This is a genomic window from Actinoplanes sp. DH11, assembly GCF_020873875.1.
In the GTDB taxonomy this organism is placed as follows: domain Bacteria; phylum Actinomycetota; class Actinomycetes; order Mycobacteriales; family Micromonosporaceae; genus Actinoplanes.
Window position 1 is genome coordinate 1 of the sequence record NZ_JAHWGU010000019.1, and the last position, 56,018, is coordinate 56,018.

A 56,018-nucleotide genomic window follows, 5' to 3' on the forward strand; every position below is an offset into this window, starting at 1 on the left:
GCAGCAACGTCGCGCGTTCCTCGTCTGACAGCGTCAACGGTGCGACAGGGCGCCCAGTCCTTGGCATCTCACCACGCTACACCACTTATCAGGCGAATTTGTGGCGCAGGACACTAGCAGATCAACAACGCCACCCGGACCAACGCCACCCGGGCCGGGCCAACGCCACCCGGGCCGACAATGCCAGGCGGGCCGACGACGCCACGCGGGCCAACGCAGCGTGACGCGGTCACCGCCGATCACACCCTGTCGCCGGGGATGGACCGGTACGCCGTGCTCAGCGTCTCCAGCATCGGATGGTCCGGCGTGAACGTCATCCCGTCGATCGAGCGCACGGCCCGGACACCGGCGACCGCGTTAGTCGTGAACGCGAACACCTGGTCGCCGAGCGAGTCCCGGTCCAGCGTGAGCGGGGCGGTGTCGCAGGCGATGCCGGCGTCCGTCAGGGCGTCGGTCAGCAGCCGCATCGTCACCCCGGGCAGGCAGGAGCCGGCCGGCCACCGGACCCGCCGGCCGTCGGAGAAGCCGATGTTCCAGGTGGCACCCTCGGAGATCCGGCCCTGCGCATCGACGAACACCACGTCGTCGGCTCCGGCGAGTTGCACGGCGCGCCGGTGCCAGACGGCGCCGAACAGGCCGGTGTGCTTGACTTCCGCGAGTTCGCGCTGGTAGCGCACGGACGCGAGGCGCAGGGCGGGCAGCGCGTGCTCCGGCGCGGCCCGGCTGACCACCAGCATGTGCGGCGTCCCACCCGCTGCCGGGCGGGCCAGGTCCAGGTCGGGGGCGAAGACGGTGACGCGTACGACGCAGACCGCCGCCGCGGCCTCGTCGACGGCGCTCCGGATGGACTGTCGCACCGCGCCGGTGTCCAGGTCGGCGCCGAACAGTGTCCGGCAGTCCGCGACCAGCCGCTCCAGGTGCAGCGGCAGCCCGCGCACCGCGCCCCGCTCCACGGTCATCGACGTGAAGTGCCCGTAGTTGTAGAGGGCCAGCGAAGCCACTTCCTCAGCGGTCGCCGCCCTGCCGTCGATCTGCATCGCGCCCCCTCGGTCACTCTGTCCCGCTCATCATGCCCGGCGGCACCGGCGCATTCCTCGTCCACCGATCTCGATGACCGATACTGGGTGCGTGAACCCGATCAACGAAGACGCTCGTGAACCGCAGGACGGCCGCACCGGGGCCGCGCCGGAACCAGCCCCGCGCAAGCCGCTGAACAGCAGCTGGGGCTTCACCGTGGCCGGTGGGCTGATTGGCGCCTACTTCCTGATCAGTGGTGCGCTGATGGTCCGGGACAAGCACGGCAACGGCGTGTTCGCGCTGCTCATGACGGCGGTCCTGGTCCTCGTGGCGGTGTTCGCGCTGCTGCTGTTCCGGTCGTACCAGAAGGAGAAGGCCGCCCGCGAGTGACATCCGCACCGCGGAACCTCGCCGACGTGCAACCCGGCCGCACCTGATCGGCACCCTGCGGGCAACCGGCGCCGCCTTCACTGGGACGGACACCTATCCCGGGAGGATTGATGGCGCGGCAGTTGCGTGCCCTCCGCACGCCGTGGGCGCTTTACATCCTGGTCGGTACGGCGGCGACCGCGTGCTTCGCCGCCAGCCACCAGTGGTGGGCGACCTGGGGCGCCACGGCGGTGCAGGCGTCGGCCGGGCTGGCCGTCGTCCTCGGGGTCGTCCGCCATCGCCCGGCGCGCCCGCTGTTCTGGTGGCTGCTCGCCGCGGGCCAGCTCATGTACGCGGCAGCGCAGGGCTACTGGCGCATCCGTTTCGACGGCTCGCGCGGGCTGATCCCGTTCGGGGACGTCAACGACCTGCTCTACCTGGCCGCGCTGATCCTGTTCATCGCCGCCCTGGCCGTCGGCCCCCGGCCACGCGCCAGGTCCCGGGCGGGCACGATCGACAGCTTCGCCGTGGTCCTCGGCCTGGCGTTCGGCACCTGGCACCTGATCGCCGCGCCGTACGTGGCGTCCGGCCGGCTGGACTCGTGGGGCATCACGGTCTTCCTGACCTACGAGAGCCTCGAAGTGCTGCGCATGGCCATCCTGGTGCGGATCCTGCTCGGCGGGCGCCTGACCGGCGCCATCGCGCTGATGACGACGGGCATGCTGGTGCAGCTCACGGCGGATCTGGTGTACGGGGTCACGCTGCTCGCCCCGAGCGGACCGGTGGACGCGTGGCAGAACGCCGGGTGGATCATCGGCAGCGTCTTCATCGGCGCGGCCGGGCTCTACCGCGACCGCCGGCCGGAACCCGAGACCGGCACGCAGGAGCCGGACGACACCGCGGCCGTCTCCCGGCTGCGCCTGGGCACCTTCCTCGGGTTGATCCTGGTCTACCCGGCCACGACCGTTCTCGGTGCGGTGCTCAGCGGGGATTACTCGCCGTTGTCGATGACCGGTTCGGTGCTGCCGATGCTGCTGATGGTCGCCGTCGCCGCCCTGCTCATCGTCCGCCTCGGCATGCTGACGAGCGTGGCGCAGCAGCGCACCGCCGAGATGCGCCGGGCCCTGCAGTCCGAGCACGAGCTGCGGGTGAAGCTGGCCCACCAGGCCGGCCACGACCCCCTCACCGGGCTGGCCAACCGCCGTGTGCTGACCGACGCGCTCGCCGACGTCAGCCGCCGCGGCACCGTGTTCCTGATCGACCTCACCGGGTTCAAGGAGATCAACGACCGCCACGGCCACCCGGTCGGCGACGCCGTCCTGATCGGCACCGCCCAGCGGCTGACCGCGACCGCGCCCGACGCGATCGTCGCCCGTCTGGGCGGCGACGAGTTCGCCGTCCTCGACCCGGCCCGGGGTGCCGGCGCCGACGACCTGGCCGCCCGCCTGATCGCCGCCCTCGGCCGGCCGCACCTGATCCACGGCCTGGAGCTGACGTCCGTCGGCCGGCTCGGTCACGCCGCTCTCGACGGTTCCACCCCGGCGGACCTGATGCGCGACGCCGACCTGGCGCTGTACGCGGCGAAGAAGGAGTGCAGCGGCGCCGCGGTCCGGTTCCACCCGGGTCTGCGGGACGGCTGGCTGCGGCGTACCGAGATCAGTCAGGGACTCACCCGCGCGCTGGCCGGCGACGGCCTCGCCCTGCACTATCAGCCGATCGTCGAGCTCGCCACCGGCCGGGTCACCGCCCTGGAGGCGCTGATGCGCTTCACCCCGCCCGGCGGCAGCCCGGTCTCGCCCGTGGAGTTCATCCCGGTCGCCGAGCAGAGCGGCCTCATCATCGAGCTCGGCCGGTTCGCGTTGCGCACCGCCTGCGCCCAGGTCCGCCCCTGGTACCTGCGGCACGGTGTCGGTGTCACGGTGAACGTCTCGGTCCGCCAGCTGACCGAGCCCGGCTTCTCCGACGAGGTGCTCACCGTGCTGCGCGACTGCGCGCTCCCGGGCACCGCCCTGACCCTGGAGATCACCGAGAGCATGCTGATCGACACCAGCGGCGAGATCTCCACGGCGATCGTGGGAGCCCTGCACGAGCTGCGGTCGCACGGCATCCGGATCGCCATCGACGACTTCGGCACCGGTTACTCCTCCCTGGCGTACCTCCAGGAACTCCCGATCGACGTGCTCAAGCTCGACCGCTCGCTCACCCTGTCCGCCGACCCGACGCCGCGGCAGGTGGCGATCACGCGCGCGGCCGTGGACCTGGGCAACGCCCTGCAACTGGGCACCGTGGCCGAGGGCGTCGAGTCCGCCGAGCAGGCCCGGGTGCTGCGCGACCTCGGCTGCCCCAAGGCGCAGGGCTTCCACTTCGCCCGCCCGTTGCCCGCCGAGCAGGTCGACGCCCTGCTCGACAGCACGGCCCGCACCACCGCGGCGGTCCCGGTGTGACCGCCGGGGCCTGCGGTGCCGGCGGTCAGCAGGTGCTCTCGTGGGGGAGTTCGGGGATGTAGCGGTTCCATTCCTCCTCGGTGAGGCCGCGTCCGGTGATCGAGCAGGCATGTCCGTCGGGGTCGGCGAGGAGCTCCGCCGGCACCGAGTAGTCCCACAGCGTCACGGATCGGCTGCCGGCGGCGGCCAGGGTGCGGCCGTCCGGGCTGAACGCCAGGTCGCGGGTGCGGAGCTGGGCGTGCGCCAGCGTGGCCACGCGGACCGGGGTGCTGGGGTCGGTGACCTCCCACAGCCGGGCCTCACTGATCCCGCCGGTCGCCAGGATGCGCCCGTCCGGGCTGAAACCCAGCCAGCTCGACCCGTTGTCGGAGCCTCGCAGCGAGCCGAGCCGGTGCGGCTGCGCCAGGTCGGCGATGTCCCACAGGGTCACCGTGCCGTCGTAACCGGCGCCGACGGCCATGGTGCCGCCGTCCGGGCTGAACGCCATCGTCAACGTGTTGGTGCCCATCGACAGCTCACCGTGACGCACCGGGGCGGACCGGTCGGCCAGGTCCCACAGTGTCACGTTGTAGCCGGACGAGATGCCCATGGTGCGCCCGTCCGAGCTGAACGCGATCGAACTCACGTTGCCGCGCTCGGTGACCTCGGCGACCGGCGTCGGCCGTGTCCGGTCGGCCAGGTCGAACAGGATTGTCGGGCTGCCCACCCGGGCTACCGCCAGGGTCTGCCCGTCGGGACTGAGCTTGAGCGCGTACACGCTCCTCTTCTTGTCGTCCGTCATCGTGGCCAGCAGCCTGGGCTCGGCCGGCGTGGTCATGTCCACCAGCGTCACGAGCCCGTTCAACCCGGCGAGGGCCAGGGTGCGTCCGTCCTCGCTGAGGTCCATCAGCGTGATCCAGTCGGTGTGCAGGGGCCGGGGCGCACCCTGGACGGGACCCGCCGGATCGGCCAGGTCCCAGGTCACCGCCGTGCCCGGCGCGTCGGCGGCCATCACGGTGCGGCCGTCCGGCCCGAACCGGACGCCCACCACGTCGGCCGGGTCGGGGCGGGGGAGCGCGGCCACGACGTCCCGGGCGAACGCACCCCTGGTCTTCCAGAGGGTCGCCGCCTTCCGCTCGCCGGCGGTGAACAGCATCTTCCCGTCGGGGCTGAGCGCCATCGACCGGATGGGGCCGTCGCGGCCGGTCAGGGTGCCGACGCGGCCCAGCAGCGCCGTCTGCCCCGGTATCGCGCCGAGCGTCAGGTTCCGCAGCCGCGTGGTCCCGCTGGAGTCGCTGAGGGCCAGCGTGTTGCCGTCCGAGGTGAACGCCATCCGGGTGAGCGCGGCGTCCCCGGTCGCCGAGTCCAGCGCGGTGCCGCGTTTGGGCTTGGCCGGGACGCGCATGTCGTACGGGGCCATCAGGCGGTCCTTCTCCTCGATCGCCACCACCGGCAGTCTCGGGTTGAACACGACGATCCCGTCGGCCCGGGCGTTGGCGATCGTGGCGAGCTGGACCGGCCGGGTCCGATCGGCCAGGTCCCACACGGCGGCCGTCGCGCCGCCGGTCACCGCGATCTTCCCGTCCGGGCTGAACGTCAGCGAATGTGCCGGCACCGTGGCGAGCGCGGCCGGCGCCTCACCGGGCGGCATATCCCACAGCGTGGTGTTCTTGTCGCGGTTGCTCGTGGCGACGGTGCGCCCGTCCGGGCTGAACGACACCGTGACGATCCCGGCGGCGTCGGGCAGCTCCGTCAGCCGCACCGGGTGCGCCGGGTCGCGCACGTCCCACAGCACCGCCGGCGACTGCCCGTCCGTGACGGCGAGGGTCCGCCCGTCCGGCCCGGTCGTCAGCGTCTTCGCGGTGGACCCGCCGGCCGGCACGCCGGTGAGCCGGACCGGCTGCGCCGGGCGGGAGACGTCCCACAGCGACACCGTGCCGCCGACGTCGGCGGTGGCCAGCACCCCGTTCCCCACGGCGGCGACATGTGTGACGCCGGTGAGGGCGCCGGCGTAGTTCGTCGACATGACGAGATGGCTGAGCTGGTCACGCGTACGCTCGTCGGGGTGCAGCCGTTGCGCTGCCACGCCCAGCATGAGGGCCTTCCGCGGATCGAACTCGATCATGGCGCGGGCGCGGTCCACCAGCCGCTGGTTGATCGCGATCCGCCGCTGCAGGGCCGCCTCCTCGCGCTGCCGGCGGGCCTCCTCGGCCGCCTCCCGGGCCAGCTGTTCCTGCTCCCGGGCGATCCTCTCCTGCCGCCGCCGTTCCTCGGTCGCCTGCTCGGCCAGCTCCTGGTGGTGCTCGGCGAGCTTCTCCTGCTGCCGCGCCCGGTCCTCGGCCTGGTCCGCGACCTCCTGTTGCCGCCGGGCCTCCTGCTCGTACTCCCGGGCCCGCTCCTGCTGTTCCCGCGCGTTCTCCTTCTCGCGCTTCGCGTTCTCGCTCTCCCGGCGCGCGTCCTCCTTCGCCCGCCTGGCGTCCTCGGCGGAACGGCGGGCGTCCTCCTGCTGCCGGCGGGCGTTCTCCTTCTCCCGCCGGGCGTTCTCGGCGGATCGCCGGGCGTCTTCGGCCGAGCGGCGGGCGTCCTCCTTCTCGCGGCGGGCGTCCTCCTGATGGCGCCGGGCGTTCTCCTGCTGCCGGCGGGCCTCCTCGGCGGATCGCCGGGCGTTCCCCTGCTGGTGGCGGGCGTTGTCCTGCTCCCGCCCCGCGTTCGCCTGCTGCAGGGCGGCCTCCGCCGCGGCCTGGTCGGCCAGTTCGCGCTGCTCCCGGGCCAGCCGCTCCTGCCGGCGGGTCTCCGCCGCGGCGGCCCGCGCCCGATCCTCCTGCACCTGGGCGTTGCCCTGCTGCCGGCGCGACTCCTGGGTGGCCCGCTCCGCGCTGCCGCGCTGTTCGGAGGCGATCTGCTGCTGCCGCCGCGCCTCCACCGCCGAGGCGTTGGCCCGCCCGGCGTTGCGCATCGCCAGGACCCCGGTCAGCGAGGCCACCAGCGCCAGCACCACCAGCGTCGCGGTCGCCGCCGACCACAGCCGGCGGGCCCGCCGATGCTGGCGTACGTCCTCGCCCTCCAGCTCGTCCTTGCTGACACCGTGCATCGGCGCTGCCAGCTGCGCGATCGCATCCCGGAAGCGGGCGTGCCGCAGGCTCAGGTGCAGGTCGTCACGGGCCCACCGCAGGTCCAGGTAGAGCGGTTCCTCGACGAAAACCCCGCGCAGGGCGTCCGGCACCGCCGTGGAGTCGGCGGTGAAGTCGCCGGCCGCGGCGTCCCAGCGCCACTCGCCGTCGGTCAGCACCGGCAGGATCTGCTGCGGTGACTTCGTGGCCACCCAGTGCTCGATCTCCTTGTTCACCCACGGCGAGCGTGCCGCCTCCGGCGAGGCGAGGAGCACGAAATGCTGTGAACCGTCCAGCGCGGTCTGGATCGACGACCACAGCCCCGGCGTGACCGCCAGCCCGGTCTGATCCCGGAAGATCCACAACGCGCGGCGCCGGTGCCACGGCCTCGCGAGCCGGTGCAGGCCACGCTGCACGGCAGGCGCGAGGCGCCCGTCAGCGGCGTGGCTGTACGAGATGAACCCATCGAACGGCATGGCCCGGTCCCCGTGGTCGAATTGATCGGCGGCGACCGATTGTCCATGCCGGGGCCGCTCAGGAGAAGAGCGGTGGCCACAGAGATCCCGAGCCGGGCGTCCGGCGGTGTGGTCCGCGCCGCCGCGTGGCGGGGAACAAGCGCGCCGGCGTACGCGCTCGCACTGTTGTGATCAACGCCGAGTTGCGACTCTCGCTGCTGGACCGGTCCCGTATCCGCACCGGCGAGACGGAGGCGGCGGCGCTGCGGGGGACCGTCGAGCGGGCGCAGCACGTCGAACGGCTCGGGTACGACCGGTTCTGGGTCGCCGAGCACCACGGGGTGCCGGGGATCGCGGGCGCCGCCCCGGCCGTGCTGCTGGCCGCCGTCGCCGGTGCGACGACGAGCATCCGGCTGGGTTCGGCCGGCGTGATGCTGCCGCACCACCAGCCGCTGGTCGTCGCCGAGCAGTTCGCCACCCTGTCCGCCTTCGCCCCGGGCCGGGTGGACCTGGGGCTGGGCCGGTCACCCGGCTTCACCGCCCCGGTGCGCCGGGCACTGCGACAGAACGACCCCGGCCCGGCAGCCGGCCGCGAATCAGCCGCCGGCAGCGATTCAGCTGGGGGCCGCGACGAGGCCGCCGACCATGCCGCAGCCGCCGACCGGGCCTTTGCCGCCGACCTCGCCGAGTTGCGCGCGTTCCTCGGCGGCACGGCGGAGGTCACCCTGCATCCGCAGCCCGACGGCCCGGTGCCGCTGTATGTGCTCGCCACCGGCAGCGGACTGCGGATCGCCGCCGAGCTCGGGCTCCCGGTGATCGTCGGCGGGCCCCTGCTGGGGGTGGGCAGCGACCCGGAGCCCGGGCTGGCGGCGCTCGCCGGGTACCGGCGCGGCTTCCGGCCGTCGGCCGAGCAGCCGGAGCCGCGGGTGGCGATCAGCCTCGACGTGCTGATCGCCGACACGGCGGCGGAGGCGGCCGACCTCATCCTGCCGGAGGCGAGGGCGATGGCCCGGAGCCGGACCACCGGGGAGTTCCCGCCCCTGGAACCGGTGGCCGTGGCCCGCGCCGCCGCCCGTACCCCGCGTCAGCAGCAATATCTGGACCGCACCGCCGCCGCCGCGATCACCGGCACGGCGGCGCAGGTGGAACGCCGGCTCGCCGAACTGCTGGACCGCACCGGTGCCGCCGAACTGGTCACCGCCGGCAGCACCTTCGACCGGGCCGCCCTGGCCGCGTCGGACGCGAGCCTGGCCGCCCTGTTCGGCCGTCCCTAGGCCGCCACGCCGAGCACGGCCCCGGCGCCGCCACGCCGAGCACGGCCCCGGCGTCAAAGCCGGGGCCATACCGAGTGCGGCCCCGGCGGTCAGGCCGCCACGCCGAGCACGGCCTCGGCGGTCAGCGCCACCGACTCGAGCCGGTCCGCGATCCGCGTCGCCTGGTGCGCGATGATCAGCTCGTCGGCCTGGGCCTGCGCGGCGAAGTCGGTGAGGTACGCGTTCACCTCGTCCGGGGTGCCCACCGCCGTGTACGTCAGCATCGAGGCGAGCTGACGGCCGTTCGGCGTCGTCAGGAAGGCGTCGATCTCCGCGTCGCTGTAGTCCGGCGCGCCGGGGGAGCGGGTGATCAGGCCGCGTACCAGGGTGCGGCGAGTGGTCTCGAACCGTTCCCGGGCGGCCTCCGGCGATGCGGCGGCCACCACGTTCACGCCCGCGATGACGTACGGCTTCGACAGCTGCGCCGACGGGGTGAACTCCCGGCGGTAGAACGTGACGGCCTCGTGGAGCAGGCCGGGGGAGAAGTGCGAGGCGAACGCGTAGGGCAGGCCGTACGCGGCGGCGAGCCGGGCCCCGAACATCGACGAGCCGAGGATGTACAACGGCACGTTCGTCCCGGCGCCGGGCGTGGCCTGGACGCCCTCGATCCGGGACTCGCCGCTGAGGTAGCCCTGCAGTTCGAGAACGTCCTGCGGGAAGGACTCCGCCGACATCGGGTCCCGGCGCATCGCCCGCATGGTGGCCTGATCACTTCCAGGCGCCCGGCCCAGGCCCAGGTCGATGCGGTCCGGGTAGAGGGAGGCGAGCGTGCCGAACTGCTCGGCGATCACCAGCGGCGAGTGGTTGGGCAGCATGATCCCGCCGGCACCGAGGCGGATCGTCGAGGTGTGCCCGGCGACGTGCCCGATCAGCAGACTTGTCGCACTGGAGGCGATCCGGGCCATGTTGTGATGTTCGGCGTACCAGACCCGCTCGTAGCCGTACCTCTCGGCCGTCTGTGCGAGGGCGACGGAGTTCGCGAAGGCCTGCGCCACGGTCTCGCCGGGAGCGATGGGAGCGAGATCCAGGATCGAGAGCCGCAGGTCGGCCAGAGAAGTACCAGTCATTCCCGGAGCAACACCGGGCCGGGAGTGATCGTTCCCGCCGGTGCGTGAGAACACACCCCGGCGGGAGCTGGCGCACGCGTCAGTCGTAGTCCTCGATGCGCCATTCGTCGTGCCAGTCGATGACCGGCCGGTCGCCGTCGAAGCGGATCGGCAGCCACACGTAGTCGGCGAGCGCGATGTACAGGTCTTTCTTGCCGGGGTGCTGGAAGACCGAGCTGATCTGCGAACGGTACGAGGTGCTGGTGGTCGCCCGGGTGCGCGTCGTCCAGCACCGTCCACGGCCCGTGGTTGTCGTCGGCGCGGGCGAACTCGGAGAAGTTAGGGACGTACCCGGTTGTACCCGCTGGTCGACGGCAGGCAGGCCGCCTGGCTGCGCCGGCACCGGCCGGTGTGACGGTACTGAGTACGCCGGCCGGCACCAGCCTGCGGCTGTGTTGCGGTCCCTGGAGGAGGAGCCGGGGTGGGCTGCGGTGGGTGCGCGTGGCGGTGTTGATCTGCTAGCGATGCGAAATCGCGGTTCTAACCCCTTGATCACAGCGATTTCGTAGCGCCAGCAGATCAACATCTCGACACTGGCGGCGTGTCCGGCGCCACCGGGCCAGGGCCAGGGACGCGGGGTTGACGCGCGGGCGGCATCGGCTGGATGGCGATGGGGTGCGGCGCCCGCGGAGGCTTCGGTGAGCTGGCCCGGCGGCCGGGACCGGTCAGCCTGCTTTGACGGCCCGGCGGCGGACCGACGGGCCGCACTGCACGAAGCTGGCGAGCCGGCCCTCGACCAGCTGACTCAGCACCCGGACGAAGGCGTCCCGGTCGGGTGCCGGCACCGTGGACAGGACCTCCTGCTGGATGCGCTGGACGATCGTGGTGGCCCGCGCGGCGATCTCCTCGCCGGCCGGCGTGACCGCCACGATCCGGGCCCGCCGGTCGGTCCGGGAGAGCCGGCGCTCGGCGAGACCGAGACGCTCCAGCTCGTCGACCGTGACGACCATCGTCGTCTTGTCGATGCCGCACATGTCGCCCAGCTGGCTCTGCGTGAACTCGCCGGTCAGGCCCTTGTAGAGCACGCAGTAGGCGCGGGTGCTGATGCCGAGCCCGGCGAGGCCGGCCGCGGTCTCCAGCGCGAGAGCGTGGTTGACCCAGGAGAGCAGGAACATGACGTCGGGTGTGCCGTCGGGCATCAGGCCGTCACGGGCGGGTGCCGTACTCCGACTGGTCGTCATGGCCGAAGTCTACCAATGATGCGGGACGGGACTTTCTCGTACGCAACTACTTCGCCTCCCTCCAGGATTGGTTAACTTCGGAACGATAATTTTAAGAACGTTCTGATACGGTTCCATCATGGACACCACAACCCGCACCACCAGCACTGTCGTCGGTAACTCGAAAATCCGTACGCGTGTGATCGCCATCGGCATCGCCCTGGTGGCGGCCGCCCTGATCTGGATCGTCGCCACTGCCGCCGGTGCGCCGATGGAGGTCGACCAGGGGCAGGGCGTCATGCCCGTCGGCCTCGTCCCGGTCGTCGTCGCCACGGTGCTGGCCGGGCTCCTCGGCTGGGGGCTGCTGGCCCTGCTGGAGCGCTCCGCCCGTGGCGCGACGATCTGGACGGTCATCGCGGGCGTCGTCACCGCCCTCTCGTTCCTCCCGGTGCTCACCTCCGAGGCGACCACCGGGACGCGCCTCGCGCTGGCCGCGATGCACCTGGCCGTGGCGGTCGCCCTCATCCCGCTGTTCCGGCGCAGCTCCCGCGCCGCATGACGCCGCGTGGCGGGCCGCCCGAACCGATCCGGTGGCCCGCCACGCGCACCGCTCGGTCGTACCGGGCCTGACCTCGGGGCGGCCCCGGTTCATTCCCCGGGGATGAACCGGGGCGGCCGGGCACCGGCGACGCTGGGTTCCCGGCCGATGGAGGAACACCGTGCGGATGCGCCCGACCCGACTTGACGCCGCGATCGCGGGCCTGTTCATCGTGGGCTCGTCGTGCTTCGTGGCCGGGTCGGTGCCGGCCTACGCGGACGCGGTCGGTGTCACCGCGCAGTCGTCGACGTACTTCCTCGGGTCGATCTTCTTCACCGCGGCGTCGTACCTGCAACTCGTGCAGGCGCAGACGCCGCCGGCAACGGAGACGCTCGTGACCTGGCGGCTGCTGCCACGCGACCGGAACTGGCTGGCCGCGATCACCCAGTTCGCCGGCACGATCCTGTTCAACGTCAGCACGCTTGCCGCTCTCGCGCAGAACCTCACGGTCCGGCAGCAGGACGAGCACGTCTGGCGGCCGGACGTGTTCGGCTCGACCCTGTTCATCGCATCAAGCGTGTTCGGTGTCCTCGCCCTCGGCAGCGGTCACCGGCTCCGGCCCCGGTGGATCGCCTGGCTGAACCTGACCGGATGCGTTCTCTTCATGGCCGCGGCCGTCGCCGGCTTCGTCCTGCCGGGCACCGGCGACGTGCTCGACATCCGGGTGGACCTCGCCGGCACGCTGCTGGGCGCCCTGTGCTTCCTGCTCGGAGCCGCTCTGATGCTCCCCGCCCCAACCGGGCGCCGCCGCACGCCGCGTCGCCGCACGTCCGTCCCGAAAGCGCCGAAGGAGTCCACATGACCAGCACCGACGCCGAACTGTTCGGCAACCGGTTCGCCACCCACGAGGTGCCGACCCGTGAGTTCCCGGCGGACGGGATGACCGCCCAGGACGCCTTCCGTCTCGTCTCCGAAGACCTCGCCCTCGAAGGCGACCCGGCCCGCAACCTGGCCACCTTCGTCACGACCTGGATGGAGCCGGAGGCGCAACGCATCATCGCCGGCAACCTGCACCGCAACTTCATCGACCACGCGGAGTACCCGCGCACCGCCGAGATCGAGCAGCGGTGCATCCGCATGCTGGCCGATCTCTTCCATGCGCCGGGCCGGACGACGGGTGCGCGTACCCAAGGCTCGTCCGAAGCCATCATGCTGGGCGGTCTGTCCCTGAAATGGAATTGGCGCAAGCGCCGGGGCGGCTCGCCGGCGGCGACGCCGAACCTCGTGTTCGGCGGTGACGTCCACGTGGTGTGGGAGAAGTTCTGCCGCTACTTCGACGTCGAGCCCCGCATCGTGCCGCTGCGGCCGGGCAAGTACACGATCGGCCCGGAGGACGTCGAACCGCACATCGACGAGAACACCATCGGGGTCGCCGCGGTGCTGGGGACGACGTTCACCGGGCACAAGGACGACATCGCCGGCATCAACGCCTTGCTGCTCCGCATCAAGAGCGAACGCGGCCTGGACGTACCGCTGCACGTGGACGCCGCGAGTGGCGGTTTCGTGTGGCCCTTCCTGTATCCCGACTCCGCGTGGGACTTCCGTCTCGAACAGGTCCGCTCGATAAACGTGTCCGGTCACAAGTTCGGCCTCGTCTACCCCGGCATCGGCTGGCTGATCTTCCGCGAGACGGCCGATCTGGCGGACGAACTCGTCTTCCAGGAGAACTACCTCGGCAAGACGGATTCGACATTCACCCTGAACTTCTCCACCGGTTCCGCCATGGTGCTCGCGCAGTACTACAACCTGGTCCGCTACGGTCGCGCCGGTTACGCGTACATCATGAAGAACATGCAGGCCAACGCCCGCGTCCTGAGCGAGAAACTGGCGGCGATGGGCAGATTCGAACTGATCGGCCCGGACGATGAACAGCTTCCCCTGGTGGCGTTCCGGCTGGCCGCCGACAACGGGTACGACGAATTCGACATCGCCTGGCAACTGTCCGCGGAGCGCGGCTGGATGGTGCCCGCCTACACCCTCCCACCGAACGCCCAGCACGTCACGATCATGCGCGCCCTGGTGAAGGAGACGATGAGCCGCGAACACGTCGACACCCTCGCTCGCGACATCGAGGAGGCCTGCGCCACGCTGGCGAAGAAGGGCGGCGCCCACGAATCCGAACGAACCAGGATGCTCCTCGGTCCCGGTCACTGACGGAGACGACGGGATCACCCACGAGGGCGGCCCTGCCGCCGGATTCGTGACCATCGACGGTGCCGGCCAGCACCGGGAACACGAGCAGATCACCCGTGCCGCGGTGGCCTGCTACGCCGCGCGGACAGCGGACGGTGACTGCTTCGACCCGCGGTCGGTGGACCATCTGGGTCTGCCGGGGCCGAGCCCGGTCCTCGACCTGCGAGGCACCGCAGCGCCGGCCAAGCCGCCCGGCCTGACCACCGGCTGTTTCGTGCTCTCCGACCGGGTGCCCGGGACCGGATCGTGTGAACGCCGTATCACCCACGCGGCGCTGAACAAGGACAACGGGCTCGTCGACCCCCGGAGCGGGGTGGCTACGGGCGCGGCCACACCGCGCGGCCAGGTAGGACGCAACTTCGCGGCGGCCGTGGCGGGTGCGATCGTCGAGACGCGCCATCAATGGCAGGACTTCAGGCGCGCCCTCGCAGACGAGTACGGAGCAGCCGGGGCATCGCTCATGGCGTGCGCTCTCACCCACGACGATCCGCCGGACCAGTGCCGGGCGCCCAGGTCGGCACGTGACGGCTTCCACCGTACGGCTGCGGGTTTGGGCCTCGCGATTGTTCTGCTGGCTCTGTGTGCCGGTGGCCTGGCCGCCGTGGTGCGCCGCAGGCGACGGGGTTGAGAAGTCGGCGACGGGTTGGAGAAGAGGGGCGGCGCCCACGAGTCCGGACGAACCGGGATGCTGCTCGGTCCCGGTCACTGAGTCTCAGCGTCCGTCGTCCGAGCCCCGAAGCGTGGACGCCAGGCGCCGACCAGCTCAGAAGGGCAGGACCGCGACCCTGTCACGGATCAGCTCGAACCGGGCGGGGAGGATCAGCGGACAGTGGACCAGGACCTCGTCGGGCACCAGGAAACCGGCGCGCTGCTCCCTGACGGCCACGATCTGCGCGGCCTGCTCCGGCGTGATCTCGAGGCCCCGCACCAGCCACTCGGCGGGGACGTGGTTCACGTCGACCAGGCCGCCGTCGTCGTACTGCCGGTGCGCAATGTCGGGCCGGCCGACCTTCAGCTCGAGCGCGGCGACCGGATTCTGCAGGACGAGTTCCTGAGCCTCCCGGCGGCGTTGCGCACGCGCGGCCGCCTGAGCCAGCGCCATGGCGTTACCCGGTGCGGCCGAAGGCACCGGCGGCGGCGCGGTCTCGGCGTGCTTTGTCACCTGCCGCTGAAGGATCAGGACATGTCCGATCCCGAGCGCCCAGACCAGCACGTACATTCCGACAACGACGTTGTACGGGCCGCTGTCGATGGCGAACGAGCCGATGCCGCAGATGTAACCGATCGCTGCGAGGAGGTACCCGGCAGCCGCAGCCATGTGCTTCTGCGACCTCAGCCGGTAGCCGCCGTAGAACTGCGCGGAATTCGCTGGCCGGCGGCTCCCCGGTTGCGGTAAGCACGTCGCATGACGACATCGGAGCCGCCGCGGTCGACCGTGGTGCAGCCGGGCGGCGGGCGGGTCGGTGACCTCGGCGACATCGGCGTGCACTTCAAACTGTGGGGTGCGGACACCGGCGGCGCCTTCGCCGTCGTCGAGCATCCGTTCCCGGTCGGTGCCCTGGTGGCGCCGCACCTGCACACCCGGGAGGACGAGTACTCGATCGTCACCGAGGGCGAGATCGGGTTCCGGTCGGGGGACCGAGAGGTGGTGCTCGGTCCGGGCGGCTACATCGCCAAGCCGCGCGGCGAGCTGCACGCGATGTGGAATGCCGGCGCGGTCCCCGCCCGGATGATCGAAATCATCAGTCCGGCGGGATTCGAGCACTTCTTCCGTGAGGTGGCGGAGCTGATCGCGGCCGGACCGGCGGCGATCGGACAGGGCGGCGATCTCGCGGAACGCTACGGCCTGCAGTTCGGCGAGCCGGAGTGGCTGCCGGGAGTCGTCGAACGGTTCGGACTGATTACTTAGGCCGATGGGACTCGGAGGGGGTCGGTGACGGCAGTGGTTCTGCGAGTGAGTGGCCGCAATGCGCGGTTCCAGCAGTGGGGGACGCCTTCGGTGCCTCCGGCGTCATCATCACCGGTCACGCCGCCGATGTGTACGACCCGAAAGCGCTCCGGGCCAGCACCGGCTCGCTGCACGAGGCATGCGACCGGCTCGTCCGCATCCCCATGTCCGGGTCCGCCAGCTCCCTGAACGCGGCAACCGCCGCAGCGGTGGTGCTGTACGAATCGGCACGCCAGCGGGCCGCCGCCCGCCCATAGCGCTGCCGCCCGGTGTTGCTCGGTTCGGACACAATGGAGGGCCAGGCCCTATCGACATGCGGGGGGCACATGTTCGACAACATCCGGTACCACCGCCGCCTGCGATGGATCACCGATCCCTCGTTCTGGGAAGCCGTACGCGACCTCCTGTGGTCCCGTGCGATCCTCGTGCTGGCAGGCAATCTGGGCACCCTGATCATCGCGGTCGTCGCGGTGGTGCACTTCTGGTCGCGTCCGTCCTCGATCGCCGACTACGGCGTCGTGCTGCTGTCCTGCCTGCTCTGTCAGGCGATCGCCTTGATCGCGGTGGTGTGGCCCGGGCCCGGCTCCAGCTACGCGGAGTTCCATCAGGCCATCGCGCTGCCCGTGGTCTGCGGTACGTGGATCATCGGAGTGCCCCCGGCCTTCATGCTGTTCGCCGCCTTCGACGGGAACCCCGACAATCCTCCGTGGGTCGCCGTGTTCTTCTCGGCGGTGGCCCTCACCCTGGCCTGCATGGCGAGCTTGATGGTCTCGGTTCCCTTCGAGGAGAAGGCACGGGCGCAGCGCCGCCGGGTGGCCGGACCGCCGGAGGAGACCGACGGGGCCGAGTTCGCGGACAGCGGTGGCGCTGACTCGGGCGGCTCCGACAGCGACTGACCCGGGTTGCCCCGGTCAGGCGTACTCCGTCGTGTCCGGGACAGCTCACCGGCGGCGGAGGCGGGTACCGATATGAGGGTGACTCCACAACTTCCTCCTCCCTCATCACCGAGTTCCGGGAGCGCCGCGGAGGCTGTCCTCCCGGAGTTCCGGCGCACCTGGTGGGAGACCGGTCTGCGGGCCCGGGCGGATGCCGGTGTGCTGGGGGTCTTCGCCGAACTCCCGGGTTTGATCAGCAAGGCGGTGCGGGTGGCGTGGCGCGCGGACCGGGTGCGCACGCTGCTGGTGGCGGTCGCGACGGTGGGCGCCGGCTCGATGGCGGCCTTCGGTCTGCTGGCGACCCAGCGAATCTTGATCGAGTTGTTCGCTGCCGGGCCGACCCCGGATCGGGTACGGGCCGCGCTGCCCGCCCTGGCATGGCTTGCCGTGGTCACCGCGATCCGAGGCGCTCTCGGCATGGTGGTCGGCTACGCGCTCAACGGGCTGACCCCGCGGGTGTTGCTCGACGTGGAGAAGGAGCTGTTCGCCGACACCACCGCGGTCGAGCTCAGGGCCTTCGACGACGACCAGTTCGCCGAGGGCATGGAGCGCGCCACCCGGGGCACGGAGGCCGCGATCGAGCTGGTGCAGACCGTGATGAACCTGTTCGCGGGGCTGGTCAGCCTACTGGCCGTCGTCGTGGCCGTGGTGACCATTCATCCGTTGCTGCTGGTGGCGTTGCTGGTGGCGACCGTGCCGACCGGGTACGCGGCGCTGCGCGCCGGGCACGTCAAGTTCGGGAGTTAGCTGGCCAGTTCGACCCGGCGGCGCTGGCAGTGGGTGTTGCAGCGGCTGATGGCCGAGCGTGACTCGGCGGCCGAACTGCGCTCCTACGGTCTGCGGCCGTTCCTGCTGGGGCTGTACGACAAGGTGATGGGCGCGCAGATCGCCGAGGAGCTCCGGGTGGCGCGGCGGGTTACCACGACCACGAGCATCGGCGCCGCCGTCGGTGGTATCGCCTTGGCGGGCGTGTACGTGCTGCTCGGTGTGCTGCTGCTCAACGGCAGGATTCCGCTCGCCGCCGCGACGACGTGCATCATCGCGGTGCAGGCCGCCCGCAGCTCCCTGTCCACGGTGACCTTCCAGGTGGATCGCGTCTACACCAGCGGTCAGTTCTTCAACGAGTACGTGCGATTCCGGTCCACCGCGGCCGAGTACCTGCCCACCCCGGCGGCCGGTGACGGCGCTGCGGCCGGCCGGCTCGGTACGCAGGAGCTGGCCGAACTGACCGTGCGAGGCGTGAGCCTGCAGTACCCCGACCGGGACCGGCCGGCAGTGGATCAGGTCACGGTGACGATCCGGCCGGGGGAGACGATCGCCCTGGTCGGGGAGAACGGCTCCGGCAAGTCGACCCTGGCCGCGATGATCGCCGGGCTCCGCGCCCCGACCGGCGGCACCCTGCTTTGGAACGGGCGGCCCTACGCCGACTACGACATCGACGAGCTGCGCCGCCGGATCGCGGTCGCCATGCAGGACCATCATCATTGGCCGTTCAGCGCGTCGACGAACATCGCGATGGGCGACATCGACGCCGAGGCCGATCCGGCCCGGATCGAAGCGGCGGCGCGCCGGGCTGCCGCACACGACATGATCCTGGAGCTGCCGGCCGGCTACGACACGCTGCTCGACAAGACGTTCAAGAACGGCTCGGACCTGTCCGGCGGTCAGTGGCAACGAGTAGCCGCCGCCCGCGCGTTCCTCGCCGACGGTGACCTGCTCATCATGGACGAGCCGTCCTCCGCGCTCGACCCGCGCGCCGAGCACGCCCTGTTCCAGGCCTTGCGGGACCGGCAGGGCAAGAAAACCACGATCCTGATCACCCACCGGCTCGCCAACATCACCCATGCCGACCAGATCCTGGTCCTCGAGCACGGCAGGCTCATCGAGGCCGGCACCCACCAGCACCTGATGAGAGCCGGAGGCGTGTACGAGTCGCTGTTCACCTTGCAGGCCTCCGGATACCAGGCCGCACCGCCCGCCGCTGCCTCGGTGCGTCCGGCGGACGAACAGTGAGGCGCCCGGGCCCGGCGTCGGCGTGGTTGCCCCTTCCGGCATGACCGCCCCTGTCGACGTGCTCCGCGTGGGCGCCTGCCAGACGCCGGAGATTCTTGGTAATCCCGACGCGGCGCTCGACTGCATCCAGCAGTCAGCAGCTCAAGGCGCCGGATACGGTACGAACCTGCTGCTTTTCCCGGAATGCTTCCTTCAGGGCTACCTCACCGACGAAGAGCACATTCACCGGTACGCACTCAGGCTGCGCTCTCCGGAGTTCGCCGCGGTGTTGCGCCGTCTCGCGCCGGTCGAACCGACCCTGGTCTTCGGTGTCATCGAGGCCGACAACGGCCACTACTTCAACACCGCCGTCGTCACCGACCACGGCCGGCTCGTCGGCAGCTACCGCAAGACCCGGCTCATGCCCGGCGAGACGGTCTTCACCCCGGGCGAGGACTACCCGACCTTCGTGCTGCACGGCGTGCGCTACGGCATCAACATCTGCTCGGACACTCAGTTCTCCGAACCGGCGGCTCGGGTCGCGGCGCAGGGAGCGACGCTGCTACTGGTCGCGGCGCAGAACATGATGCGGCGGCCGGTCGCGACCCGGTTCAAGGACCTGCATCACAGCATTCGCGCCGAACGAGCCCGCGAAACCGGCATGTGGCTGGTGTCCTCCGACGTCACCGGAACCCGCAACGACCGGATCGCGTACGGCCCGACCAGCGTCATCTCGCCGCAGGGCGACATCGTGGCCCAAGTGCCGCTGCTGACCACCGGCATGGTGGTCGCCGACATTCCCGCACCGGCACCCCCGCGTTGACGAACGCGTTCGTTGCGACCTGTTTCGGCTGTTGTACGTTCTTGACGAACGCGTTCGTCAAGCAGCCGTCGGCGATCAGCGTCATTTCACGCATGACGAAAGGTGAATCACCATGACAACTGCCATCATCAACGCACGAATCTTCGACGGGGCCGAGGTGCTCGATGCCACGACCGTGCTGCTGGACGGCGACCGGATCACCGCGGTGGGCGGTGAGCTGCCGGGCGACGCGGCGATCGTCGACGCGAAGGGCGCGACGCTGCTACCCGGCCTGATCGACGCGCACGTGCACACCAACCCGGCGAACCTGGCGCTGGCGCTCCAGTTCGGGGTGACGACCGAACTGGAGATGCAGGGCACCAATACCCGGCACAACCGGGCTCACATCACCGAGAACGACATGGTCGCCGACGTGCGCTCCTCCGGGTTCGGGATCACCCCGCCCGGCGGGCACCCCAGCGAACTGTTCCCCAAGGATTTCCGTCCCGGCCCGCCGCCCGGCGCGACCCCGCCGCCGGGAGCGCGCCCGGCCGGCCCGCCGCCGGTGATGCCGTTCGCCACCACCCCGGAACAGGCGGTGGCGTTCATCCCGCAGCTGGTCGGGACCGGCTCGGACTACATCAAGTTCATGGTCGACGACGGCAGCGTCGAGGGGCACCCCGGGCTGCCCATGCTGGACCAGGCGACCCTTGACGCGGGCGTCGCGGCGGCCAGGCGGCACGACATGCTCACCGTCGCTCACGCGCTGACCGTCGACGCCACCCGGATGGCGATCGAGGCCGGCATCGGCGGACTGGCGCACCTGTTCATGGACCGGCCGCCTACTGACGAGATCATCGCCTTGGTCGCCGGCTCGGGCGCGTTCGTCGTACCGTGCGTGGTCCTCAACGCCTCGATGATGGGCATCACCGGCGGCGAGCTCGCCGCCGATCCCCGCGTGGCCTCCCGGCTGCCCGACGACTGGATGTCGACCCTGCGTTCGAGCTTCGGCCATTACCCGCAGGGCAGCCTCACCGACGTGCTCGTCTCCGTGAAGTCCCTGCACGACGCCGGTGTCGACATCCTGGTCGGCACCGACGCATCGGTGGCCCTGCCCTTCCTCGGCGGTGTGGCCCACGGCGCGAGCGTCCACCACGAGATGCAATATCTCGTACGGGCTGGGCTCACCCCCGTCCAGGCCCTGCGCGCGGCCACCAGCACCCCGGCCCGGCGGTTCCGCCTCGACGACCGCGGCCGCGTCGCCGCCGGCCTGCGCGCGGACCTGATGCTCGTCGACGGCGACCCGACCACCACCATCGGCGACACACTCAACATCCGTGCGGTCTGGCGCCGCGGCACCCGCGTCGTCCTGGACGGCATCACCACCGAGCGCTGATCGGGCCCTGCGGACGACCCGCCCATGCTGGTACGGACGAACGTGTTCGGTACGATCGCGTTATGAGTCTTCGTCGTGTCCCGGTAAGCCGTCGTGACCGCCCGGCCAAGCCGCCACTGAGCCGTGCGGGCGCCGTCACCGTGGCATTGCAGATCATGAAGGACGAGGGCTTGGATCGGGTGACGATGCGCCGGCTGGCCACCGAACTCGACACCGGCCCGGCGTCGCTCTACGTCTACGTGCAGAACATGGCCGAGTTGCACGGCGCGATCCTCGACGAACTGCTCGCCGACCTCACCCTGCCCGATCCGGATGCAGCAGGCGTGCGCTGGCGCGAGGAGCTGATCGGGCTGCTCACGGCCTACACGCAGGTGCTCCTCGACCAGCCCGGCCTGGCCCGGTCGATCCTGGCGCTGCGCCCCTCGGGCCCGCGCTACGTGCGGCTGATCGACACGCTGCTCGGCCTGCTGCACGCCGGCGGGGTGCCGGTGGCGCAGGCGGCGTGGGGTGTCGACCTGCTCCTGCAACACGGCACCGCCACCGCCGCGGAGCACGGCGTGCGCCGCGAGGCAACCGAGGCGCAGGCGGAGCAGGACGCGTTCGTCGAAGCCTTGAACGAGGCCGCCGACGGCGACTGCCCCAACATCGCCCGCGCCCGGCACGAGCTGTTCTCCGGCACCGGAGCCCAGCGCCTGTCCTGGATGTTCACCGCGATGATCGCCGGCATCTCCACCGTCGCGGTGCCCGAGCCGGAGCCGTCAGCGGACTGACGGCAAACCCCTCCTGCCGCTTCCGGCAGGAGGACGGACCGCCGCAGCGGATGACCGAAGATCAGCTCGACGCCGTCGCCTTCAAGGCCATCAGAGCGGCGATGCGGTCGTTGCGCCGCGACCGGTTCAGGGCGACGCTGCGCGGTTGCGTGGTCAGCGGAGCCGCGGTCGACACGTGCAGGTCCGCCAGGCGGGTGTTCCCGCCGTAACAGGCCAGGAGTCCGGAATTGGCTGCTTGCCTGGGCGTGGCCCGGTCGTAACGTCGAGGCGTGACCGTGGGATTTATCGGGCTCGGTGTGATGGGCCAGCCGATGGCGCTCAATCTCGCCCGCGCCGGCGCCGGGCTGATCGTCTGGAACCGCACCCCGGAGCGGGCTGAGCCGCTGCGCGCGGCCGGGGCGCTGGTGGCCGCCGACCCCGCCGAGGTCTTCGCCGAAGCCGAGACCGTCATCCTGATGCTGGCCGACGACACCGTCATGGACGGCGTGCTGCAGCGCGGAACGGACGCCTTCGCCCGGCTGGTGGCCGGCCGGACGCTGGTGCACATGGGCACGACCGCGCCGGCGTACTCGGCGGGGCTCGCCGCCGAGGTGACGGCCGCCGGTGGGGCGTACGTCGAAGCTCCGGTCTCCGGGTCGCGCGGCCCGGCGGAGACCGGCGACCTGGTGGTGATGATCGCCAGCGGCGACCCGGGGATCGAGGCGCTGCTGCGGCCGATGTGCAAGGAGATCGTGCGGTGCGGCGCGGTACCGGGGGCGCTGCTGATGAAGCTGGCCGTCAACACGTTCCTGATCAGCATGGTGACCGGGCTGGCCGAGGCGTTCCACTTCGCCGACCGGCACGGCCTCGACCAGGGGACGCTGCTCGCCGCCCTGGAGGCCGGGCCGATGGCCAGCGCCGTGTCCGGGATCAAGGGGCGCAAGTTGCGCGACCGTGATTTCGTGGTGCAGGCGGCGGTCCGGGACGTGTTCTACAACAACCGGCTGATCGTCGAGGCCGCCGAACGGGCCGGTAGCGCATCACCCCTGCTGACGGTCTGCCGGGAGCTCTTCGCGGAGACGGAGCGGGCCGGTCACGGCGGCGAGGACATGGCCGCGGTGGTGCGGGCGCTCGAAGCCCGGGCGGCCGCCGGTCCCGACCGGTGATCGCGTTTCAGGAGGCCATGTGGCCGCACAGGCTCGGGCACTGGATCGCCACCACTCACGGCAACGTCTACTGGGCGTCGACGCGCTCACCGCAGGCAAGATCCCGAACGTTCACCAGCTTCCGGCGGGAGGCGCCTGCTTGAGGGGCGACGCCGCCGGCGATGCGGGCTGAACACAACGCGGCGACGGTACGGGGCGGTCCAGCGCAGGTGCCGCGATCGCAGCGGGGTGGACACAGTGGACATCGACAGGATCCAATGGCTGTGACGCGACGAGGACTACGGGGGAATCGCGATGCCACAACCGCATGACCTCACCGGTGGGCCGGTGCTCGGCGGCCCAGGGAACCTGATCGTGATCGTGATGCGACAGGTCCGACGACTCGTTGCGACCTGACCGGTCGCGGCCGCTTGACGCTGCTGTCGACCCGACGACTCGGTTCTACCGATCGGGGAGGATTCGCATGACAGTCACTACCCGCACCAGGCGCCGATGGCGCCCGTTCGTCGCGCTCACCCTGGGCGCTGCCGTTGTCGCCACCGGCTCAGCGGTCGCCAACGCCGACACCACGCCGCCGCCACCACTCAGTCTGGTCACGACGGCGACCAACATCACCCTCACCAGGTACGTGTACGAATTCGGCTCCTTCTTCCTGGACCCGAGCATCGGCGTGTTCCTCATGGCCGGTAAGGATCCGTTCGAGATCGAGGTGAAGCGCAAGTCGTACGCCGACCCGATCGTCGCCCAGCAGGTGACGACCAAGAACGGCAAGAAGACCAAGGTTCCCCTGCCCGCGGGAATGGTGACCGACTTCGGCGGACTCCAGGACTTCACCGAGCTCACCATGACGGACGCGAACGGCACGGCCGTGGTCTCCGGCAGCCAGGACTTCTGCCCCAACACCTATGAGTCCAGCCGGGCCCGGCCGGACGCGCCGGACACCACTCCGTATCCGACGGACTGCTTCAACAGCAACCCCTTCCAGATCGGCAACGTCTGGGGCATCCAGAGCGGATGGACAGCCGCCATCGCACCGAACGAGCTGGAAGGGCTGCCCGACGGCACCTATCAGGCCAGCGTCGACATCAACCAGAGATACCGCGACTACTTCAAGATCGCAGGCGCCGGGACGAACCTCACGATCACGATCGAGAGCATGTTCGAGGGCGAGCTCTCCGCGGCGGACCGCGTCCGCGCCGAGGCGAAGGTCAAGGCCGCCCAGCCCGCCGCGGCCGCAGGCTTCGGCCACGACCACCACACCGAGGGCGATGCCACCCTGCAGGTTTCGGCCTACTCACCCGATCTGCGGCCCGCGGCGCGCCGGCCGGACACAATGCGCAGCCGGGCGGCCCTGCCCAAGGGGCCCCGCCCCGACCTGCGCTCGTTGCCGGCTTGGAGCATCAGCCTGGCCGACGGCGCGGACCTGGGAGACGTCCCGGGCCGCAAGTACATCGTCTTCGGGGCCACCGTGTGGAACGCCGGCACCTCGCCGCTGGTGGTCGACGGCTTCCGCCGCGTCGGCACCGACCTGATGGACGCCTACCAGTACTTCTACGACGCCAAGGGCAAGCAGGTCGGTTCGATCAACGCGGGCACCATGGAGTGGGACAAGCGGGAGGGCCACCTGCACTGGCACTTCACCGACTTCGCCCAGTACAGCCTGCTCGCGGCGGATCAGCAAGAGGCGGTGCGCAGCGGCAAGGAGGCGTTCTGCCTGGTCAACACCGACGCCGTCGACTACACGATTCCGAACGCCAAGGTGCGGCCGACCAACACGGATCTCGCCAGCTCCTGCGGCGCCAACGCCGCCGTCGCCATCCGTGAGGTGCTCGACATCGGCAACGGCGACACCTACACCCAGTTCCTGCCCGGCCAGTCGTTCGACGTCACCGACCTCCCGAACGGCACCTACTACATCGAGGTCAAGGCCAACCCGTCGGATCGGCTGGCAGAACTCAGCACGGCCAACAACACCTCCCTGCGCAAGGTGATCCTGAGCGGGTCCGGCGACGACCGGAAGCTGCAGGTGCCGGCAGTCCACGGCTTGGACGGCCCGACCGGATAGCCGGACTCCCCGGGATGGGTGGTGCCGCAACAGCGCCACCCATTCCGGGGCCCTTCCGGACCGCTACCCGGCGAAATCGACAGGGAGTCGGGACCGGGGCGGTAGGCCAGCCGTCCGACGGGTACATCCCCAGGAATGAACGACGCACAAGACCGGTACCCACAGAATGACCCCGACCGGGCCCGGGGCCTGATCAGCGACGCCCAGGGCGAATTCGTCCAGCAGCATCCGGGCGGAGCGTTCGACCCCCGCACCTTCCGTTCCGGCAGTCCCACGGGGCCTTCAACGGCGCCCGACGAAGCTGATCCGGTCGGTGAGCCGCCGATGGATGGGGAAAGCCGGCATCCGGCGCGTCGCGGCTGACGGTAGCCAGCCGCGGCAGGCTCGTCGACCTGCTACCTCGTCCGCTGCTCGAGCGGGATGACGCGGAAAACGGTCACGAAGCCGGCTGTCGCGGCGACATGCTGACCGTACGCCTGCCCGCCTGTTGCGGCATCCCTGATGCCGACCAGTCAGATCGCGCGGTTACGCGAAATCCGGGAATAGCCGACAGTGCGCCGGCGGACCACCCGATCGGATAGCGCGTAGCGTCAAGGACGGATCGGTTCGTCAGCTGACTTGACGGCCGGCGCCCATCGGGCGCGCTGCCCCAGACCTCGGTGGTTCAGACCCGGCACCCGCCGGGTCTGGGGCCGAGCGGTGGCAAGAACCCCTGAACCCGTATGTCGTCTCGACGGCGAGGTGCGGCGGGTCGTGGGCGTCAGCCCTCGCCACACGGACTCCGGACGGAGCCGGCACATCAGTCGTTTGGTCCGGCCGGGCGCTTGGATGCCCGGGGGATCAGGGCGCCGACCGATCCGTTGGAGGTCCAACGATCATGACCGTAACGACCGCCTATCCGGTACGCGTGGACGCGCGCCTGGACTCCCACCTGTCTCGCTGGCTGTGGCTGGTGAAGTGGGTTCTCGCTGTTCCGCACTTCATCGTCCTGATCGCCCTGTGGATTGCCTTCTGCGTGGTGTCCGTGGTGGCGGCGCCTGGTTCGCGGTCAACTCCGACACCGACAACTACAGCTGGACCGGTGGCGGCCTGATCGGGCTGCTGGTACTGGTCGCCGCGCTCGCCCTGGCCGTCACCGGCCAGTACCCGCGTGGCCGGTACGACTTCATTCTGGGCCTGAACCGGTGGGTGCTGCGGGTCGCCGCGTACACCGCGCTGATGACCGACGCCTACCCGCCGTTCCGGTTGGACACCGGCGGCCAGGATCCGGCGACCGCCGTCATCCCGCCTGCCGGCACGGTGACGGGGGAGTCCGGCCTACCCGCCAGCTGACCCGTCCGCGCGTCGGTGCGGCCCGAGGTCGGCTTCTACGCGGGCGGGCGCGTCGGCACCGCGGTCCTGACCGTGCCGGACGCGCTGATCGCTGATCGCTGGGAGCCTGCGGCCGGACGGCCATCGGGCTCCCAGCCTGCCGTTTCGATAAGTGGGCGAGTTCGGTGTCTATGCGGTGGCGGTGCGCAGCGCGAGGGAGATGCCGATGCAGTGGGCGGCGAAGGCTGCGATGGTCAGTGCGTGGAAGACCTCGTGGAACCCGAACCAGCGCGGGCTCGGGTTGGGCCGTTTGAAGCCGTACACGACAGCGCCGAGGGTGTAGAGCACGCAGCCGAGGACGAGGAACGTGATGACCGGTGCGCCGCCGGCCTGCCAGAACGTTGGTAGGTAGATCACGGCCACCCATCCCAGGGCGATGTACACCGGCACGTACAGCCAGCGCGGGGCGCCGACCCACAGCACCCGGAAGGCGACGCCGGCGAGTGCGCCGCCCCAGACGATCCACAGCAGGGTACGGGCATGGCCCGGTGGCAGCAGCAACACGCAGAACGGCGTGTACGTGCCGGCGATGATGAGAAAGATGTTGGCGTGGTCGAAGCGCCGCAGCACCTTCTCGGCGCGCCCGGCCCAGTTACCGCGGTGATACAGCGCGCTGATACCGAACAGCAGCGCCGCCGACAGCGTGAAGAGCCCCAGCGCCAGCTTCGAGGGGGCGTCCGGGGAGAGCGCGGTCAACAGCGCTCCGACGGCGACCGCGACGGGGAAGGTGCCGGCATGCAACCAGCCCCGCAGCCGGGGCTTGATCATGGCGCTGATGTGGTCGAGGCCCTGCTCGACCCGGTCCTCCAGCCGGTCCAAACCGGCATCGAGGCCGGCACTCGGCCGGTTGTTGTCCTCTGCTGGGCGGAAACGGTCCATAGTCACGGCACCGTGGTTACCCCGGCTGAACGGTGAGCAAGCGGCCGAACTGGTCGCGTCGCGGATCGACTCGATAGTGTGGTTGACCTTCGCCCTGGGTGAAGGTTGAGACTGGGGCAGTGGAAGATCTTCTGCCGATCGGGGCGTTCTCGCGCGCGACGCTGATCTCCGCGAATACGTTGCGGGCTTACCACGAGTCCGGGTTGCTGGAGCCGGCTGCGGTGGACCAGCGGACCGGGTATCGCGGGTATCGGGTCGGGCAGCTCGGTGATGCGGCGGTGATCCGGGAACTGCGGGCGCTGGACGTGCCACTCGCCGGCATCCGAGCCGTCCTCGCCGCCAGGGATCCGGCAGTGACGCGCCGGGTGCTGGCCGAGCAGCGTCAACGGGTGCTGGATCACCAGGCGCACCTGGAACAGGTCCTGCGGGCCACCGACGAACTGCTTGCCGACCCGGGGGCGGTGACACCGGCCGAGGTGACCGAGCGGACCCTACCGCCGATCATCGCGTTCACCATCACCCGGGAGGTGCGCGAGGAACAGTTCGCCGAGTTCCTCGGGGAGGCGTACACGCTGCTCGACGCCGACGCCGACGCCGACGCCGTCGCTTCCGGGCCCTGGGGCGCGCTGTTCCCGGTGGAGTACCACGACGAAGCCGCCCCGGTCACCGCCTACGTGCCCGCCGAGCAGGGCGACACTGTGCTGCCGGGCGGGCGGTTCGCGGTCGCCGAGTTCGTCGGGCCGTACCGGAGCATGTCGGCCGTTTATCGGGCGCTCGGCGCCTGGCTGGCCGGGACCGGCCTCACCATCGCCGGGCAGGTCCGCGAGCGGTATCTGACCGGACCGGGCGACGGCATCCCCGAGGAACACTTCCGCACCGAGATCTGCTGGCCCGTGCACACCCTGGAGAACTGATGCTCACTCTCGCCCACGTCACGTTCGACTGCTCCGACGCCGCCGCGCTGGCCGGCTTCTGGGCGCAGGCCCTGCGCCGCCCGGTCGATCCTGGAGCCAACGAGCACTTCGCCACCATCGGCGCCGACGAGCACGGCTTGACGTTGATGTTCCTCAAGGTCGACGAGGACAAGGCCGTCAAGAACCGCGGCCACCTGGACCTGACCGCCGATGACCGGGAGGCCGAGGTCAAGCGTCTGGTCGGCCTCGGCGCCGCGTTCCAATCCGAGCATGACGAGCACGGCCACCACTGGATCGTTCTGCAGGACCCGTCCGGCAACGAGTTCTGCGTGGCGTGAGATCGGAAGCGCTCTGCCGCCGGCAGAGCGGCGAACGGTGACGGTGAACCACTGCTCATCAGGGTAGAGGCGCCGCCGGGAGCCGCGCCGGCGGCGATGCGCGCGGATGCGGTCGGCAGGGTGGCTCAGGGTCCCGATTGGATACCGCATCGTGGCGGGGGAGACAGCACAGCGAGCGGTGAGGTCACCGAGCTCAAACTCACCGGCCGTGCCGGTACCGTCCGCAGGGTTCGAGTCACCACTGCACTTCGATGGGTCGAGCTTTACAGCCGTATCGGCCTGCGGATGACCTACAGAACTGGCCTGGAAACACTGATCGCCGAGGTTGCGGACGACCACCCCCGACGGCGAGCCCGTGGAGGTGGGGCAGCGACTCGCTGATCGCTTACGACCACTAAAGAATCAAGGAATCAATCGTCTAGGTGCATAGGCCTTGGCGGTAGGCGTAGACGACCGCCTGCACGCGGTCGCGCAGACCCAGCTTGGCAAGAATGCTGGACGGAATTCAAGCGCTAGGCGTGACGCCAGATAGCTCGCGAAGCCCGCGGTCGACGAAATCGATCGCCCAGAGGAAGCTGGCGTAGATCTCGTCTTCGGTGTGCATGTCTCCCGCCGGCTCAATCAAGGAGAACCCATCCAGACCACGCGCGTACCCGTCCGACCTGCCCGACGCCCGCTGGGCTTTGATCGAGCGCGCGATGCCGTTCCTGTCGGCCGAGACGCTGACCGATGACGGCGAGACCAGCCCGCGCAACAACTCGTCGGTCATCACCTTGCTGACCGTCGGCGGTGACCGCCCGTTGTTCACCGGCGATGCGGCATCCCCGCGCTGGAGGCTTCTGTGCTGGGCGGCGTGGCTTGAGATCGCCCGATCGGCCATAGGCGAGCGACGATCGGCCACCGGACGCCCTGCGCGGCCTTGCTCTGCGGTATGACCCTGGGGGAGACGATGCCTACCCAGGAGCCCGCAGTGACCCTCCCGCAACAACGCACCTCGGCACGCACCATCGGCCTGGTCGCCGCTGGCGTAGTCCTCGCCGGCGCCGCCGGGGTAACGGCCGTCGCAGCCAGGGGCGGATCCGACGAGTCCCAGGCGCAACCTCCCCCGAGCGAAGCGCCGCGGTCGGCGTCGACGCCACCTTCCAGCGCTCCGATCCGAGCCGCACTCGAGGTGGGGCAGGTACACCGGTTCGTCGACCCGGATGGGGTGAAGGTGTCCGTAACCGTACTGGCACACAAGGCGGACGGCGAGAACTACGGGATCCAGGTGCGCACGTGCAACGGGGGCGACGAGCCGTTCAATGCCTCCACCCGGCCATGGGCGCTGTCGTACGGCGGCGGCGAAGAGCTGTCGCAGGACATTGTCTTCGGCGGCGGCCTGCTCGCGCCGGCCTTCGTTGAGAGCGAGCTGACGCCCGCGGCTTGCCGGAAGGGATGGATCAACTACGTCCGCGCGACTGGCGCGCCAGACGGCGCCGAGTACAGCGTTGAGGGCCTGACTCATGCCCGATGGGAGTGGTAAGGGGCCCGGATACGACGAAGGCCCCCGCCCCGCTCCGATGAAGGAGCAGGACGGGGGTGCTTCTGTGCTGGCCGACGCTTGGTACTGGTGAGACCGCCTATTCAAGTGTTGCGTGTTCCCGACTGAGGAAGCCTCCGCCGACTACGTCCCGTAGTTGAAGGGCGCGATGCAACCACAGCGTGGCATCAGCGAGCCGGGTCGCTCCCAGCGCAGACATCTGAGTGCGGGCCCGGGAATGCCGGCCCGGGGCGCCCGTGGGTGTCGTCGTGCCGGGCGCCAACGGGTGACGGGAGCTGGGCGCCGTGTGACCCCGCCACCCATGGGATCGCACCTGGTGGGTCAATCGTGCCGGTTTGACGGTGAATTGCTCGTGGATTACAGGTCGGCGAGCAGGTCGAAGAGCCGGGTGCGCGCCTGGTCGAAGGCGCCCTGCCTCTTCAGCCGCAACTCGTGTTCCGGCCGTGCCTGCGACTCGCCCTCGACGGCGGCGGCGAACCGGGCCTCGTACGGCAGGGACCTGCGGGCCTGCGGGACGCGGCCGCGGGAGAAGCCCAGGAGCGCAGCCAGGTACTCGCCGATCACTTCAGCCAACGCGGCGACGGCACCCCCGACAGCCAGATCCTGCGCTACCGCAACGGCCGCGCCGTCGGCAGACGCCGCTACGACAACCTGTGGAACCGCATCCGCAGCCAACCGTATATCGCCTGCGTAAGGCATCCGCAGAAGCAACATAGTAAGGGTCCCTGGATGGGAGCCCTTACTATGTTGCTGACTTGTACGGCTGATCAGCCTGATGGCTATCAAGTGCCACATGAACACCCAACATGGGCATAGATGCCGCACTTCTGTGTCCAAGGACCAACACTCGTGACACGCACACGGCGATCGCCATGAGAGAACTGACGCTAGCGCGAAGCCCGTATCGCGCGAGGCTGCCCAACAGACCTCGATGCTGTTGGGATCGCCGCCATCGTTCATGATCTCATCGACACGAGCCTGAGCACCGTCCGGAGGACTTCCATACCAGTACCGCGAACAACTTGTGCTCGGGCGATGGGCTATCAAGGTAAGTGGCCGACGTCTACCGCCGCCGCGGCGTGCGGCCACCCTCGGCGATCTACAACCTCGGTGACGTCGTCGCGTCGTGGGTGGTGGGACTGTCGGCGGCACCGCCAGAACCCTCAGGAGTCCAATGGAGATCTGTTCGGGTGATTGTAGGCAACCCGGCGGTGATGACAAGCTCTCATGGTGTCGAACGGACAGCGTAGAAAGTGGGCATCCCAAGCCCCAGCAGGATTGATCGTCGCCGTGATGCGCCAACCAATCCCGACCTGCAGGGAGCCAGGGATGGCGCTGAACCGATGGCGCGGCATTGCGTAATCAACGTCGCCATGTCCTCAACGCTGCATCGAACGAGCACGACAAGCCTTCGCTTGTCGCCCTCAGCGTTAAGCAACACCGGACAGTCAGGCTCAGGCCGCCAGGGCGACTCAGTGCCATGGCACACGGAGGTTCGCGCCTACTTCCGCCACAGGCCGCCAAGATATCTGGTACGAAGGAGGAGACCGATACGAATCGCAGCCCCCTTCAGTACAGCTGGCCGAAATGCCAGCCGATGCCGGCGCATTAGCCGTCAGATCGCCGACCGGGCCAGTCCGTGCCTCGCCTAGGCCCCGCCTTCATCTAGGTAAGGAAGATTCGGCAAGGTTCTTGGGTCGAACCGGCCCAAACCGCACTGACGCGAAGTCGTCGTCGCATACCAGTCCATGGGAGTGCGCTGGCTATATTTACGCCTAGTGTCGCGCTAGGATCTCAAGTTCACGCCCTCGAATAGCGCCCCACGCCCGTGCGCAATGTTCAACCACTGGAACCCTCCTTAAGGATGGAATGCTGATGGCCTCACGGGTATTCGTGAGCTTCGACTACGACCACAACGCCTTCCTCAAAGAAGCGCTAGTCGGCCAGTCACGCCTCCCTGATTCGCCATTTATCATCGCGGACTGGTCGATCAAAGTGGCATCGCCAGACTGGCAACAGGAGGCACGCCGCAGAATTCGCGCTAGCGATGTCGTGGCCGTCATCTGCGGGCAGCACACCCATACGGCCATTGGTGTTGCAACCGAACTTTCGATGGCGGCCAATGAAAGAATCCCATACTTTCTACTCAGGGGCTACTCGGATAAGACCTGCACAAAGCCCACAAGCGCCCGACAAAGTGATAAGATGTACGACTGGACTTGGCAAAACCTTAAGATCTTGATTGGTGGCGGACGTTGACATCAGCCGAGCGTGATCCAGCAGTCCTTGAGCTGTACAAGACGGCTGTAGAAATGGCCGATCGGGTCTCCGCTAGGCGATTGGCATCGAATACCTTCTTCCTTGCTACCCAGACAGGTTTCGTCACTTTCGTTGGCCTTTTTAAGCCAGCGCAGGGCGCGAACCCTTGGTGGGTTGATCTTGTGATGTCTATCGCCGGAATTCTGCTATCTCTATCGTGGTGGATGCAGCTTCGGAGTTATCGCGACCTCAATGCAGCAAAGTTCGACGTAATTATGAAGATTGAGCAAAACCTGCCGGTACGAGTTTTTGGCGACGAGTGGACAACCCTTAAAAGAGATCCCGTACCGCAATGGCGGGGCCGGTACGCCGAACTGGGGTTAGTAGAGCGCATCGTGCCGTGGGTCTTTTGCGGTCTTTATCTATCCCTCTTCATCGCGAAGGTAACCGCATGATTTCGTACTTAGATAAAATCGCCCTACTGGTAAGAGCGCATCTCCCAGCTCAAGCGATTCCCCCTGAGGACTCAGAAGACCTCTTCATCCTCTATGCACTTCTTCTGAGAGTAAAAGGTGAAGAGGTAACACTCTCTGACGTACATGATGCCTGGGCGTCTTGGATGGTCTTGAGGCGCGTTCAGCATAAATCCATTGTTCCCTTTGCCGACTTATCCGATAACGTACGGCGAGAAGATGAACCATACCTAAAAGCGATCCGACGCGCCGCCATAGACCTAAAGCTTTAACGCTTTACTAAAGCTAGTTGCCCTGCTTTGTTGCTTAGATCGGTCAATAGCGGCCGTTATGAGTTACACCCTCTACGGCACACCGGAATGTCGCACCGCCGCGGTCCACCGCATGATACGGGTATCTCTCGGCAACATAGTCAAACTCGAGATGAAGGGTGACTTAGCTAAACAGGCCCAAGCTCGGCTCTGATTGACCAGCGCTACCCTGATAGGGAGACCTAACCAGCAGAACTAGAGTACTCGCCCAACTGCGGATGGCCACAACTCTTCCCATGCACCGGCCCACTGCGTCAGAATATAGAGCATGTCTAGTCGCCGCATCGAAAAGCATGATGTCTTCTTTGCCTACGCAGACAACCCCGCCCTCACTGGCGAGGTTATGCGAGAAACGGCCACGGGTATCGCAAGGGCGACAGGGCTTGTCACGCGGACATGGCAGGAACTGGCTGTTGACGGAAAGATTGTCATCGACAAGGTATTCGAGGCCATCCGGCAATCCAAGGTAGTAGTTGCCGAGGTTGGCACTTTGAGTAGCAATGTCCTCTTTGAGGTCGGTTTCGCGATCGCGGCTGGGAAGCACGTTATCTTGTGCATCGATCAAACAAATGAGGAAGCCATGCGACTTTGGCGCGAATTCGCTTTATTGGGAAGCATAGGGCATGTCGGTTATAGGCAGAGCCACGATATCGTCGAAGCCTTCGCGAATGAAAGACCTGATGAGAACGAGAGCCGGCTGTGGGAAGATCTGCTGGTCACAGGTGGTGTGGTCCCCCGGATTCCAAGGTCGCAGTTCTACTTACCCAGTGGCTTGAGAAATGATGCAGACCGAATATTAGCCCGAGTTTTAAGGGACCGAACCACCCTCGCGGTCAATGAAGTCGATCCCGAGGAAAACGGTGTCGCTCCTTTGCCTTGGTTTGCAGCCAACGTTTATAAAGCATCTTCCGCACTGATTCATCTTAGGGGTCCACAAAGAGTTCGCGAGAAGATTCACAACGCTCGCGCGAGTATCCTGGGCGGCCTGGCAGCAGGTCTAGAACTGCCCACTTTAATGATCGCCGAGGAGGGTTTCGTCGCCCCCTTCGACTATCGCGACCTGATGCAAACTTATTCCACCACCAAACACCTGACCGAGCGGGTTAATAGCTGGCTTGACGAATTACCGGCAATGACCACAGGTAAGAGTGTGGGACGACGAGTCCTAAACGCAGAGCTCCCTGTTCGGGGATTCGGCGAGTACGTTGCCGAGTACGAAGAAGGCGACCTGGCGGAGTATTTCGTACCTACTGGCGAGTTCCAAGCGGTGATCGCATCTTCGTTGGCTGTATTCGTCGGAAGAAAGGGTACGGGAAAGACTGCGAATATGCTGCGAGCCGCCGAGCTTCTCCGTGCCGACAAGCGGAATGTTGTGACGTCAATAAAACCTTCCGGATATGAGTTATTAAGCATTCTAGAGGTTCTTTCTAAACTTCCGCGGCAAGAAGCATCGAATTTTCTTCTGGAAGCAATTTGGCAATACCTTCTCCTCACCGAGATTGCAATATCTGTAGTCGCCGATGCGGAGGAGCGGCCTGCTGGAATTTCTGTAAGCTCCCCGGCGGGAAAGCTGCGCACTTACTTACAAACCACCGAAGGAATGGCGGTCGACTTCGCAACAAGACTCGAAGGCCTCTTGAAAGAAGTCTCTGATCGGGCCGAGCAAATGCCGGCAGGGGTAGCAGCCTCTCAGAACTGGGTGACGAGGCAGATCTATAAGGATCATGTTGGTGAGCTTAAGCAACTGATCTCTGAGTCGGTTGCCGATCGCGAACGGATCGCCGTTCTTATCGACAACTTAGATAAAGCGTGGGACCGGGACGCCGACCAAGAGAAACAGTCTCAATTGATTCTAGGCCTGCTTGGGGCTGTGGGTAAGGTGGAAAAGGAGCTTCGACGCGCCGGAGCTGGGCGGAATCCAACCCGCGTCACTCTTGCAGTTTTTCTGCGCGCTGATATTTTTGATGTGGTTCGGAAATTCGCAAGAGAGCCCGATAAGATTACAACGCTCCAGATTCGCTGGACCGATCCCGAATTACGCGCACGAATCATTGAAGATCGTTATGTCTTTCAGAGAGACGGGAAGGCGGACCCAGATGATTTGTGGCAGGACTTATTCGCTGCGACCGTGAAAGGCGTGGAGACGAGGAGGTACATTCTTGAACGATCTCTTCCGCGTCCGCGAGACTTAGTATTCCTTTGCAATGCCGCCGCGGTCACAGCTTCTAATAGGAGACATTCGCGAATCGAGGAGGAGGACATCATCACTGCCGAGAGCGACTATTCGAGCTTTGCATTCGATGCTCTCCTCGTGGAAGGCGTTCAGACCGAAGAGCTAGACAACGTACTTTTTGAGTTCGCCGGAGGAGAAGCAACGCTAGATTGGGTAGCCGCTGAAGAGATTGTCGCCTCAGCCTCTACGGGTACAAGTTGCGACGAACTGATGACCATCCTTATCCGCTCGAACTTCTTAGGGGTTGAGGTTAACGATGGCGTCTTCGAATATGTTGCCGATGACCATAGCGAGCGCCGAGCGAAGGTGATGAACCGAAAGCTCATTAGCAGATTGGGACGTCCTGGGCGCGTTACAATCCATCCTGCGTTTCGCCCGTACTTAAGCATTGCCGAGAACTCGTCATCAGGGATGAATGGCTGACCGAAATTGCGACGTTCCGCTTCGTCACCCTATCGGCCGAGCCACTAAAAGCTCCTAACCTCGGCCCTTCGTTAAGGGCTGTCCAAGGAGTGAGCCGGAAACGCAGAAGTGCCTTCTGATCAGGGGAGATAGGGCTTGTCGAGAGTCCTAATCAACCCGTCACGGAAGGCACTTGCTGGGTGAAGACTGCCGCAACACGTCCGAAGATCATGGTGACCGGGGGCGGGCGGGGCGTGGTCGGTCACGCCGGTGCCCGGCTGCTCGCCGATCTCGCTGACAAGACCGGGTTGACCAGCGCATTCAGCCAGGCGTTGGCGGGTCTGCGGCAACGGCAGCGCGGGCACGACCCAGGCCGGATAGCGGTCGATCTCGCCGTGATGCTCACCGACGGCGGCGAGGCCATCACCGATCTGGCAGTGCTGCGTGACCAGAAGGCCTTGTTCGGGCCGGTCGCGTCCGATGCGACCGCATGGCGACTGTTATCGCAGCTGGACGCGACGATGCTGGCCGAGCTACGGACCGCTCGAGCCCGGGCCCGCGAGATCGCCTGGGCCCAGCATGCCGACACCCGCGGCGACGTGCCGCAGCCGACAGTCGCCGGCCAACCCGTCGACGGCCTGGTCCTCGACATCGACGCCACCATCGTGATCTGCCGCTCCGACAGGGAATCAGCGACCCGCACCTGGAAGAAGACGTTCGGGTTCCATCCGCTGCTGTGCTTCCTCGACAACACCGGCGAAGCCCTCGCCGGGCTGCTCCGCGAAGGCCGGGCCGGCTCCAACACCACCACCGACCCCGCTTCCCCTTGATCCGCCGGCACGGGTCGCCAACGATCCCGAGCAAGCTCTGATCGCCGCGCTAGACCAGGCGCCCGATGGCGGCCTCACCATTCGAGAACTCATCACCGCGACCGGCATGCGCCGCACGTGGATATACGACCGGCTGCAAGTGCTCGCCGCCACCAGCCACGCCCGGCAAGTGACCCGCGGGCGCTGGCGCGCCTGACCCGATCGTCCGTGCGGATGTCCGTCCGCTCGCGCGCGTCTGCGCACGTTAACGTGCGGACGGACAACGGACGGACGAGGACACAGGCGGTCGCGGCGATCAACCTTTCGCCGTCGCGAAGCTAAGCACGGTAAGGCACAACGCCAACGTCCCTCCGAAAGCGGCGCCGCCGGTCAACACAGCAAACGGGAGGCTTTGTTCGCCTACCCGAGCGAGGACGCCAGCACCCACGCCCACCGCAAAGCTAAAGAAGATTGCCAACGCAAGCCACACCGGGCGAGAAGAAGTCACACGGACAGGCTAGCAGGCGAGCGGCATTATATGGAAATGCATGCCTTTTGTCAAGTAGTGTCTCCCGCTCGTGTTGATGTCTCCCAGTCGCTCCGACAAGCCGAAGGTAGGTGGGAAGGAGGTCCGTCATCAGCGCTGCGAATCCCCACGAGGAAAAGGAGAAATCGCAGCATACGAAGCACCACGATGATCGAAATTGAGAACGGGCAGGTCAAGACGTCCTTAGAAGTCCCGCTGTCGCCTTCTAAGGACGCGTGTCGACCGAAGACCAGCAGGACCCGCAGGCCTCCAAAGCGTGGCAGCGATCCCGCGCCCGCAGCCTAATCGAGCCGACCGGCGGCGAGATCGTCGCCGAGTTCTTCGACATCGGGCTCTCCCGCTCGCTGCCATGGAAACGGCGCCCCGAAGCCCTCCGTCTCCTCGACGCCATCAAGTCCCCGGATCGCGACTTCGTCGCTGTCGTCATCGGCGAACCGCAACCAGCCAGTGGGTATGGTCCCGCACCGCATCCCACACCCCGTTGATCAGCACCGACCTCTACGAACGCGCCCAGCAGACCGTCAAGACGCGCGGCACGAACAGCGAGGCCGGCCGGGCGCCACGGCATACCGCCCGCCCGTACCTGTTCCGCGGCCTGATCACTTGCGGTATCTGCGGCCGCAAGATGGTCGGCAACCCGAACCGCGGCCGCCTCTACTACCGCTGCACCGCGAGCCGTGACTACGTCCGCCAGCACCAGATCAGCCACCCACCTGTGCTGTACCTGCGCGAAGACCAGATCATTGACCCCATCGACCGGTTCCTCCGCGACGAACTGACCGGCGCCGCCCTCGCCGACAACCTGCGCCGCGTGGCCGACGCCCAGCACCGCGCCGCACTCGCCGAGGCAAGGCAACCCAGACGACATCGCCAAGATCCGCCAAACGATCACCGACGCCGACACCAAGATCGACCGCTACCGCGCCACCCTCGACGCCGGCGGCGACCCAGCCCTCATCGCCGGCTGGATCACCGAGACCACCGCGATCAAGAATGCGGCCCAAGCCCGGCTCGACCTCACCGACGTACCGCCGCAGCGGATGACGGAAGATCAGCTCAATGCGATCGCCGCCGCGTTCAAGGACCTGCTCCGGCTGATCCAGGGAGCGGACCCGCGCGACCGCGCCGAGCTATATAGCCGCATCGGCCTGCGGATGACCTACCAACCAGGCCAAGAAACACTGAAGGCCGAGGTCGTCAGTGACGACTTCGGCCGTGTGTATAACGTGTGTCCGAGGGGGGACTTGAACCCCCACGCCCGATAAAGGGCACTAGCACCTCAAGCTAGCGCGTCTGCCATTCCGCCACCCGGACCTGCTGCTGTGCGGCTTGTCTTGGGCTTTCGCCCCGGCGAGCCGCACAGCTCGAAACTCTACACGGCCTTGAACTGCCTCCCAACCAGGGGTGGCCGGGCGGGGTGGAAGGGGGCAGCATGGCGGGGGTGGTGCCGCTGACGCAGGCTCTCGAACAGGCTCGTGCGCTCGTCGCTGCGGGTGATCTGGATCGGGCACGGCTGCTGCTGGAGCGTGCGGCCGACGCGGGTCGGGAGGCGTTGGGGGAGGACCACCCGGCGGTGCTTGCCACGCAGCTGCACCTGGCTGCGGTCTGTCGCCGTGCCGATGATCCGGGGGCGGCTCGGCGGGTGCTGGAGGAGGCCTACGACGCCGGGCGTCGTCGCCACGGTGACGGTGCGCCGGTCATGTTGCGGGTCTCTTACGATCTTGGGCAGGTGGCGGCTGAGCTCGGCGATCGGCGGGAGGCTCGGGCGGCTTTCGGGCGCGTTGCGACGTACGGGCCGGCGGCTCTCGGTGCGGAACACCAGGCGGTCGTCCGGGCGCGGGCTCATCTTCGGCAGGATCAAGATTCGGTACGCGGACCGGCAGCCTCCCCGCCCACTTCGGCGGCTCCGCCCGTACCGCAAGCAATGGCATCGCAAGACCCACCTCAAACCGTGCCGGGGCCGCGCCCACCTCCGCCACCGCCCACCCGGCCGCCCGGATCACTTCCGGACACGGACCTCTACCGACCGCAGAAGCCGACGCGGGATGGCCTCGACCCGGCGCGCGATGAGCCGGCGGAAGCGAGGGCCGCCCGGGTGAAGCGGGAGTCCCAGCACGGTGACCCGGCGGACGCGGCGCGTGGTGAGCAGGTAGCCGCGGCGCGTCGTGAGCCGGTGGACGCGGCGCGTGGTGAGCCGGCAGCGGAACCGGCGTGGAAGCCGGGACTGGCCGCAGGCACCTGGGGCACGCGTCCCGGGGTGCCTGAGCGGCCTCCGGAGCAGGCGGCTCCGCAGCCGGACCAGCCCGCCCCTGCACCGCCGGAGCCGGGCCCGGGAAACCATGAACCGGCGGATTTCATGTCGGGTGGCCGCCTGGTGGAAGCCCCGTGGTGGGACACCGCTCGCGGAGAGGACGCCCGTCCTGCGGCGCCCGGGCAGGAACCGACGCCGACAGTAGTAACGCCGCACCATCCGCCCGCGTCGGTTCCGCCGCCGGAACCGTCCGCGCCGCCCCCGTCGTTTGAGTCGCCCGCGAGGCCTTCAGATGCCGCTCCGCAGCACCGTCCGGAGCCTCGCCCCCACGCAGCGAGCCACCCGCGACCGGACGTCAATCCGCGGAACCGTCACATAGGGGACCCGTGGTGGGACACGGAACCGGACCGGAACGCCCCGTCTGAACAGCGCCCGCTCCCCGCCACCGAGCCGCAGACGGAAGATCCGCCCAGCGAGGCGGAGCGCCGCTGGCAGGAGGAAACGGCTCGGGTGCGCGACGCGGCATGGGCAGCGGAACCGGCGTGGCAGGGCCGTCGGCAGGCGGACGAGGCGCAGGGGGCCGACGACGCTGCCGGACCGGCTGACGGGACCGCGGAATCGTGGTCGGAAGAAGCGCCTTGGGACGAGCAGGAGGCCCTGTCGGAAGCACCGCACAGGACTCCGGCCTCGCAGGCGAGAAGTCGGTTCTGGGCGATTGTGCTCCTGGCGTTCGCTGCCGTGGCAGCGATTGTCGCGGCGGGCGCGCTGGTGTTCGTACTCGGTCAGCGTGCCATCTGAGACCGGTGGTCAGGGCACCTGGCGCATGACTGGAACCGGTCGTACGCGCAGGGCGGCGGGCACGGCGGACGGTCAAGGCGGGGGCGACTGGGACGTCCGAACGGGTCGCGGGGCGGTGATGGCGGGCGAGGTTGTCGGACCCCCTGCGTACGGTCCGGCGCATGGACACACTTGACCGGGCTGAGGCGTTTCTCTGGACAAACGCGCGGCTGCTCGACCGGCGGCGCTTCGAGCTTCACTTCCGTGGCGGTGATCCGGCTCGGGTGATCGACGCGGTGCGTGGCTACGTGAATGCGGACGGCGGGTTCGGGCATGCCCTCGAGCCCGACCTGCGGGGGCCGGAAAGTCAGCCGGTGCCGGTCGAGGTGGCGCTGGCAGTGATGGACGAGACCGGCGCGCTCGACGAGGAGTTGGTGGCCGGCTGCCTGCGCTACCTGGAGTCGATCAGCCGGGCGGACGGCGGGGTGCCGTGGCTGCTGCCGACGTCGAGTCCGCGCGCACCCTGGTGGGAGCCGGCGACCGGGTTGCCGGGGTCACTGAACCCGACCGCGTCGATCGCCGGCCTGCTGCTGAAACACGGTGTGCGGCATCCGTGGGTCGACCGGGCCACCGACTTCTGCTGGTCGGCGCTCGGTGAGGTGAGCGAGCCCGAGGCCTATGACGTGCTGGCCGTCCTCAAGTTCCTCGACCACGTGCCGGACCGGGCGCGCGCCGAAGCCGTCTGGGCCACGCTGAGCGCGGCCGTTCCGAGCGTGGTGGACGCCGACCCGGAGGCGGAGGGCGACACGCACGGGCCGCTCGACTTCGCCACCCATCCGGGGAGTCTGGCGCGGTCGCTCTTCGCCGACGACGTGATCGAGGGTCAGCTGGACGCGCTGGAGCAGCGGCAGAAACCGGACGGCGGGTGGGATTTCAGCTTCCCGTCGTGGACGCCGATCACCCGCCCCGAGTGGCGCGGCTGGGTCACCGTGGGAAGTCTGCTCACTCTGCGGGCCTACGGGCGGCTCGCTCCATGAGTTCGGCGACGGCCGCCTCACCCGTGGTCCGGGCGGGGGCGGGGGCGCCGGCCACGCGCGACCCGCCGTTGCCGCCCGGCGCTTCGCCGTTCCCGCCGGGCGCCCCGCCGCTGACGCCTGGGACCTCGGCGCTGACGCCGCTTCCGGGCGTCGCGCGGAGGCCGTCGATGACGCCGTCGATGTCGGCTGGCGACCTGTTCTGGCTCAGTTTCCACTTCGCCTCGAGGCGGCTGATCCGCAGTTCCACGCCGACGATCGCGCGCAGCTGGCCGCTGATGAAACGTTCCGGCGCGTCGTCGACCGACCACGGGTGTTCGCGGCCGGCCTCGTGCTTGCCGGTGAGGGCCCGGACCTGCGCGTCCAGCCATGCCGGGTCGTCGTGCACGACCAGTTCGCCGTAGGCGTGGACGACCACGTAGTTCCAGGTGGGCACGGTGCGGCCGTGTTCGGCCTTGGTGGCGTACCAGCTGGGGGTGATGTAGGCGTCCGGGCCGCGCACGATCGCCAGGGCCTCGCCGAGGACGGGGTGCCGCCACTGGTCGTTGTTGCGGGCCAGGTGGGTGTGGAGGGCGTGCGACGCCGGGTCGTAGACGAACGGCACCGGCGTCGCGAGCAGGCCGTCGGCGGTGGCCGTGATCAGGTCGGCGGTGCCGGCGGTGGTCAGCAGGTCGCGGGCGTCGGCGTCGGAGGCGGCGAAGTGGGTCGGCACGTACATGAGGGTCAGCCTTTCGAGCGGGTCCGCTGGGTCAGCTTTTCGAGCGGGTCCGTTGGGTCAGCACCACGCAGAGCAGCACCACCAGCGCCGCCCCGATTGAAGCACCGCTCACCTGTTCGGACAGAAGCAGTGCGGACCAGATGAGCGTGAGCACCGGCTGCACGAGCTGGACCTGGCCGACGGTGGCGATGCCGCCGCGGGCCAGTCCGGCGTACCAGGCGAAGAACCCGAGGAACATGGAGATCGCGGTGAGATATCCGAAGGCGGCCCAGGCGGCCGGCCCGGCCTGCGGGGGAGTGGCCACGGCGGCGATCACGGTGACCGGCACGGTCACGGGCACGGAGAGGATGAGAGCCCAGCAGATGGTCCGGGCGCCGCCGAGCTGCCGGGACAGCACGCCACCTTCGGCGTAGCCGAGTCCGCACAGGATGACCGCGCCGAGCAGGAACAGGTCGGCCGCGGACAGGTCGCCGTGCACCGCGCCGCTGGTGATCAGGAAGGTGAGCACCGCGGCGAGACCGCCGAGGCTGGACAGCCAGAACAGCAGCGGTGGCCGTTCGCCGGCCCGCAGTACGGCGAAGACGGCGGTCATCGCGGGTAACACCGTGACGACGACCGCGCCGTGCGCCGACGTGGACGTGGTGAGCGCCAGCGAGGTGAGCAGCGGGAAGCCGACGATCACGCCGAGGGCCACGACGGCCAGCCGCCGCCACTGCTCGCGGGTGGGTGCCTCGGCCCCGGCGTACCGCAGGTACGCCCAGGCCAGCGCGGCGGCGCCGACCGCGCGGCCGAAGGCGACGAACCACGGGTCGAGCTCGGCGACGGCGACCCGGGTGAACGGAAGGGAGAAGCTGAACGCGAGGACGCCCACAGCGCCGAGAGTCAGGCCCGCCGTTATCGTCCGGGACTCAGTAGCGCTACTCTGTACTGTCATGGAGAACGGTAACGCAGCCGATCGTGTTATCCAAGATCTTCGGCGGGTGGTGGCCGCCTCACCCCCTGGCGGGCAGCTGCCGTCGGTGCGGGTGCTCACCGCGCGGCACCAGGCCTCACCGGTCACCGTGGCCGGCGCGATCCGTCAACTGGTCGCGGAAGGCCTGGTGGAGACGCGATCCGGGCGCGGCACCTTCGTGGCCGCCCGGCCGGAGCGCACCGCCGGTGCCGCGGACCTGTCCTGGCAGACGGTGGCGCTCGGCCCGGCCCGGTCCGGGGAGCACGAGATGCAGGCGCTACTGGCGTTACCGCCGAACGGGGCGATCTCGCTCTCCAGCGGGTACCTCGACGCCGATCTCCAGCCGTCCGCCGCGCTCGGTGCCGCCCTGGCCCGGGCCGCCCGGAAACCGGCGACGTGGCAGCGCGGGCCCGCCGAGGGCCGCGAGGACCTGCGTGCCTGGTTCGCCCGGGAAGCCGGCGGTGGGCTGCGCGCCGACGACATGGTGATCTGCCCGGGCGGGCAGGCGGCGCTCTCCTCGGCGCTGCGTGCGCTGACCTCGGCCGGTGACACCGTGCTGGTCGAGTCGCCCACCTACCTCGGCGCGCTCGCCGCGGCCCGGGCGGCCGGGCTGCGGGTGGTGCCGGTGCCGGCGGACGACGACGGCGTACGCCCTGATCAGCTGGCGGCGGCCTTCGCCCGGACCGGGGCGCGGCTCTTCTACTGCCAGCCGCTGCACGCCAACCCGAGCGGCGCGACCCTGGCGGCGACGCGGCGGGCCGCGGTCATGGAGACGGTACGGGCCAACGGCGCCTTCCTGATCGAGGACGACTACGCCCGTGACCTCACCGTCGACGGCACCGCCCCACCGCCGCTGGCCGCCGGCGACCCGGACGGCCACGTCGTGTACCTGCGATCACTCACCAAACCGGCCGCACCGGGCCTGCGGGTGGCCGCGATCGGCGCCCGCGGGCCGGCCGGCGCCCGGCTGCGCGCGGCCCGCCTGCTCGACGACTTCTTCGTCGCCGGTCCGCTACAGGCCGCCACCTGCGAATTCGTGTCGTCCCCGGCCTGGACCCGGCACCGCAGGGCACTGCGTGTCGCGCTGCGTGACCGGCGGGAGGCCCTGCTGACAGCTCTGTCCCGGCACCTGCCCGACCTGGTGCCGTCCCGCATCCCGCGCGGCGGCATGCACCTGTGGGTGCGCCTGCCCGACGGCTTGGACGACACGGCCGTCACGACCGCGGCCGCCACCGAGGGCGTGGTCGTCTTCCCGGGCCGGCCATGGTTCGCGGCGGAGCCGGCGGGCGCGTTCCTGCGGCTGACGTATGCGGCCGGCCCACCCGGGCAGATGGACGAGGCGGTCCGGCGCCTCGCCCGCGCCTTCTGACCCGAACGAGAGACCGAGCAGCGCCGAACGAGAGACCGAGCAGCGCCGGACGAGACACCGAGCAGCGCCGGACGAGACGCCGGGCTGCCGCCTCGCCCGCGCCTTCGAGACGCACGAGAGACCGGGCCCGCGCCGGATGAGACGCCGGGCCGCGCCGGACGAGATGCGGGCAGGGCTGGGCGAGGCGCCGGCAGCGCTGGACGAGGCGCCCGGCAGGTCTGGACGAGGCGCCCGGCAGGTCTGGGAAGCTGCCGGGCGGCCGGGGGTCAGCGGCGGGCGAGGCGGCGGGCGCCCGACGGGCCGGCCTGGTACGCCAGCTCGTAGTGGGCGAACAGCGCAGGCTCCTCGGTGGCGGCGAGTTCGCCGTCGACGTCGATGCTCGGCGCGTTGCCGACCAGCTTCTTCTCGTACCGGACGCGGACCGCCTTCGGGGTGACCGTGGCACCGAGCAGGGGCACGAAGACCAGCTTGTGCCGGCCGATGAAACCGACCCGCACCGTCGCGAACGCCGGCTGGTCGCTCACCGTGTCGACGTACACCGCCTCCAGTTCGCCGATCTTGTCGCCGTCCGGGTCGATGACGCTCTCGCCACGCCAGTCACGCAGATTCTCAGCAGGGAACATGCCTGGGATGTGCCCTCGCCAAGGGTGGTGGAAACAGGCAAGAAGTATGTGCGGCGACCCCCAGGCCGAGGCCGGTCAGGACGGCCGTTCCAGGTTCGACGCCACGAAGTCGAAGGCGGCCGGGATCTGGGTGCGCCAGTAGTCGAAGTTGTGCTCGCCCGGCCCGAAACCACCGACCCGCGGCGGAACCGGGAGGCCGGCCCACAGTTCGCGGGCGTTGCCGTACAGGTCGTCGTCCTTGCCGCACCACAAGCCGACCGGCAGCCGGCCCAGCCGGGGCAGGCCGTCGAAGACCGCATCACCCGGCGTGACCGCGGGGGAGAAGGCAGCCACCGCCCGGACGAAGCCGGGGAACGTCGAGGCCAGCAACAACGCGCCCGCGCCGCCCATCGACCAGCCCCACGCCGCCAGCCGGCTGGTGTCGAAACCACGCTGCGCACACCACACCGGCAGTTCCTCGCGCACCATCCACTGCGGGTCGTCGCCGCCACGCGGGCGCCAGGCGAGGCGGTCGCCGGTGGCGCCGGCCAGCACGAAGGGGCGCGCCCCGCGGCGTACCGCATCGGTCAGGAAGTTGCCCAGACCGAGCGCGGAGAAGTCCGCCGGCCGTTTCGAGCCGCCGTGCAGGATCAGACAGACCGGCAGGCCGCGCCCGTCACCGTGGCCGGCCGGGACCGCCGTCCAGAAGTCCACCGACCGGTTCCGGGCCGCGGAGTAACGCTGCTCGAGCCGTTCCTCACCGGGCGGCACCACGGGCACGACCGGTTTCGCCCCGCAAGCGCCGAGCATCGTCAGCGCCCCGGCCGCCAGAAGATGTCGTCGTCGCATGCCTGATCAACGGCTGACATGCTGTCCGGATGTCATCAGCGACCCACGAGCCGCCGCGCGCGCAGATCGAGGCCTTCATCGACGAGCACCGGGACTTGCTCGCGGCAAGCCTCGACGGGCTCACCGAGGAGCAGGCGCGGCGGCGGCTCGTGCCGTCCCGGACCACCCTGCTCGGCCTGGTCCGGCACATGACGTTCGTGGAGAAGGTGTGGTTCGACGAGGCGGTCACCGGCCGGTCGCGTGCCGAGATCGGCATCCCGGCCACCCCGGACGAGTCGTTCGTGCTCGCCGACGAGGACACGATCGCGAGCGTGCTGGACGGTTACCGGCGGGCCTGCGAGCAGTCCCGGCAGGCGGTCGCCGGCCTCGGCCTGGACGACCTGCTGCCCGGCAACCGGCGCGGCCCGCTCCCGCTGCGCTGGGTCTATCTGCACATGCTGCGCGAACTGGCCCAGCACTGCGGCCACGCCGACATCCTCCGCGAGCAGATCCTCGCGGCCGGGAAGCAGATCCCGGCAACCGGACAGCAGACCGCATAGACGACGGCCGGGCGGGTACCGATGGTGCCCGTGAGAAAGCCTCCGATGGTCGCGGCCGCGATGGCGGTCCTGCTTCTGGGTGTACGGGCGAAGCGGTCCCGTCATCGTCGATCCCTGCACCCGGCCGGCCGCTCCTTCGCCGGTGAGGTGGAGATCTGGGGCCTGCCGGACGCCATCGGCGCGGCGCTGCTCGACCGGCCCGGCCGCTACCGGGCCACGGTCCGGGTGTCCAAAGGTCTCGGCTCCAAGGGCAGCCGCCCGGACGTGCTCGGCCTCGCCGTCCGGCTGCACGGCACCGGCACCGACCTGCTGCTCTCCACGTCCGGTACCGGCCGCGCAACCCGTCACCTGCCGGCGCCGCGGCGGAGCTTCGACTCCTGGTACGGCTCGATCACGGCGTACCGCACCGGCACCGGCCGCAAGATCTACCTGGCCGCCGGCCCGTCGGAGACCGGTCCGCGGCTCGGCCGGTCGCTGGACGCGGTCGTGGCCGCGGCGGTCACCGGGCGCGCCGGGTTCCTGCTCTACGCCGACGACCAGCCGTACGGGCGGGTCACCTTCGGCCCGCTGCTGGCCGCCGAGGCCGACGCCGCGCTCGCCTTCGACCCGATCCGCAACGCCACCGAGGACCTGCACCCGACCGGCACGATCCACGGGACGCGCGCGTTCGCGTACCGTGTCAGCCAGCGCTGGCGCTCCACTGCGGACACGGGAGTCTGACGGAGATCTTCGAGGGGCCGGCGGTCGTCACCAAGCCCGCGCGGCACTACGCGGGCATCCGGCCGGCGAGCCGGTCCGCGTCGCTCACCCGCACCGGCCACGGCCGCCGGGCGAACCGGATGGTTCAGCGGTTGCGGTCCGACCACGCCCGGGACGGTTCAGCGGTTGCGGTAGTGGCCGGTCACCAGCGCCACGATGCAGCCCAGGACGACCAGGCCGAAGCCGGCGCTGACGAACAGGTTGACGTTCAGCGCGGAGGTGACGGCGTTGGCGGCGGCGCTGACGATCAGAACCAGCCACAGGATCGGGCGCAGCACGCTGCGGCGCTCGGCGGCCGGGTGCGCCGGCTCGGTGGTCGGGACGGAAGAGTCGGTGGGCTCGGAGATGCGGTACGGATCAGCCATGTCCCCAACCTAGGAACGCACCCGCCGCCCGGCGATCCCGCCAGCTCGCCTCCTGGGGTACAGCAGGCTGTACCTGGCTAGTCTCTGACGGATGCGCCGTCATCTGGTCCGCCGGTTGCGTGTCGCCGTGGACGCGCTGGAACACATCGTCGGCGGGCTCGGTACGTCGGTGCTGGCGCTCGGCGCCCTGGTCTGGGCGCTCCTGGTGGCGCTGTCGTGCCTGGTCGTGGCCGGTCTGCCGCTGGTGCCGACGGTGTTCCGGGTGACGCGCGCGGTCGCCGACCGGGAACGCGCCCGGCTGTCCCGCTGGGGTCCGGAGGTGCTCGGGGCGCCGCCGTTGCCGGTGAGTACCCGGGAGGCGCTGCGCGACCCGCCGGTGCGCCGCGAGCTGGCCTGGCTGGCCGTGCACGGCACGGCGGGTTTCCTGCTGGGCGCGGTGGGGCTGACCCTGCCGGTGTACGCGGTGGAGAACGGCACCTTCCCGCTCTGGTTCTGGGCGCTGGACCCGGAGGACGGCGGCCCCGGCATCGTGGTGTGGCGCATCGACGGCGCCGCCGACGTGTTCGGGGTGTGGCTGATCGGGGTGGTGTGCGCGGCGGTCGCCATCGGCCTGGGCCCGCGACTCGCCGAACTGCAGGCGCTGGCCGGGCGGCGGCTGCTCGCCCCGGCCGGTGACGTCGACCTGTCGCTGCGGGTGGCGCAGCTGACCGCGACCCGGGCCGCCGCGCTGGACGCGCACGCCGTCGAGTTGCGCCGCATCGAGCGGGCCCTGCACGACGGCACCCAGAACCGGCTGGTGGCGCTGAACGTGCTGATCGGTGCGGCGCGCCGGGCCGCCGACCGCAACCCTGACGCGGTCGGTGACATCCTCGGCCGCGCCCAGGAGGCCACCGAGCAGGCCCTCGCCGAGCTGCGTGCCGTGGTGCGCGGGATTCTGCCGCCGGTGCTCGACGACCGCGGCCTGTCCGGTGCTCTGACCGGGCTGGCCGGCGCCTGCTCGGTGCCGTGCCGGTTGGACGTGGACGTGCCCGGCCGGTGCGCGGTGTCGGTGGAGGCGACCGCGTACTTCGTGGTGGCCGAGGCGCTGACAAACGTCGTCAAGCACAGCGGGGCGTCGGCGGTGACGGTGGCCGTGCGGCGTGCCGGCGACCGGCTGCGGGTCAGCGTCACCGACGACGGGCGGGGCGGGGCCGACGAGGCCGCCGGTTCCGGGCTCGGCGGCATCCGCCGGCGGGTCGAGGCCTACGATGGCCGCTTCGTGATGACCAGCCCACCGGGCGGGCCGACGACGCTGGAGGCGGAGCTGCCGTGCGGATCGTGATCGCCGAGGACGACGCCCTGCTGCGCGAGGGGCTGGCGCTGCTGCTGCGCGCCGAGGGCCTCGACGTGGTCGCCACCACCGACGGGCCCGGCCCGTTCCTGGCGGCCGTCGGCGAGCATCACCCGGACGTCGCGATCGTCGACGTTCGGATGCCGCCCACCCACACCGACGAGGGCATCGTGGCCGCCGTCGAGGCCCGTCGCCGGCAGCCGGACCTGGCCGTGCTGGTGCTCTCCGCCTACGTGGAGCAGGCGTTCGCCACCGACCTGCTGGCGAACGGTACGGCCCGGCTCGGCTACCTGCTCAAGGAACGCGTCGGCCGGGTCGAGGAGTTCTTGGCCGCGCTGCACCGGGTGGCCGGTGGCGGCACGGCCATCGACCCGGAGGTGGTCGGCCAGCTTTTCGCCCGGTCCCGGCCGGACAGTGCGCTGAGCCGGCTCAGCCCGCGCGAACGTGACGTCCTCGCGGTGATGGCCGAGGGGCTGGGCAACACGGCGATCGCGGAACGGCTGTTCGTCACCGAGGGCGCCGTGCACAAGCACATCCGCAGCATCTTCGCGAAGCTGGAGCTGGCGCCGGACGACCGCGCAGACCGTCGCGTCACGGCCGTGCTCCGATACCTGGACAGCACCCAGAGACAGGCGCACCCGGACAGGTAGTGCCTGCTGTACCTTGATCGGCCCGGTGGCTTCATTTCCCGGCGGCCCGGCTCGTCACAGACTTCTCCGTGTCGTCCACGGAGAGGTAAGTCGAGATGTCTGCCGTTCGCGTCCAGGGCCTGACCCGTGTCTATCGGTCCGACGGGGAACCGGTCCACGCCCTCGCCGGTGTGGACGCGGAGTTCGCCCGCGGCACCTTCACCGCGATCATGGGCCCGTCCGGGTCCGGCAAGAGCACCCTGTTGCAGGCCGCGGCCGGGCTGGACCGGCCCACCGAGGGCCGGGTGTGGATCGGTGACATCGAGTTGTCGGCGCTTTCCGAGACCCGGCTGACCGAGCTGCGCCGCGACCGGATCGGCTTCGTCTTCCAGGCGTTCAACCTGATCGGCGCGCTCACCGTCGAGGAGAACATCGTGCTGCCGCTGCGGCTGGCGAAGGCCCGCCCGGACCGGGAGTGGCTGGCCCGGGTCGTCGAGCAGGTGGGCCTCGGTGACCGGCTGCGGCACCGGCCGGCGGCCCTCTCCGGCGGCCAGCAGCAGCGCGTCGCGATCGCCCGGGCCCTCGCCGCGCGACCGGAAGTGATCTTCTGTGACGAGCCGACCGGCGCGCTCGACACCGGTACGGCCGCCGAGGTGCTGGCCCTGCTGCGCGGTGTCGTGGACGAGCACGGGCAGACCGTCGTCATGGTCACCCACGACCCGGTGGCGGCGTCCTGGGCCGACCGGGTGCTGGTGCTGGCCGACGGCCGGATCGTGGACGACATGCCGCAGCCCGGCGCCGCGCGGATCGCCGCCCGGCTGGCCGAGCTGGGCCGCCGTCCCGCCCGCAGCGGCGCGGCAATGAACGGTGCCGTCCGATGACCCGGCTCGCCCTGCGGATGCTGCGCCACCGGCCCGGTTCGTCGGTGGCCACGCTGTTCGCCCTCGCCCTGGGCGCGCTCGTCCTCACCGCGATGGGCACGCTCGTCGAGTCCGGGTTGCGCCACCACCCCCAGCCGGTCCGGTACGCCGCCGCCGACCTCGTCGTGGCCCGCGTCGACACCACGTTCACCAGCACGGAGCTCGACGGGTCGACCTACCGCAGCACGGTCGTGCTGCCGGAGGGCGGGACCGTGCCGATGACGCTTTCCGATCAGATCCGCGCCCTGCCCGGGGTCGCCGCGGTGGCGGCCGACGAGCGGGTCGTGGTCGGCGGGGAACCGGTCGGGCGGGGGTGGTCCGGTGCGGCGCTCGGCCGGTACCCGCTGATCGCCGGAACCCCGCCGCGCGCGGCCGGCGAGGTGGTCCTCGACGAGGGGACCGCGGGACCCGGCGCACAGCCCGGTACGCGGGTCGAACTGGTGCTCGGCGGTGCGCGTAGCCCGTACAAGATCAGTGGTCTGGTGCCACGAGGCGCGAGTGCCGCGGTCTTCTTCACCGACGCCCAGGCCGGGGCTCTGGCGCCGCGTCCCGGCCGGGCCGGCGCGATCGGGGTGCTCGCCGCGCCCGGCGCCGACATCGCCGCGCTGCGTGCCCGGATCGCCGCGCTGGCGCCGGACGCCCGCGTGCTGACCGGCGCGGACAGCGGCCTGGCGGAGCGTTCCGCGGACCGCGCGGCGGCGAACCTGCTGGTGCAGATCGGCGCGTCCTTCGGCGGGTACGTGGTCCTGCTGATCGTCTTCGTGGTCGCCGCGACGGTCGGGCTCTCGGTACGGCACCGGCGTCGCGACCTCGCCCTGATCCGGGCCGTCGCCGCCACCCCGGGCCAGGTCCGCCGCATGGTGATGACCGAGTCGGCGCTGGTCGCCGTGCTCGCCGGCGTGCTGGGTGTGCCGGCCGGCCTGGCCGCCGCCCGGTGGCTGACCGGCGAGCTGACCGGCCGCGGCTTCCTGCCCGCCGGTTTCCCGATGCAACCCGGCCTGCTCGCCGCGCTCGCCGCCGCCGTGCTGGTGGTCGGCGCGGCAGCCCTGGCCGGCTACGTCGCGGCCCGCCGGGTCACCGGTATCAGACCCGCCGAAGCCCTCGGCGAGGCCGCCGCCGAACCGGCCGAGGCCGGCCGGGGACGACTCCTCGGCGGCCTGATCACGCTTGTCGCCGCCGCGTCGGCCGCCGGCGCCGCGGTCGGCGCGAGCGGGCAGACCGCGATGGGCGCCGCGCTCGGCATGCTCTACCTGTTCGTGGCGGCCGTCGCGCTGCTCGCGCCGTGGATCAACCGGGCCGCCGCCCGGCTGACCGCGCCGGCGCTGCGCCGGGTCTTCGGCACCAGCGGCTACCTGGCCTCGGCGAACCTGCGCGCCAACGCGCGCGGCACCGCGACGGTGCTCACCGGCATGGTCCTCGCGGTCGGTTTCGGCGGATCCGTCTGGTTCCTGCAGGACAACCTGGAACGGCAGGCGGTCGCGCAGACCCGCGCCGGGCTGCTCGCCACCCGGGTGCTCGCCGCCCCGGCGGGCCTGCCGGGCTCGGCGGTGGAGCGGGTGCGGGCGATCCCGGGGGTACGGGCGGCCACCCCCGTCCGGCACACCGCGGTGCTGGTGTCGCTGCTCGGCGACGGCGAAAGTGTCGCGGCCCGCGCCGTCGACCCGGCGTCCGTCGCGTCCGTCCTCGACCTCGACGTCCGGTCCGGAGACCTCGCCTACCTGCGTGAGGGCACCGCCGCGGTCTCGGCCACCCAGGCGTCGCTCGCCGGCTGGGACCTCGGGGAGACCGTCGACATGCGACTCGGCGACGGCACCCCGGCGCCGACCCGGATCATCGCGATCTACCGGCGCGGGCTCGGCTTCGGTGACGTCCTGCTCCCGCTCGCCACGGTCGCCGGGCACACCGCCACCGGCACCGACGACGAGATCCTGATCAGCGCAGCGCCCGCACCCGCGGTGGACGCCGCCCTGCGCCGGGTCGCCGCCGACCACCCCGGCAGCACGGTCACCGGCACCGCCGCGCTCACCGGCGGCCTCGCCCGCGACCTGGCCCTGAGCGCCTGGCTGAACCGGCTGCTGATCGGCGTGATGGTCGGGTACACCGTGGTCGCGGCCGCCAACACCATGGTCATGGCGGCCCTGGCCCGCCGCCGCGAACTCGCCCTGCTCCGGCTCACCGGTGTCACCCGCCGCCAGGTCAGGCGCATGGTGAACGCCGAACAGCTCGGCCTGCTCGGCACCGCCGTCCTGCTCGGCGGCGCGATCGCCGCGCTCACCCTGAGCAGCGTGGTGCGGGCGCTGACCGGCAGCCTCGTCCCGTACGTGCCGGTCCTCGGCTGGGCGACGGTCCTCGGCGGCACGACGGTGCTGGCCCTGGCCACCACGATCCTCCCGGTCGCCCGGCTGCTGCGAACCCCGCCGGTGGAACACCTGGGCCTCAAGGAGTGACGGCGCCGCCTGCAACGCGGCTGACGGCGGTGGGCTAGGGTGCTTCCCCACCTGAGCCATCGATGAACGCCACTGGGGGAGTGCGATGTCCACCGAACCCGAGCAGCCGCCCGAGCCGGACCCGAAGACCGTCCCTGAACAGCCGTCCGAGTCCGACCAGCCGTCCGGAAAGGATCGCCCGCCCTGGTACCGGCGGCCCCGCTGGATCGTGCCGCTCGCGCTGGTGGTGGTCGTTGCGGTGGCGGTCACCGCCGTTCTTGTCGTGATCGCGCGCCGGGACACCGGCCGGCCGTTCCGGGAGGCGGTGGCCGCGCTGACCGCCAGCCCGGTCCTGCACACCAGCACGTCGCTCGGCGGGGCGCGGATGGAGCAGCGCGTCACCGCCGGCGGTGACGCGCTGGGCCGGATGTCGTTCGGCTCGCTCACGTTCGACACGATGACCGTCGGCGGGCGGACCTACGTCAAGGCGCCGGCGGCCCTGGCCGGTTCGCTGGCGCCCGGCGGGGCCGCGGCCTCGCTGGCCGGGCGGTGGGTCACCGGTGGCAGTTCGCCGCTGACCGCCTCGCTGGCCGCGCCGCTCGGGCCGGTCCGGCTGGGTGCGCTGCTCGGTGGTCAGCTCGAGGACGCGACGTTCCCGGGGGTGTTCGACCGCGGCACCGAGCTCGACGGTGTGCGGGTGCTCAAGGCGGAACTGTCCGGCGGGGACCTCTACGTGACGAGCCGCGAGCCGTACCGCGTGGTCCGGTTCGCCGCGAAGAAGCCGCCCGGCCTGCCGAACCTCCCGGAGATCCCCAGCCTCCCGGAGGTGCCCAGCCGCCCGGAGGCGCCCAGCCTCCCGGCGCTCCCGAAGCTGCCGAGCATGCCGGGGCTCCCGAAGCCGCCCAGCATGCCGGCCCTCCCGGACCTGCCCGAACTTCCCGGCCTGCCTGGCGGATTCCTGCGCGCCACCCTGCGGCTTCCCCTCGCCCCGGCAGTGCCCAGCCCCGCCCCGGCCGCCGCCAGCTTCGACATGGTTCCCATGTCCCCGGCCGATTTCGATCAGACCTTCACCGACCTCGCCGACGCCGCCGGTGAACTCACCGACGCCGTCGACGCGGACGTCAAGTTCGATGTGCGCGGTGACGCCCAAGTGGTCTGCGGGCCGGCCGGCTGCGTCGTCACCGTGCGGGTGAGCAACACCGTCGCCGGTACCGGCCAGGCCACCGTGCGCAGCGCTCAGGTCAACGCCCAGATGATCGCGACGATCATGGTGAACGGCCGGATCGCCGGTACCGCGACGAGCGCGCCCACCCCGATCCCGGCGAACGGCACCGGCACCATCTCCGGCACGTCGCCGCAGGCCGGTGCCGTCTACCAGGCCGCCGCCGCGGCAGCCCGCGGCAGACGCGGCGTCACCCTCATCGCGGTCACCGGCACCGCCGAGGTGGTCGCCACCGCGCAGGTGCAGGCCGAGGTGCAGCAGCAGGTGCGGCGGATCGAACGGGACCGGCAGCTCACCCTGCGCGGACCGCCCGGCGCCCCGCTGCGCGATCCGCGCAACGGCACCACCGACGGCGGGCCCGGCAGCTGGGTGGACACGCCGCCCAACCGGTACGCCGCACCCGGCTCCACCTGGGGTTCCTTCCAGGAACGCGCCACCGGCGTGACCCGCGCCAAGGAGTACCTGGTCGACGGCGTCAACTACAACGGCCGCACCGTCAAGGTGCACTTCGACGGCTTCGAGAACGGCATCCTGATCGACGCGAAGGACAACTACGACGCGTTCTTCGACGCCAAGACCGGTAAGTGGAAGTTCTTCTTCACCGTCCCGTCGAAGGGCAAGAAGAGGTCCGGCCTCGACGAGCTGATCGACGAGGCGCGCCGGCACTCGGCGGCCGCCGGCGGAACACATCAGGTCGAGTGGCGCTCCCGGTCCTGCGCGTTCGCGGCGTTGCTCTCCAGCACCCTGGTCGAGCAGGGTATCTACGACATCCGGGTACGGTGTTTCCCGTGACGGTGGAATCGATCTCCGTACAGGTGCTGTGGGGTCCGCGCCCTGAGGACGCCGACGCCCTCGCGGCCCGCTGGCGAGCCACCCGCCTCGCCCTCGCCGGCCTGCACCCGCTGCTCGGCGCCTGGTTCGTGCACGACGGCGAGACCGACGTGCCGGTGGCGGACGAGCCGGAGGAGAGCCTTGTCGCGGACGGTGACCTCGGCGGCGGCGCCGGGTTCCGCTTCGCGGCCTACGCCGGCCAGGACGCACCCCAGCAGATCCACTTCAACGGTACGGGTGGACTGCGCGCCCCGCTGACCGGCCAGCTCAACGTGGCGCTCGTGAAACTCGAACCCGTCACCACCGACGAGTTCCGGGCCTGGCTGCCGCTGCTCGGCGACATCCTCGCCGCCCTGGCGCAGGCGTGGCGTCCCGACGTGGGTCATGCCGGCACCTTCCGGATGCGCCAGGCGCAACGGCCCGCGCCGCGGGAGCCGTGGACCGGCTATGTCACGTACCTCTGCCGCGCCCGCACCGCGCACGTGCCCGCCGACCTGGCCGGCACCGGCCGCCCGGCCGCCGGCGGTGGCCTGATCCTGCCCGCCGCGACCAGTCCGGACGCCGTCGACCTGGGCCGCCGGCTGCGCGACGCCGGCGCCTTCGAACCCGTCCCGGCCGACCGGGAGCACTGGTCGCCGGGCTGAGCGCGCGTCACCGCCGCGCGGCGCGGTCGTTCCTCCGTTCGTAGATCACACCGACGAGGAGCACCGCCACCATGCGTCTGCACCGTCCCCGCCCGTTCGGCGTCCGCGCCATCCTGCTGGGCGCGCTCGCCGTCCTGGTCACCGGCGTGGGCGCGGCCTTCGCGATGCCCCAGGGGGAACCGGGGCCCAGCCTCACCGCCGCGCAGCCCGTCCTGCACTGTGCCGGTGACGCGAAGGCGAGCGCCCGCGCCGGGCGTACCCCGGTGCTGCTGATCCACGGCACCGGCTCCACGTTCCGGGCCAACTTCTCCTGGAACTGGGCGCGCGCCTTCGCCGGCGAGAACCGCGCCTATTGCGGGATCGACCTGCCCGAGGACGCGAGCGGTGACATCCAGGCCGCGGCCGAGCACGTGGTGCACGCGATCCGCCGGCTGCACACCGCGGCCGGCGCCCCGATCTCGCTGGTCGGGCACAGCCAGGGCGGCATGATCGGGCGGTGGGCGCTGAAGTACTGGCCGGACACCCGGAAAATGGTCGACGACTACGTGTCGCTGGGTGCGCCGAACCACGGGACGAACACGTTCGTGGCGCAGTGCGCGGCCGCCGGCCGATGCCCGGCCGCCCGCTGGCAGCAGCGCACCGGCTCCCGGTTCCTGGCCGCGCTCAACGACGGGCCGCAGACCTGGCCGGGGGTCTCCTACACGCAGGTCAGCGTGCACAGCGACGAGATCGTCGTGCCGTACACGTCGGCCGACCTGCCGGCCGCCCCGAACGTGAGCAACATCGAGGTCAACCGGATCTGCCCGGCCGAGACCGTGGAGCACTTCGGGCTGGCGTACGACAATGCCGCGTACCTGATCGGCATCGACGCCCTGACCCACCCGGGGCCGGCCCAGCCCGCCCGGGTCCGCGCCGAGCGCTGCGGCCC

General features: G+C 70.1%; 51 protein-coding genes, 1 tRNA gene and 5 pseudogenes (1 of these 57 running past the window's edge). 41 read left to right on the forward strand and 16 right to left on the reverse strand.

Translation table 11 applies throughout. The annotated features are described in order from the left end of the window. Nucleotides 1-239 precede the first annotated feature (239 nt). Nucleotides 240-1,037 carry an aminotransferase class IV gene (locus LPA41_RS25530; RefSeq protein ID WP_229073317.1) on the reverse strand — a complete coding sequence of 266 codons (798 nt, stop codon included), beginning with the start codon at nucleotides 1,035-1,037 and terminating at the stop codon, nucleotides 240-242. 91 nt (nucleotides 1,038-1,128) lie between these two features. Here LPA41_RS25530 and LPA41_RS25535 point away from each other — a divergent pair, with 91 nt between their 5' ends. Both LPA41_RS25535 and LPA41_RS25540 read left to right on the forward strand, forming a co-directional pair. Beyond that, a complete protein-coding gene (locus LPA41_RS25535; protein WP_229073318.1) occupies nucleotides 1,129-1,407 on the forward strand; it encodes a hypothetical protein in 279 nt (92 codons plus the stop codon). A 110-nt stretch (nucleotides 1,408-1,517) separates the two neighbouring features. Further along, nucleotides 1,518-3,830 (forward strand): bifunctional diguanylate cyclase/phosphodiesterase, encoded by a 2,313-nt coding sequence (locus LPA41_RS25540; protein ID WP_229073319.1) that lies wholly within the window; start codon nucleotides 1,518-1,520, stop codon nucleotides 3,828-3,830. A 25-nt stretch (nucleotides 3,831-3,855) separates the two neighbouring features. On the opposite strand, the gene LPA41_RS25545 is transcribed toward LPA41_RS25540, so the two are convergent. Continuing rightward, nucleotides 3,856-7,395, reverse strand: coding sequence for a TIR domain-containing protein (locus LPA41_RS25545; protein WP_229073320.1), 3,540 nt, complete (start codon nucleotides 7,393-7,395; stop codon nucleotides 3,856-3,858). Between the two features lie 182 nt (nucleotides 7,396-7,577). Here LPA41_RS25545 and LPA41_RS25550 point away from each other — a divergent pair, with 182 nt between their 5' ends. After that, nucleotides 7,578-8,648, forward strand: a complete 1,071-nt coding sequence (locus LPA41_RS25550) for an MsnO8 family LLM class oxidoreductase (RefSeq protein WP_229073321.1) — start codon at nucleotides 7,578-7,580, stop codon at nucleotides 8,646-8,648. 89 nt (nucleotides 8,649-8,737) lie between these two features. On the opposite strand, the gene LPA41_RS25555 is transcribed toward LPA41_RS25550, so the two are convergent. The 3 genes from LPA41_RS25555 to LPA41_RS25565 form a co-directional block, all read right to left on the reverse strand. Continuing rightward, complete coding sequence (locus tag LPA41_RS25555) at nucleotides 8,738-9,754, reverse strand: LLM class flavin-dependent oxidoreductase (RefSeq protein WP_229073322.1); 1,017 nt, start codon at nucleotides 9,752-9,754, stop codon at nucleotides 8,738-8,740. A 79-nt stretch (nucleotides 9,755-9,833) separates the two neighbouring features. After that, complete coding sequence (locus LPA41_RS25560; RefSeq protein ID WP_229073323.1) at nucleotides 9,834-10,136, reverse strand: hypothetical protein; 303 nt, start codon at nucleotides 10,134-10,136, stop codon at nucleotides 9,834-9,836. 322 nt (nucleotides 10,137-10,458) lie between these two features. Next, on the reverse strand, nucleotides 10,459-10,974 hold the full coding sequence (locus tag LPA41_RS25565; protein ID WP_229073324.1) for a MarR family winged helix-turn-helix transcriptional regulator: 516 nt from the start codon (nucleotides 10,972-10,974) through the stop codon (nucleotides 10,459-10,461). 118 nt (nucleotides 10,975-11,092) lie between these two features. On the opposite strand from LPA41_RS25565, the gene LPA41_RS25570 reads away from it, so the two are divergent. From LPA41_RS25570 to LPA41_RS25585, 4 genes are all read left to right on the forward strand, one after another. Continuing rightward, nucleotides 11,093-11,512: a DUF6069 family protein gene (locus LPA41_RS25570; protein WP_229073325.1), complete on the forward strand. Its 420-nt coding sequence runs from the start codon at nucleotides 11,093-11,095 to the stop codon at nucleotides 11,510-11,512. A gap of 166 nt (nucleotides 11,513-11,678) precedes the next feature. Beyond that, on the forward strand, nucleotides 11,679-12,353 hold the full coding sequence (locus LPA41_RS25575) for a YrhK family protein (RefSeq protein WP_229073326.1): 675 nt from the start codon (nucleotides 11,679-11,681) through the stop codon (nucleotides 12,351-12,353). Next, nucleotides 12,350-13,705 carry a glutamate decarboxylase gene (locus tag LPA41_RS25580; RefSeq protein WP_229073327.1) on the forward strand — a complete coding sequence of 452 codons (1,356 nt, stop codon included), beginning with the start codon at nucleotides 12,350-12,352 and terminating at the stop codon, nucleotides 13,703-13,705. Before LPA41_RS25575 ends, LPA41_RS25580 begins: the two co-directional genes overlap by 4 nt. A 46-nt stretch (nucleotides 13,706-13,751) precedes the next feature. Further along, nucleotides 13,752-14,372 carry a hypothetical protein gene (locus LPA41_RS25585; protein ID WP_229073328.1) on the forward strand — a complete coding sequence of 207 codons (621 nt, stop codon included), beginning with the start codon at nucleotides 13,752-13,754 and terminating at the stop codon, nucleotides 14,370-14,372. Between the two features lie 135 nt (nucleotides 14,373-14,507). On the opposite strand, the gene LPA41_RS25590 is transcribed toward LPA41_RS25585, so the two are convergent. Further along, nucleotides 14,508-15,062, reverse strand: coding sequence for a hypothetical protein (locus LPA41_RS25590; protein ID WP_229073329.1), 555 nt, complete (start codon nucleotides 15,060-15,062; stop codon nucleotides 14,508-14,510). 87 nt (nucleotides 15,063-15,149) lie between these two features. On the opposite strand from LPA41_RS25590, the gene LPA41_RS25595 reads away from it, so the two are divergent. The 11 genes and pseudogenes from LPA41_RS25595 (at nucleotide 15,150) to LPA41_RS25645 (ending at nucleotide 26,129) form a co-directional block, all read left to right on the forward strand. After that, nucleotides 15,150-15,653 (forward strand): cupin domain-containing protein, encoded by a 504-nt coding sequence (locus LPA41_RS25595; RefSeq protein WP_229073330.1) that lies wholly within the window; start codon nucleotides 15,150-15,152, stop codon nucleotides 15,651-15,653. 80 nt (nucleotides 15,654-15,733) lie between these two features. Continuing rightward, nucleotides 15,734-15,949 (forward strand): annotated as a pseudogene (locus LPA41_RS25600) (TrmH family RNA methyltransferase); the annotation flags it as partial. Between the two features lie 69 nt (nucleotides 15,950-16,018). Beyond that, nucleotides 16,019-16,588 (forward strand): hypothetical protein, encoded by a 570-nt coding sequence (locus tag LPA41_RS25605; protein ID WP_229073331.1) that lies wholly within the window; start codon nucleotides 16,019-16,021, stop codon nucleotides 16,586-16,588. 72 nt (nucleotides 16,589-16,660) lie between these two features. Further along, a pseudogene (locus tag LPA41_RS25610) lies at nucleotides 16,661-18,640 on the forward strand (ABC transporter ATP-binding protein). Nucleotides 18,641-18,680: 40 nt separating this feature from the next. Next, nucleotides 18,681-19,442 carry a carbon-nitrogen hydrolase family protein gene (locus LPA41_RS25615; RefSeq protein ID WP_229073332.1) on the forward strand — a complete coding sequence of 254 codons (762 nt, stop codon included), beginning with the start codon at nucleotides 18,681-18,683 and terminating at the stop codon, nucleotides 19,440-19,442. Between the two features lie 112 nt (nucleotides 19,443-19,554). Further along, complete coding sequence (locus LPA41_RS25620; protein WP_229073333.1) at nucleotides 19,555-20,817, forward strand: amidohydrolase family protein; 1,263 nt, start codon at nucleotides 19,555-19,557, stop codon at nucleotides 20,815-20,817. A 62-nt stretch (nucleotides 20,818-20,879) separates the two neighbouring features. Beyond that, on the forward strand, nucleotides 20,880-21,587 hold the full coding sequence (locus tag LPA41_RS25625; RefSeq protein ID WP_229073334.1) for a TetR/AcrR family transcriptional regulator: 708 nt from the start codon (nucleotides 20,880-20,882) through the stop codon (nucleotides 21,585-21,587). 269 nt (nucleotides 21,588-21,856) lie between these two features. After that, nucleotides 21,857-22,732 carry an NAD(P)-dependent oxidoreductase gene (locus LPA41_RS43055; RefSeq protein WP_229073335.1) on the forward strand — a complete coding sequence of 292 codons (876 nt, stop codon included), beginning with the start codon at nucleotides 21,857-21,859 and terminating at the stop codon, nucleotides 22,730-22,732. A 463-nt stretch (nucleotides 22,733-23,195) separates the two neighbouring features. Further along, nucleotides 23,196-24,797 (forward strand): lysyl oxidase family protein, encoded by a 1,602-nt coding sequence (locus tag LPA41_RS25635; protein ID WP_229073336.1) that lies wholly within the window; start codon nucleotides 23,196-23,198, stop codon nucleotides 24,795-24,797. A gap of 135 nt (nucleotides 24,798-24,932) precedes the next feature. Next, nucleotides 24,933-25,160, forward strand: a complete 228-nt coding sequence (locus LPA41_RS25640) for a hypothetical protein (RefSeq protein WP_229073337.1) — start codon at nucleotides 24,933-24,935, stop codon at nucleotides 25,158-25,160. A 636-nt stretch (nucleotides 25,161-25,796) separates the two neighbouring features. Then, nucleotides 25,797-26,129, forward strand: coding sequence for a DUF4389 domain-containing protein (locus LPA41_RS25645; protein WP_229073338.1), 333 nt, complete (start codon nucleotides 25,797-25,799; stop codon nucleotides 26,127-26,129). 168 nt (nucleotides 26,130-26,297) lie between these two features. Here the strand turns inward: LPA41_RS25645 and LPA41_RS25650 are convergent, their stop codons facing one another. Next, nucleotides 26,298-27,047 (reverse strand): hemolysin III family protein, encoded by a 750-nt coding sequence (locus LPA41_RS25650; RefSeq protein ID WP_374238210.1) that lies wholly within the window; start codon nucleotides 27,045-27,047, stop codon nucleotides 26,298-26,300. Nucleotides 27,048-27,166: 119 nt separating this feature from the next. Between LPA41_RS25650 and LPA41_RS25655 the strand changes: the two genes are divergently transcribed. After that, nucleotides 27,167-27,961, forward strand: coding sequence for a GyrI-like domain-containing protein (locus LPA41_RS25655; protein WP_229073339.1), 795 nt, complete (start codon nucleotides 27,167-27,169; stop codon nucleotides 27,959-27,961). Continuing rightward, nucleotides 27,961-28,299: a VOC family protein gene (locus tag LPA41_RS25660; protein ID WP_229073340.1), complete on the forward strand. Its 339-nt coding sequence runs from the start codon at nucleotides 27,961-27,963 to the stop codon at nucleotides 28,297-28,299. Before LPA41_RS25655 ends, LPA41_RS25660 begins: the two co-directional genes overlap by 1 nt. A gap of 418 nt (nucleotides 28,300-28,717) precedes the next feature. Here the strand turns inward: LPA41_RS25660 and LPA41_RS25665 are convergent. Together LPA41_RS25665 and LPA41_RS25670 are read right to left on the reverse strand one after the other, a co-directional pair. Beyond that, a pseudogene (locus LPA41_RS25665) lies at nucleotides 28,718-28,798 on the reverse strand (DNA-binding response regulator); the annotation flags it as partial. A gap of 6 nt (nucleotides 28,799-28,804) precedes the next feature. Further along, nucleotides 28,805-29,179 carry a hypothetical protein gene (locus LPA41_RS25670; RefSeq protein WP_229073341.1) on the reverse strand — a complete coding sequence of 125 codons (375 nt, stop codon included), beginning with the start codon at nucleotides 29,177-29,179 and terminating at the stop codon, nucleotides 28,805-28,807. A 90-nt stretch (nucleotides 29,180-29,269) separates the two neighbouring features. On the opposite strand from LPA41_RS25670, the gene LPA41_RS25675 reads away from it, so the two are divergent. Next, on the forward strand, nucleotides 29,270-29,821 hold the full coding sequence (locus LPA41_RS25675) for a hypothetical protein (RefSeq protein ID WP_229073342.1): 552 nt from the start codon (nucleotides 29,270-29,272) through the stop codon (nucleotides 29,819-29,821). Between the two features lie 375 nt (nucleotides 29,822-30,196). Here the strand turns inward: LPA41_RS25675 and LPA41_RS25680 are convergent, their stop codons facing one another. Next, nucleotides 30,197-30,412, reverse strand: coding sequence for a hypothetical protein (locus tag LPA41_RS25680; RefSeq protein WP_229073343.1), 216 nt, complete (start codon nucleotides 30,410-30,412; stop codon nucleotides 30,197-30,199). Between the two features lie 1,320 nt (nucleotides 30,413-31,732). Between LPA41_RS25680 and LPA41_RS25685 the strand changes: the two genes are divergently transcribed. The 7 genes and pseudogenes from LPA41_RS25685 to LPA41_RS25710 all read left to right on the forward strand — a co-directional run bounded on the left by LPA41_RS25685 (nucleotide 31,733) and on the right by LPA41_RS25710 (nucleotide 38,138). After that, the gene (locus tag LPA41_RS25685; RefSeq protein ID WP_229073344.1) at nucleotides 31,733-32,098 is read left to right on the forward strand and encodes a hypothetical protein; all 366 of its coding nucleotides are present in this window, start codon (nucleotides 31,733-31,735) and stop codon (nucleotides 32,096-32,098) included. Then, entirely contained in the window at nucleotides 32,095-32,553 is a 459-nt protein-coding gene (locus LPA41_RS25690; protein WP_229073345.1) for a hypothetical protein, read from the forward strand. The genes LPA41_RS25685 and LPA41_RS25690 overlap by 4 nt, the downstream gene beginning before the upstream one ends. 597 nt (nucleotides 32,554-33,150) lie before the next feature. Then, nucleotides 33,151-35,538, forward strand: coding sequence for a P-loop ATPase, Sll1717 family (locus tag LPA41_RS25695; RefSeq protein ID WP_229073346.1), 2,388 nt, complete (start codon nucleotides 33,151-33,153; stop codon nucleotides 35,536-35,538). A 128-nt stretch (nucleotides 35,539-35,666) separates the two neighbouring features. After that, nucleotides 35,667-36,341 (forward strand): annotated as a pseudogene (locus LPA41_RS25700) (transposase); the annotation flags it as partial. Nucleotides 36,342-37,088: 747 nt separating this feature from the next. After that, on the forward strand, nucleotides 37,089-37,358 hold the full coding sequence (locus LPA41_RS25705; protein ID WP_229073347.1) for a hypothetical protein: 270 nt from the start codon (nucleotides 37,089-37,091) through the stop codon (nucleotides 37,356-37,358). A 140-nt stretch (nucleotides 37,359-37,498) separates the two neighbouring features. Continuing rightward, the gene (locus LPA41_RS43330) at nucleotides 37,499-38,011 is read left to right on the forward strand and encodes a hypothetical protein (RefSeq protein WP_374238211.1); all 513 of its coding nucleotides are present in this window, start codon (nucleotides 37,499-37,501) and stop codon (nucleotides 38,009-38,011) included. Then, entirely contained in the window at nucleotides 37,914-38,138 is a 225-nt protein-coding gene (locus tag LPA41_RS25710; RefSeq protein ID WP_229073348.1) for a hypothetical protein, read from the forward strand. Before LPA41_RS43330 ends, LPA41_RS25710 begins: the two co-directional genes overlap by 98 nt. On the opposite strand, the gene LPA41_RS25715 is transcribed toward LPA41_RS25710, so the two are convergent. Beyond that, nucleotides 38,103-38,187, reverse strand: a tRNA-Leu gene (locus LPA41_RS25715). The two genes, LPA41_RS25710 and LPA41_RS25715, sit on opposite strands and share 36 nt — an antisense overlap. Nucleotides 38,188-38,305: 118 nt before the next feature. On the opposite strand from LPA41_RS25715, the pseudogene LPA41_RS43335 reads away from it, so the two are divergent. The 3 genes and pseudogenes from LPA41_RS43335 to LPA41_RS25730 all read left to right on the forward strand — a co-directional run. Then, nucleotides 38,306-38,593, forward strand: a pseudogene (locus tag LPA41_RS43335) (tetratricopeptide repeat protein); the annotation flags it as partial. A 1,041-nt stretch (nucleotides 38,594-39,634) separates the two neighbouring features. Further along, complete coding sequence (locus LPA41_RS25725; RefSeq protein ID WP_229073350.1) at nucleotides 39,635-39,922, forward strand: hypothetical protein; 288 nt, start codon at nucleotides 39,635-39,637, stop codon at nucleotides 39,920-39,922. A 161-nt stretch (nucleotides 39,923-40,083) separates the two neighbouring features. Then, nucleotides 40,084-40,938 carry a hypothetical protein gene (locus LPA41_RS25730; protein ID WP_229073351.1) on the forward strand — a complete coding sequence of 285 codons (855 nt, stop codon included), beginning with the start codon at nucleotides 40,084-40,086 and terminating at the stop codon, nucleotides 40,936-40,938. On the opposite strand, the gene LPA41_RS25735 is transcribed toward LPA41_RS25730, so the two are convergent. Both LPA41_RS25735 and LPA41_RS25740 read right to left on the reverse strand, forming a co-directional pair. Then, nucleotides 40,904-41,653, reverse strand: coding sequence for an FMN-binding negative transcriptional regulator (locus tag LPA41_RS25735; protein ID WP_229073352.1), 750 nt, complete (start codon nucleotides 41,651-41,653; stop codon nucleotides 40,904-40,906). The two genes, LPA41_RS25730 and LPA41_RS25735, sit on opposite strands and share 35 nt — an antisense overlap. A 31-nt stretch (nucleotides 41,654-41,684) precedes the next feature. Beyond that, a complete protein-coding gene (locus tag LPA41_RS25740; protein WP_229073353.1) occupies nucleotides 41,685-42,524 on the reverse strand; it encodes a DMT family transporter in 840 nt (279 codons plus the stop codon). A gap of 61 nt (nucleotides 42,525-42,585) precedes the next feature. Here LPA41_RS25740 and LPA41_RS25745 point away from each other — a divergent pair, with 61 nt between their 5' ends. Beyond that, nucleotides 42,586-43,974 (forward strand): PLP-dependent aminotransferase family protein, encoded by a 1,389-nt coding sequence (locus tag LPA41_RS25745; protein WP_229073354.1) that lies wholly within the window; start codon nucleotides 42,586-42,588, stop codon nucleotides 43,972-43,974. Nucleotides 43,975-44,240: 266 nt separating this feature from the next. Here LPA41_RS25745 and LPA41_RS25750 read toward each other — a convergent pair whose 3' ends face one another. Beyond that, complete coding sequence (locus LPA41_RS25750; protein WP_229073355.1) at nucleotides 44,241-44,597, reverse strand: PRC-barrel domain-containing protein; 357 nt, start codon at nucleotides 44,595-44,597, stop codon at nucleotides 44,241-44,243. 75 nt (nucleotides 44,598-44,672) lie between these two features. After that, nucleotides 44,673-45,425, reverse strand: a complete 753-nt coding sequence (locus LPA41_RS25755) for an alpha/beta hydrolase-fold protein (RefSeq protein WP_374238208.1) — start codon at nucleotides 45,423-45,425, stop codon at nucleotides 44,673-44,675. Nucleotides 45,426-45,454: 29 nt separating this feature from the next. On the opposite strand from LPA41_RS25755, the gene LPA41_RS25760 reads away from it, so the two are divergent. After that, a complete protein-coding gene (locus LPA41_RS25760; RefSeq protein ID WP_229073356.1) occupies nucleotides 45,455-45,964 on the forward strand; it encodes a DinB family protein in 510 nt (169 codons plus the stop codon). A gap of 21 nt (nucleotides 45,965-45,985) precedes the next feature. Next, nucleotides 45,986-46,684: a hypothetical protein gene (locus tag LPA41_RS25765; RefSeq protein WP_374238209.1), complete on the forward strand. Its 699-nt coding sequence runs from the start codon at nucleotides 45,986-45,988 to the stop codon at nucleotides 46,682-46,684. Between the two features lie 158 nt (nucleotides 46,685-46,842). Here the strand turns inward: LPA41_RS25765 and LPA41_RS25770 are convergent, their stop codons facing one another. After that, nucleotides 46,843-47,088 carry a hypothetical protein gene (locus LPA41_RS25770; RefSeq protein WP_229073358.1) on the reverse strand — a complete coding sequence of 82 codons (246 nt, stop codon included), beginning with the start codon at nucleotides 47,086-47,088 and terminating at the stop codon, nucleotides 46,843-46,845. Nucleotides 47,089-47,179: 91 nt separating this feature from the next. On the opposite strand from LPA41_RS25770, the gene LPA41_RS25775 reads away from it, so the two are divergent. The 7 genes from LPA41_RS25775 to LPA41_RS25805 all read left to right on the forward strand — a co-directional run. Next, a complete protein-coding gene (locus tag LPA41_RS25775) occupies nucleotides 47,180-48,409 on the forward strand; it encodes a sensor histidine kinase (protein WP_229073359.1) in 1,230 nt (409 codons plus the stop codon). Further along, nucleotides 48,397-49,068 (forward strand): response regulator transcription factor, encoded by a 672-nt coding sequence (locus LPA41_RS25780; RefSeq protein ID WP_229073360.1) that lies wholly within the window; start codon nucleotides 48,397-48,399, stop codon nucleotides 49,066-49,068. The genes LPA41_RS25775 and LPA41_RS25780 overlap by 13 nt, the downstream gene beginning before the upstream one ends. A 95-nt stretch (nucleotides 49,069-49,163) precedes the next feature. Next, nucleotides 49,164-49,928: an ABC transporter ATP-binding protein gene (locus LPA41_RS25785; protein WP_229073361.1), complete on the forward strand. Its 765-nt coding sequence runs from the start codon at nucleotides 49,164-49,166 to the stop codon at nucleotides 49,926-49,928. Beyond that, nucleotides 49,925-52,414 carry an FtsX-like permease family protein gene (locus tag LPA41_RS25790; RefSeq protein WP_229073362.1) on the forward strand — a complete coding sequence of 830 codons (2,490 nt, stop codon included), beginning with the start codon at nucleotides 49,925-49,927 and terminating at the stop codon, nucleotides 52,412-52,414. The genes LPA41_RS25785 and LPA41_RS25790 overlap by 4 nt, the downstream gene beginning before the upstream one ends. Nucleotides 52,415-52,499: 85 nt before the next feature. Continuing rightward, a complete protein-coding gene (locus LPA41_RS42505; protein WP_304523796.1) occupies nucleotides 52,500-54,407 on the forward strand; it encodes a Tox-REase-5 domain-containing protein in 1,908 nt (635 codons plus the stop codon). Next, nucleotides 54,404-55,090, forward strand: a complete 687-nt coding sequence (locus LPA41_RS25800) for an Imm52 family immunity protein (protein WP_229073363.1) — start codon at nucleotides 54,404-54,406, stop codon at nucleotides 55,088-55,090. Before LPA41_RS42505 ends, LPA41_RS25800 begins: the two co-directional genes overlap by 4 nt. Before the next feature lie 71 nt (nucleotides 55,091-55,161). Continuing rightward, nucleotides 55,162-56,018, forward strand: the 5' portion of a protein-coding gene (locus LPA41_RS25805; protein WP_229073364.1) for a triacylglycerol lipase. Its footprint extends 154 nt past the window's final position; only the first 857 of its 1,011 coding nucleotides appear in the window; its start codon is at nucleotides 55,162-55,164; the stop codon falls past the right edge of the window.

Excerpts from the sequence above, each read along its gene's own strand:
- LPA41_RS25530 (WP_229073317.1), bottom strand. The coding sequence starts at position 1,037 with ATGCAGATCGACGGCAGGGCGGCGACCGCTGAGGAAGTGGCTTCGCTG.
- LPA41_RS25540 (WP_229073319.1), top strand. The coding sequence starts at position 1,518 with ATGGCGCGGCAGTTGCGTGCCCTCCGCACGCCGTGGGCGCTTTACATC.
- LPA41_RS25545 (WP_229073320.1), bottom strand. The coding sequence starts at position 7,395 with ATGCCGTTCGATGGGTTCATCTCGTACAGCCACGCCGCTGACGGGCGC.
- LPA41_RS25555 (WP_229073322.1), bottom strand. The coding sequence starts at position 9,754 with ATGACTGGTACTTCTCTGGCCGACCTGCGGCTCTCGATCCTGGATCTC.
- LPA41_RS25565 (WP_229073324.1), bottom strand. The coding sequence starts at position 10,974 with ATGACGACCAGTCGGAGTACGGCACCCGCCCGTGACGGCCTGATGCCC.
- LPA41_RS25570 (WP_229073325.1), top strand. The coding sequence starts at position 11,093 with ATGGACACCACAACCCGCACCACCAGCACTGTCGTCGGTAACTCGAAA.
- LPA41_RS25575 (WP_229073326.1), top strand. The coding sequence starts at position 11,679 with ATGCGCCCGACCCGACTTGACGCCGCGATCGCGGGCCTGTTCATCGTG.
- LPA41_RS25580 (WP_229073327.1), top strand. The coding sequence starts at position 12,350 with ATGACCAGCACCGACGCCGAACTGTTCGGCAACCGGTTCGCCACCCAC.
- LPA41_RS25590 (WP_229073329.1), bottom strand. The coding sequence starts at position 15,062 with ATGGCTGCGGCTGCCGGGTACCTCCTCGCAGCGATCGGTTACATCTGC.
- LPA41_RS25595 (WP_229073330.1), top strand. The coding sequence starts at position 15,150 with ATGACGACATCGGAGCCGCCGCGGTCGACCGTGGTGCAGCCGGGCGGC.
- LPA41_RS25605 (WP_229073331.1), top strand. The coding sequence starts at position 16,019 with ATGTTCGACAACATCCGGTACCACCGCCGCCTGCGATGGATCACCGAT.
- LPA41_RS25615 (WP_229073332.1), top strand. The coding sequence starts at position 18,681 with ATGACCGCCCCTGTCGACGTGCTCCGCGTGGGCGCCTGCCAGACGCCG.
- LPA41_RS25620 (WP_229073333.1), top strand. The coding sequence starts at position 19,555 with ATGACAACTGCCATCATCAACGCACGAATCTTCGACGGGGCCGAGGTG.
- LPA41_RS25625 (WP_229073334.1), top strand. The coding sequence starts at position 20,880 with ATGAGTCTTCGTCGTGTCCCGGTAAGCCGTCGTGACCGCCCGGCCAAG.
- LPA41_RS25635 (WP_229073336.1), top strand. The coding sequence starts at position 23,196 with ATGACAGTCACTACCCGCACCAGGCGCCGATGGCGCCCGTTCGTCGCG.
- LPA41_RS25640 (WP_229073337.1), top strand. The coding sequence starts at position 24,933 with ATGAACGACGCACAAGACCGGTACCCACAGAATGACCCCGACCGGGCC.
- LPA41_RS25650 (WP_374238210.1), bottom strand. The coding sequence starts at position 27,047 with ATGGACCGTTTCCGCCCAGCAGAGGACAACAACCGGCCGAGTGCCGGC.
- LPA41_RS25660 (WP_229073340.1), top strand. The coding sequence starts at position 27,961 with ATGCTCACTCTCGCCCACGTCACGTTCGACTGCTCCGACGCCGCCGCG.
- LPA41_RS25670 (WP_229073341.1), bottom strand. The coding sequence starts at position 29,179 with ATGGCCGATCGGGCGATCTCAAGCCACGCCGCCCAGCACAGAAGCCTC.
- LPA41_RS25695 (WP_229073346.1), top strand. The coding sequence starts at position 33,151 with ATGTCTAGTCGCCGCATCGAAAAGCATGATGTCTTCTTTGCCTACGCA.
- LPA41_RS43330 (WP_374238211.1), top strand. The coding sequence starts at position 37,499 with ATGGTCGGCAACCCGAACCGCGGCCGCCTCTACTACCGCTGCACCGCG.
- LPA41_RS25710 (WP_229073348.1), top strand. The coding sequence starts at position 37,914 with ATGACGGAAGATCAGCTCAATGCGATCGCCGCCGCGTTCAAGGACCTG.
- LPA41_RS25730 (WP_229073351.1), top strand. The coding sequence starts at position 40,084 with ATGGACACACTTGACCGGGCTGAGGCGTTTCTCTGGACAAACGCGCGG.
- LPA41_RS25735 (WP_229073352.1), bottom strand. The coding sequence starts at position 41,653 with ATGTACGTGCCGACCCACTTCGCCGCCTCCGACGCCGACGCCCGCGAC.
- LPA41_RS25745 (WP_229073354.1), top strand. The coding sequence starts at position 42,586 with ATGGAGAACGGTAACGCAGCCGATCGTGTTATCCAAGATCTTCGGCGG.
- LPA41_RS25750 (WP_229073355.1), bottom strand. The coding sequence starts at position 44,597 with ATGTTCCCTGCTGAGAATCTGCGTGACTGGCGTGGCGAGAGCGTCATC.
- LPA41_RS25755 (WP_374238208.1), bottom strand. The coding sequence starts at position 45,425 with ATGCGACGACGACATCTTCTGGCGGCCGGGGCGCTGACGATGCTCGGC.
- LPA41_RS25760 (WP_229073356.1), top strand. The coding sequence starts at position 45,455 with ATGTCATCAGCGACCCACGAGCCGCCGCGCGCGCAGATCGAGGCCTTC.
- LPA41_RS25765 (WP_374238209.1), top strand. The coding sequence starts at position 45,986 with ATGGTGCCCGTGAGAAAGCCTCCGATGGTCGCGGCCGCGATGGCGGTC.
- LPA41_RS25770 (WP_229073358.1), bottom strand. The coding sequence starts at position 47,088 with ATGGCTGATCCGTACCGCATCTCCGAGCCCACCGACTCTTCCGTCCCG.
- LPA41_RS25775 (WP_229073359.1), top strand. The coding sequence starts at position 47,180 with ATGCGCCGTCATCTGGTCCGCCGGTTGCGTGTCGCCGTGGACGCGCTG.
- LPA41_RS25785 (WP_229073361.1), top strand. The coding sequence starts at position 49,164 with ATGTCTGCCGTTCGCGTCCAGGGCCTGACCCGTGTCTATCGGTCCGAC.
- LPA41_RS25790 (WP_229073362.1), top strand. The coding sequence starts at position 49,925 with ATGACCCGGCTCGCCCTGCGGATGCTGCGCCACCGGCCCGGTTCGTCG.
- LPA41_RS42505 (WP_304523796.1), top strand. The coding sequence starts at position 52,500 with ATGTCCACCGAACCCGAGCAGCCGCCCGAGCCGGACCCGAAGACCGTC.